Here is a 57,671-nt window from a genome sequence, read left to right as displayed (position 1 = left end):
TCAAGAATGAAATTGACAAAATTTTGCTATTGCATTAAAAAGTAATTTCTTGCCAGCAGTTGGTTGAACACTATTATTTGTTGTGATTTTAACTTTTATTAGAATTGTTGTTTATTCTTTAGCGATTGCTGGGTTGCTAAAAATGAGTAGTGCTTATCAGAAAACATTTCAATATTTTTTCTTAATTATTAGTCTAATTCCTGAGTTTTCATTATATCTAAGTTTAAAAACTATACTAATTGGATTAAATTGAAATCTAGCACCTTTTGCAGTAGTTACTAATTCGATTTTTTCATTTTTTAACTTTACTTATATTTTTAATCTAGCTAAGGCTATTAAATCTGAAAAACAAAAAATTATTATTAATGATAATTTAAAATGACATCAACAAATAGCTTATGTTTATCTGCCTAAGATGAAATTGGGTTATTTATTATTAGTGATTTTTTCATTTATATCTTGTTGAAATGATTATATTTGACCGTTGTTTATTTTACCTGGTGATTATAAAAATGTTACTATTTGATATCAAACACTAGGAAAAGAACTACAATTTCAAGTTCTTACAAATGTTCAAGCAGCTGGAGCTATGATTGCAGTTATTGTTCCAATTGTTATCTATGCAATATTTAGTAAAAAAATTAATAATTTTAATTAAAAAAAACTGCTAAATGCTAATTTTAGCAGTTTTTTTACTATTATAGTTTTGAGATTTAATTATCAAGTTATTTAGAATATGGTAGTTAAATTTAAATATTGGAGAACAGAAAAAAATGAACAGAAAAATAGGATTGTCGTTTTTAGGGTGTGCGACATTATTTACTCCATTTTTTACGATCGCATGTAATCTTGCATCGCGTCGAGATGCTGTCATTATGCAACTTGCTCAAGGACAAAATTGACCATTAGCTTTTGCACTAAAACCATTAACAGAATACTATAATAATAAATTTAAAAATGATAATGATTTTGTAAAAGTTGAATTAGAGTTTCAAGACAAAACCGGAACTTATGATGAATTTAAACTAATTAAAAATGTAAAAGATAAAATCATTACCAATGATTATACAAGACTACCTAATATTGTGGTAGGTAGTCAGACTGGTGCTTATATTTTAAAACAAACAGACAACTTATTAGATTTATCTAAAACAAAAGTTAAAAAGGATTTATTTAGTCCTAAAATTGCAAACTTACATTCAACTTTAGCAGGTCAGGGTCAAGAGACCGAAACATTATTTAATATCCCTTTTGATAATTCAGATCTTGATGCACTTGTTTTTAACTATCAACTGTTAAATAAAATGTTTGATTTGATTAAAAACAATGGTGGACAAGTGGATTCGAATGCAAAAATTGTTAAAGCAGCTCAAGAAGCTGCTGAAAAAGTAAAGACAAAGGAAAAATATTACACTGAGATACCAAATACAACTGTTTGGAGTGCAATAGAGCCAACTAGTAAAATGGCTTTTAAAAGTATGAAAAAAGTTGATGATTCAACGTTTGAATCAATACAATCTATTAGATATTTTTCAAAGGAATTTACAGATGGTGTGAAATTAAAAGATTCTAGTTTAACTACAGAAATATTATCTGGTAGTGTATTTTCAATTGATTATTATAACGGTGTATTTTATAAAGAATTAAATTCAAAGCTTGCAAAAGACCAAGTTATTTTCAAACTAAATAAGGATAATAATGTTGATTACAATTTAGTTACAGATAAAAAAATTCAAGATAAATTTAAAGAATTATGAAAAGACTATACTAATAATACTAGCCAAAGAAAAGAAAAGAAAATAGAGAAGGACGGAAAGACTAAAAATTTAGTTTTTCAATCAATCAAGTACACAGATAGAGTCAATGATTGAGGATCACATGAAATACGAAGATTTCAAACTGCTATAAGTCTTGCTCCATCAGTTGGTGCTGCTCAAAACAAAATTACTAATGTTATTAGACCAAAAGATGATCCTAATTTTGAAAGAAATAATGCAAATTCAGGTGATATTTTAATGAAACAACAAATCTTAGTATCTAAAACTGGAGAGCAAAAAATCTTTAGTGAAGGTGGATCAAGCATCTTACCTATCGATATTAAAAATAGCAGATTAAATCAAGGAACAATAAAATTTTTAGAATGACTATATACTGGTGAAAATGAGATAGTAAGTAAAATTAAAGAAGAAAATTGAATCACATTAGCTAAAAATTCGGGATATATTATGCCTTTAAGAAGTGTTTCAAAAGGGGAAGAAGGTCTTAAAAAAATAAGAGAAAAATATGAAAGTTTAAATAAAAAATTAGATGAGGAAAAAGATAAAGATAAAACCAAATCAACAGATTACATAGCATTAAATAATTTACAATCAGCTATAGTATCATTAGAATCTATTTTAGAATTTGAAACAAAGGATGACGTTATTGCAAAAGCATCTGTTGGAGATGAAAAAACAGCTCAGATAACAAGAGCATTTGCAGGTGAATTATTTGGGCAAACAAAAAATGATAGTCCTACAAAACCTAAATCAGCAGATGAATTACTTGCTAGATTTAAAAAAATAATTAATGAAAAGTAGACTAGTATAATCGGATTAAAATTTCTAATCCTTTAAATAGTTATTTTAATAATTTTTTACTATTATAGTTTTGAGATTTAATTATCAAATTATTTAGAATATGGTAATTAAATTTAAATATTGGAGAACAAAAAAGATGAATAGAAAAATAGGGTTGTTATTTTTAGGGTGTACCACATTATTTACCCCTTTTTTTACAGTTGCTTGTAATATTGCTTCACAACGAAATACTGTTATTGTGCAACTAGCACAAGGTAAAAACTGACCATTAGCTTCAGCTTTGATACCATTAACAGAATACTATAATAATAATTTTAAAGATCAACAAGATTTTGTAAAAGTTGAATTAGAGTTTCAAGACAAAACTGGAACTTATGATGAATTCAAACTAATTAAAAATGTAAAAGATAAAATCATCACTAATGATTATACAAGACTACCTAATATTGTTGTAGGCAGTCAGACTGGTGCTTATATTTTAAAGCAAACAGATAACTTACTAAACTTAACTAATACAAAAATCAAGAAAGATTTATTTAGCCCTAAAATTGCTAATTTACACTCAATTTTAGCAGGGCAAGGTAAAAATACTAATACACTATTTAATATCCCTTTTGATAACTCAGATCTTGATGCACTTACTTTTAATTACCAATTGTTAAATAAAATGTTTGAGTTAATTAAAGAAAATGGTGGAGATGTTGATGAAAACGCAGAAATTGTTAAGGCAGCTAAAAGTGCCGCTGACATGGCAAATAAGGGTCAGGAAAGTTATACTAAAATACCAAACACAACTATTTGGAATATGATAAAAGCTAAAAATATGAAATCCTTTAAAGATATAGGTAAAGTAGATGATTCAACATTTACGTCAATTCAATCAATCAGAGATTTATCAGAGAAGTTTACTAATGGAATAGAATTAGAAAATTCTAAGGTTAATGAGTACACTTTATCTGGAAATGTATTTTCAATAGATTATTTCAATGATACTTTTTACAAAGAGTTAGATTCGAGAATTAAAGAAGACAAAATTATCTTTAAATTAAATGATAAAAATGAAGTTGATTATAATTTAGTAAAAGATAAAGACATCATAAAAGAATTTAAGAATTTATGAGAAGACTATACTAAAAAGAATGTAAGAGTTGAAAAGAAGATAAGTAATAATTTAGTTTCAAAAAATGTAGTATTTCAAGCACTTAAATATGAAAATAAAGATCCTGATTGAGGGGGTCATGAGATACGTAGATTTCAAAGTGCTATCAGTTTTACTCCATCGGTAGGTGCAGCTCAAAATAAGATTACCAATGTTGTTAGACCAGAACATGATCTTAATTTTGAGAAAAATAATACAAAATCTGGTGATATTGCTATGAGACCACAAATGTTAATTTCTAAAAAAGATGGTAAAAAAATTTTTAGTGAAGGTGGATCAAGCATTTTACCAATAGATAGTAAAAACAGTAGATTAAACCAGGGAACTATTAAATTTTTAGAGTGACTTTATACTGGTAAAAACAGGGTAAATAAAAATATTGAAGAAGAAAATTGAATCACACTATCTGAGAAGTCCGGATATGTTATGCCTCTAAAAAATGTTATAAACAAGGATCTAGGACTTAAAAAATTAGAAGAAAAATATAATAATCTAGAAAAAGAATTATTAAAAGAAAGTGACAAAACTAGATCATGAAAATATGTTACATTAAATCTTTTAGAGTCAGCAAAAATATCTCTAAAATCAATTCTAAATTTTGAAACTAATAGTGACGTTATCTCAAAACCAACTGTACAGGATGATAAAACTGCTCAAATTACTCGTCTATTTGCAGGTCAATTACAAGGATTAACACAAATTGACAATCCAACAAAACCTTTAACAGGAGATGAGTTAATTGAGAAATTTAAAAAAATAATTGCTCAACATTAAAACACAAATTAACTAAAAATGCTCATACACAAAAAATAAAAATATTTTATAAACATGAAACGAATTATTTTTAAACGAACAAATAGTTCGTTTTTTTTATAACATCTAAAGATTAAACATTACTTTTTATTTTTACTTAAATTAGTTATTTTTCATTTTTTTATATTAACTTGAATAAAGTAATTGTTTAAAGTGTATTTTTCTTAATACGAATTTTTAAATTACCTAAAAAATCAAAGATTTTAAATAAAAATATGTTTTTAAAAAATAATTTTCAATAGTTTTTTACTATTATAGATTTGAAGTTTACTTATTGGATTACTTAACAAGAGCGGATAATTAAACTTGAATATAGGAGAATAGAAAAAATGAATAAGAAAATAGGATTGTCATTTTTAGGATGTACAACATTATTTACTCCATTTTTTACAATTGCTTGTAATCTTGCTTCACAACGAAACACTATTATTGTGCAATTAGCACAAGGTGAATTTTGGCCTTTAGCTTTTGGGCTAAAACCATTAACAGAATACTATAATAATAATTTTAAAGATCAACAAGATTTTGTAAAAGTTGAGTTACAATTCAAAGATAAAACCAGAACCGATGATGAGTTTAAACTAATTAAAAAAGTAAAAGATTACATCATAACAGGTGATTTTAATAATTTGCCAAACATTGTTGTAGGTAGTCAGTCTGGAGCTTATGTTTTAAAACAAACAAATAACTTATTAGATTTGAGTGGTTCAGTAATTAAAAAGGATTTATTTAGTAAAAAGATTGCAAATTTGCACTCTACTCTAGCAGGACAAGGTGAAAAAACCGAAACACTATTTAATATCCCTTTTGATAACTCAGATCTTGATTCTCTTAACTTCAATTACCAATTGTTAAATAAAATGTTTGATTTGATCAAGAAAAATGGCGGAACTATTAATGAATCAGCTAATATTGTTAAGTCAGTAGAACAAGCAGCAAAAAAAGCTAATGAAGGTAATAAAGATTATACTAAAATACCAGAAAATAGTGTCTGAAATTGAATAAAAGCTAAAAATAAAACAGTGTTTAAAGACATAAGAAATGTTGATGATTCTACATTTGAATCAATTCAATCAATCAGAGATCTTGCAAAAAAATTTACACAAGGATTAGAAATTGATAATCCTAAGATTACAACAGAAATAATTTCTGGTAACGTATTTTCAATTGACTACTTTTATGACACTTTCTACAAGGAGTTAGATTCAAGAATTGATAAAGACAAAGTAATTTTTAAATTAAACAGTAAGAATAATGTTGATTACAATTTAGTAACTGATTCAAGCGTCGAAAAAGAAACTAAAAATTTATGAGATGACTACACTATAAATGTGAAACAAAGAATAGAGCAAGAAACTAAAAAAGGCGCTGTATCTAAGAAAGTTGTATTTCAATCTATTAAATATACTGATAGAGATAATGACTGGGGAGCACACGAAATACGTAGATTTCAAAGTGCAATAAGCCTTACTCCATCTGTTGGATCATCTCAAAACAAAATTACTAATTGAGTTGCAAATCCAGACGATAGAAAAGATGCAAAATCAGGTGATGTTGCAATGAAACCTCAATTACTGCTATCTAAAAGCAAGGGACAAAAAATTTTTAGCGAAGGCGGATCAAGTATTTTACCAATAGATAGTAAAAACAGTAGATTAAACCAGGGAACTATTAAATTTTTAGAATGACTTTATACTGGTAAAAATAAGTTAGACCAACAAAATGAAGAAGAAAACTGAATTACATTAGCCAAAAATTCTGGATATATCATGCCTTTAGCAAAAGTTGTAAATGATAAGAAAGGACTTAATAAATTAGAAGAGAGATATAAAAATTTGCAAAATAAATTAAATGCTCAAACTGATAAAACCAAATCAAACGAATACATTACATTAAATCTTTTAGAATCAGCAATACTATCGTTAAAATCTATTTTAGATTTTGAGACTAATGGTGAAATTATTGCAAAGCCAACCGTTCAAGATGATAAAACTGCTGAAATTAGAGAGTTGTTAAAAAATGAATTACAAAATTCAACAAAAATTGATAGTCCAACAACAGCCATGACATCTGATGAATTAATTAAAAGAATTAAAAAAATAGTCAAGCAACATTAGAATAGATATGAATCAAAGTTTATGTTTGAGTTAGGTTAAAATTTCAAGTACAACTATCATTAAAGTAAAATTCACTAAATTTTGCCATGAAGTTTACTTGTTTTTTTTATTATGCCTTGAAATTAGCATTTTTTTAAAATAATTAACTAGTTAGTTTCAACCTTAGAATAGAAAGTCTAGCTAACTGTAATCTCGTATCTGTTCTTTTCTTACATTAAAGCAAGCATACATAAGTTATAACTTAATTTTTATTGGTTTTTAAAGTATAATTTAAAAAGCAAGGTGGTGAGAATTTATGACAAAAATTAGTATTAAGTTAGATGAAAGTCCCGAGTCCGTCCATTTTTTTAAGTTAAATAATACAAAGTTAAATTATGTTATAAGTTACGCCACTTTTATTTTGCTGTAGTAACTGATTTATAACATTATTTGACTATTCAAAGGAGTAGAAAAATGTTTAAAATCACGTTTAAAAAATACTCTCCTAAAAAGCTAAAAAACCGTAAAAAGCAAGTACAATTTTCAAATGAAAATTTTATTAAGAATGTCTCAGGATTAGATCAAGCCGAAATTTTAAAAACAATGGGTTTAAATTACTTTGGATTGACTAATGAAGAATATGAATTAAGATTGAAAAAATATGGAACAAATGAATTAAAAAGAAAAGAGTTTAATGTTTTTTCTGAGTTTATTAGTGCGTTTTTTGGACCATTTAATATTGTTTTAATTTTAATTTCTTTATACAATTTTATTTCTTATGCTACTAATGGTTTTGGCCAAAATCATGGATCTGATTCTAGCTTTGATTTAGTGGGAGGAATCATTATAATCATAATGGTTGTTGCTAGTGGAACTGCTTCATTTATTCAATCATTAAGAAGTCATCTAGTAACTAAAAGAATTGCAACAATTGTAAAAAGCACAACAAATATCATCAGACATAAAAATGAAGATGAAGTTGAAAATTATCAAAAGATTACTAAAAAAAATCAACTAGATTTAATTAGACTAGGTGAAGAAATTGATGTTAAGCATCTTGTTCCTGGTGATTTAATTTATCTTTCAAGTGGAGATATGTTGCCAGCTGATGTTAGAATTGTGCAATCAAATGATTTATTTATTAACCAATCTTCATTAACTGGAGAATCAATGCCTGTTGAAAAACATGCAACTAATAAAAATAATACAAATAATATTTTAGATTTAGAAAATATTTGTTATACAGGAACTAGTGTTGTTTCTGGAAGTGCTATTGCTATTGTTTTAGCAACAGGAAATGACACTTATTTTTCAACTATTAGTAAAACTATTATGGAAAAACGTCCTGATTCAAGTTTTACTAAAGGAATTAAAAAAGTAACAAGAATGTTACTAATATTTATGTTAGTGATGGTTCCAACTGTTTATTTAGCAAAAGCAATTATTGGAACTATTGCAATGAATGGTCATTTTGACTCTGTAAAAGATAATCCTTGATTTCAAGCAATCTTTTTTGCTGTAGCTGTAGCTGTAGGATTAACTCCTGAAATGTTACCTATGATTGTAACGACAAACTTAGCTAATGGAGCTTCTAAGATGACAAAACAAAAAGTTGTTGTTAAAAGATTAGAAGCAATTCAATCATTAGGAGCTATTGACATTTTATGTACTGATAAGACCGGTACATTAACAAACGATAAAATAGAACTTATTGATTATCTAACAGTAGATAAAAAACCCGACCCTTTACTTTTAAAATATCTATATATAAATAGTTATTATCAAACAGGGTTGAAAAATCCGATGGATAAAGCAATCGTTGATTATGTTAAGAATCATAACCACAATTTTTCAATTCAAGATATCACAAAAATTGATGAAATTCCATTTGATTTTAACCGAAGAAAATTAACTATTATTTTTGATGATGATAAAGATAATAGAACCATGATCACCAAAGGTAGTGTTGAAGAAATCTTAAACTCATGTACTAAGGTATTAAAAGAAGGTAAAATTGTTAATTTAACTGATGCTTATAAAAGACAAATTCAAGCATATTATGAAAATGTCAATCAACAGGGAAAACGTTTATTAGGTGTTGCTTTTAAACATATTAAAGACGGAAAAACAAGATTTGCCCCAAAAGACGAAACTAACTTAGTTTTTATGGGATTTGCGTCATTTTTAGATACTCCTAAACCATCAACAAAACAAACTATTAAATTATTAAAAAAATATGGAGTAGAATTAAAAATTCTAACAGGAGATAACGAACCAATTACAAGAGCTATTTGCAAGATGGTAGATCTAGAAATCAAAGGTCTAGTAACTGGTGAAGAAATTGATGCAGCTAGTGAATATGAATTAAGAAAAATTGTTGAAAAAAATAACATCTTTGTAAAGTTAAATCCACTACAAAAAGTTAAAATCATTCAAGTTTTAAAACAAAACGATCACGTTGTTGGTTATATGGGAGATGGTATTAATGATGCTCCTGTTTTAAGACAAAGTGATGTAGCTATTTCAGTTAATAATGCAACAGATATTGCAAAAGATGCAAGTGACATTATTTTATTGGAAAAATCATTATTAGTTTTAGAAAAAGGAATCATCCAAGGAAGAACTGTTTTTTGTAATATTTTAAAATATATTAAAATCACAACTGCTTCAAACTTTGGTAACTCATTATCAGTGTTAATAGGTACTTTGTGATTACCATTTGTTCCAATGGCTCCAGCCCAAATTCTATTACAAAACCTAATTTATGATTTTTCACAATTTGGAGTTTCATTAGACAATGTAGATCCGTCATTTTTAATAACACCGCAACGATGAAATTCTAAAGATCTATTACCATTTACTACTATTAATGGAACGGTCAGTTCATTGTTTGATATTATTACTTTTGCTGTAGCTGGTTATGGTCTAGGGTTTGTAACTCAATATAACCAAGCAACAGCTATGGGAGACGCTAGTCTTGCTAATATGGCAATGTCACAATTTCAAGCTTGTTGATTCTTAATTGGATTGTTATCTCAAACTTTAGTATTTCAAGTTTTACGTACTGAACACATACCAATCATTCAAAGTAGATCATCATGACCAGTTTATTCAATCGCAGCATTTGTTAGTGTTATAGCTATTTTCATCACATTTGTTTCACAATCAAAACTAGGTTCATTAATTCAATTAACTAGTCCTGGATGGATATTCTTACCAATAGCAATAGCTATATTAGCTAGTTATTTTGTAGTAGCTGAACTAACTAAGCTTGCATATAAAAAGGTCTTTAATAAGTGATTATAATCAAAAATCTTTCTTAGCTGATAAGAAGGATTTTTATTATCTAAAGATATTAGCTAAAATAAAAAGCATATATTATTAATATTAGGAGTTAATATGAAAGAAATTTATATTAATAATTTACAAGACACTAATAACTTAGCAACTAAAATTGCTAAGCAAATTAAAAATAGCCAGTTACCTTTTTATCTTTTATTAAATGGCGGTTTGGGTTCAGGAAAAACTGCTTTTACAAAATCTTTGTTAAAAGAATTGGGTGTTAAAGAAAATATTTCATCACCTACATTTGTAATTTTAAATCAGTATCAAACAAATGATTTTAAGATTAATCATGTTGATGCTTATAGATTAAACAATGACTCAGAAATTGATATGTATTTAGATGAATTTGATAATAGTATTAATATTATTGAATGATATGAGAATTTAAGTCTAGATTTTTCTAACACAAATAAAATTACTATTACTATTAAAATTATTGATGAAAATAAAAGAATATTTATCTTAGGAGAATAACTATGAATCTTTTTATAGATACAACTAATTGAAAGCTTATTTTTATATTAGAAAAAGATAATAAGATAATTGATTATTTAATCATTAAGGATAATAAAAAGATCTCTGATATTGCTATTGATCAACTAAAATTATTTCTATATAAAAATAACTTAACTATTAAAGATGTTGGTTCATTTTATTTAACAAAAGGACCTGGAAGTTATACAGGAGTAAGAGTTGGGTTAACAATAGTTAAAACTCTTAAAACATTAAACAACAATATAAAGGTTTATCTAATTAATTCATTGTTATTTCAAGCTGGTAAAAATAAAGTGCTTTCATTACTAGATGCTAGAAGTAATAAGTATTATCTAGCTGTTTATGATCATTTCAAGGTTTTAGAAAATATTAAATTAGTTACTGAAGACGAACTACAAAGCTATTTTGATAAATATAGTGAATTTAAAATTGTTAAAGATTATGATATAGATTTTATTAATAATTATTTAGAGACTAAAGAAATCTTTGAACTGGTTGAAGATGTAAATAATATTAATCCGTTATATGTTAAAAGTTTTGTTTAATATTGATAATTGTTTAAATAAAAATGATTAGATAATTCTAATCATTTTTTTAAATTTTAAAATTGATTAATTTTAAAATTTAAGTTCACTCTTGTTTTGAGACCGTAATGTCTTTGTAAAAAAATATTAATATTCACTTTTAAGTTTTACTGACTTATGTAATTCTAAAATTCAAAATAGACATAAAAAGGATACAATATTTTAAAAAAAGAATTTTAGTTTTTTACTTATTTCAATCTTCTATTAAAATAGATAGAAGATATTTTAATAATGTTTTAAGAATAACCGTGTTTGTTTTTCAATAAAAGGATTTATCTCCAAACAAAAATTGTAATTTTAAATCTTTGAACAGAAAAGAATAAAGAAATGTATTTAATTTTTATAGCTATTTTTCTATCTGCTTTTTAGTATTTAATGATTTAGTATTTTATTAATTTAATTTATTTTTTTCTTTAAATTAATTAATCTAAATCATTTTACTTTATTTAGTTTATTTTTGTTATATTAACTAAATTTATACTAAATTTCTCTCATTTTATCGTAAAACTTAGCTTAAATAATATTTGTAATATTTAACTTAAACATCTATTCACTCATTCAAAAATTTGCTAATAGATTTATTGAGTATGAAAACTTATAAAGGTAAGAATTTAATTTAGCTAATTTTTTCAAAAGATAACAAAAGAAATTACTAAAATACATAAATAAAATTGCACTATAATTTGCTGATTTATATAGAAAAATACTATTTTAACATTAATAAATTATTAATTTTATAAGAACAATAGTTATAATAATATATTTGTTTTCCTTTCTTCTTTTATTGTGATGATTTCAATAACGTTATTATCAATTACTAGTTATTTATTTAAATCTTTTAACTTTTTTAATATAAAAATCATTACTTATTTTATAACTGAAATTTATATTCTTTTTTTTGTTTATTTGAGTATTTTATATTCAAAATACTCAGTATTTATGATAAATACTGCCCATATTTTAAAATTTTTATTTTACACTATTTCATTTGAGTTATTCAAAGTTTTTAGTTAATATTTTTTGTATTTTGTTCTGTCTTGACCAATATTTAGAGAAGCCACAATATTTTTAAAAATATTAGAATTAAATGCATATTTAAAATATGTTCTTTTAGTGTATTAAAGTAACTCATATTTTAGATGTACACAAAGTGTGAATTTATTTCAATAAATAAGCTTGTATTAAGGCATGTGACCTACAATTAATTCTTTAATTAATAAACAAAAGTTTTAAAGTCTTTTCAAAATAATTTCGGTTACTCAATTTAAAAACAGTTTTTTTAAATGCTTTATTATTTATTTTTTACTAAAACATTTAATAAACTCAGATATACAAAATAAAGTTAGTTTTGTATGTAATTAAATCTTTTATATAAAATGAATTCTTTTTTAGTGTTAGAGTAATTTACTAGTTTTTATATTTTTAAAATATTGGATAAAATTATGCTAAATTTCTCTCATTTTATCGAAAAATTTGAATTAAATATGATTATAAATTTATTGATAAAATCTTATCTTATTAGTTATATCACTAGTAATTTAGAAATATAAAATTAAGTTTTAATACAATCTGTAATAATTAATAAAATAAATGTTTATTAGAACTAATAAATAATACTTTTAGAACTAAGAAACTAATAATTTATTTATAGTTAGAATTAATAATAATCATGCTCACAATTTACACTGAAATAATTTTTTGTTATTGAAAAACTCGTTTTATTAATAGTTGTTAACATAAAACTTCGTTGTGTAAGGTTGATAATATGAAAATGAGACATCTCATAATTTAAAAAGCGACTGATTCTATATTAAAGGTAAGGTTTTGTACAAATTATTTATCTATTAAAGCACGACTAAATCTAATGATAAGATTATGTTTAATTATTTGCTAAACAATGTTATTTATGAGTTAAGAGTTTTTTGCTATCAAAATAATCAGTATTTATCGTAAAAACTTTTTATTTTAAAAATTTAATTTAAGTTAATTTGATGTTATTATTTATTGTATTTTTCTTTTGATTTTAATATCACATAAGCATAGTGCTTTTAAATTACTCATTATTCGCATTTTAAAACTATTTGAAGAATTAATTTTAGTACTATTAAATTACTAAATACTTGCTTAGATTTAGAATCTTATTAGCATTTAATTCAGGCATTTAATAAATGATTTGAGATTTTAACTTGTATTATCATTTGTTTTTTTAAAATTTTAGATTCTATAAATTATTGTTAACTTTCTTATTAAATTAATATAGAAAATTATTAGTACAGTATTTAATTTTTAAGGTTTATGTATTCTATAAGTTATGCTTAATTTTATTTAGTTTATTTTTATAATATTGACTAAATTTATATTAAATTTCTCTCATTTTATCGAAAAACTTTCTTAAAATATAGCTTGTAATTTTTTAATAATGAGTTATAGAATTATCATTTTAAATTGAAGATAATGTTGAAAAAAGTGATTTTATTATTTATTTTATTTCATTTAATCTACAAAAAATAATAAGTTTAGAATAGAAATAATTAATAAAATAAGTTATTAATATCTTATTAATCATATGCATCTAGTTTATTAATAAACAGCAAAATAAATTAATAAATACAGATAATAATTAAAAAATTATTTATATTTTACTTACTATAAAAAATATGAAACTAGAAAAATTTCTAGTAACATGCTAAAAATCTAGATAAAAAGCACTAAATTTATTCAATTTTAAGATTTTACTACTTTATTTAAAGCATATTTTAAATCCATCTAAATAGATATTTTGTTGACAATTGCTTAATATGGTTAGTATTTAATTTTTAATTAGCAAGTATTAAAAATTCAAAACTTTATTATTCTATAGTTTTATTTAATTATTTTTTATGTAATAATATTTAATGTTATGGGTTAATACTCAAGTTGGTGAAGAGGACACCCTGCTAAGGTGTTAGGTCGGTTATCCGGCGCGAGAGTTCGAGTCTCTCTTAACCCGCCATTTTAGAAAATTACAAGGCTGCTTGACGCAGCCTTTTTATTCATTAAATTTGTAAAGAATATATAATTATTAAAGAAAGAATCGATAAAATCATGAAAAAAAAGGATAAAAAAGTTAAATCAAAACTAAAAGAATTTAATAAAGAAAATATTAAAGAATTAGTATCAAAATTAAAATTTTGAAAAAATAATAATGATTTAATTGAAGATAATTATTTTGATAATCTTTTAAATTCTTTTTTCATGACAAAAGAAAGTGAAAAAAAGACTATTATCGACTTATTCGAAAAAAAGGGTATTGAATATTTTTTATTTTATACAGATCACAAGAATTGACAAAATATTTTAGATTATGGTATTCGTCCAGTTAAACGCTTAATCTTAAAACCAACTGAAGAATATGTAGTTTGATCTTATCAACAACAAGAACATTCAATTTTATTAGAATTTGATGTTTCTTCTAGAGCTCATTTTTGAAAGTGAATGACTGATACGGGGTTTAATCCTAAAGAGGTTATGATTATAGGAATTAATCCTAAACATTTAGCTAAATCAACTAAAAAAGATTGAATTTGAGATCGATCTAAGTCAATGGCTATTATTTCTGAAGATATCCAAGTTGAGTCAATTGACTGAATTATGTTTAGAAGCTATCAAGTTTATCGAAAAGCTCAACAAGCAATTGAACAATCGGGGTTAAAAATTAAATTATATTTTGGAACTGATGGAGTTGTCAAACAAGAAAGTAGGAAAGAACATGGTAAAGCAATTAGATAAGATAACACCTCGTAATTTTGATTTTGCAAAATGATATACAGATATTGTTATTAATGCAAAACTAGCAAGTTATGGAGCTGTTAAAGGAACAATGATTTTCAGACCTTATGGTTATGCTATTTGAGAATTAATTCAAAAACATTTAGATCTTGAATTTAAAAAAATAAAAGTTCAAAATGTCTACTTTCCACTTTTAATTCCAGAATCTTTGTTTAATAGAGAAAAAGATCATATTGAAGGTTTTTCTCCAGAAATTGCTACTGTCACAAAAGTTGGAGACAAACAACTTGAAGAAGTTTTATTTATCAGACCAACAAGTGAAGTGTTGATGATGGATTTTTTTAGCAACGAAGTTAACTCATATAGAGATCTGCCTTTAATTTACAATCAGTGATGTAATGTTATGCGTTGAGAAAAAACAACAAGACCATTTTTAAGAACTAGTGAATTTTTATGACAAGAAGGACACACTGTTCACAATTCTTATAATGAAGCTGAAGAATTTACTTTGAAAGTATTACAGATCTATAAGAATTTTGCTCAAAAGATTCTATTACTACCAGTAATTGCTGGTAAAAAAACTGTAAAGGAAAAATTTGCAGGAGCAAAAGACACTTATACAATCGAATCATTAATGTTTGATGGTCAAGCTTTGCAATGTGGAACTTCACATTTTTTTGCTGATAATTTCTCAAAAGCTTATGACATTAAATTTCAAAATAAAGATGGTCAACTAGAATATGCTTATTCGACTAGTTGAGGAGTTTCAACTCGTTTAATTGGAGCAATTATTATGACTCATAGTGATGATAATGGTTTAATATTACCAAGCTCAATTTCACCTATTCAAGTTCAAATTATTCAAATTAAAAACACTGATCAAATTCAAAAGGTTGCAAAACAAATAAAAAAACAACTAGCAAATTATCGAACTGAAATTGATGATACTGACAAAAGCTTTGGATTTAAGATCAGTGAAGCTGAAATTAAAGGTATTCCTATTAGAATTGAGATTGGTCCTCGTGATCTTGAAAATCATCAGTTAACTATTTCAAGACGTGATGATCAAACTAACAAGATTAAAGTTGATATCAACAATGTTGTATCAAGTGTTGATCAGATGATTAAAGATTATGATAATTCACTTTATCAAAAAGCTTTGCAAAATAGAGAGTCAAAAACATTTACTGCTGATTCAATTGAACAATACATTGAAATTTTAAAACAAAATCAAGGTTTTGTTTTAGTGCCTTTTTGTGGTGATATAACTTGTGAAAATGATGTAAAACAAAAGACCTCAACAAACTCTAGATGTATTGCTTTTGATGTTGAGCAAACTAAATCTAAGTGTTTTAATTGTAAAAAAGACTCACAATTAAAAGTCTATTTTGCCAGAGCTTATTAAGAGGTGTTTTATACTATGTCTAATCAAAAATTTTATGCAGTTAAACAAGGACGCAAGCCTGGAATATATACTTCTTGAGAGCAAACAAAACTTCAAGTTGATAAGTTTGCTAATGCTGAATTTAAAGCTTTTTCAAACAAACAAGACGCTTTAGATTATCTTAATTATAAAAATAAGCAAACTATAACTAAACCAGCAAAAAATACCATTAGTACTGATAAAAATTCAGCTATTGCCTATACTGATGGTAGTTATGATGTTGAATCTAAAACTTATTCATTTGGTGCTGTTGTTATTTTTAATAATAAACAAGTACATATTAGTCAGAGATTTAATGATTCTAAAACTGCTGAGCTTAGAAATGTTGCTGGAGAATTGCTAGCTGCTATGCATGTTACTCAATTTTGTTTAGACAACAATATCAAAGATTTAAAAATTTATCATGATTATCAAGGAGTTAGTAAGTGAGTAACTCAGGAATGACAAGCAAATAAAGAATTTACTAAAAAATATAAAGAGTATATGCAAAACAAACAAAAGCAAATAAATATTTCTTTTGAATGAGTAAAAGCTCATAGTAATAATAAGTATAATGAACTAGCTGATAGATTAGCTTTTAATGCAACATACAAGCTTGTTTTAAAAGAGGTTTAGTATGAAAGAACTAGCATATAACTTTCAAATTCAAGCAATTGATGGACGAGAAATTAAAACATATATTTGAATAACTAATAAACAACCTAAAGCAGTTATTCATTTAATTGCAACTGGAGCTGAACAAATTTTAAGTTATACAAAATTTGCAAAAAGAATGAATAAGCAAAATATTATTGTTATTTGCTCATCACTAAAAGGCTTTGAAAAACCTGATGAAATAAGCAGTAAAGATCCAGTATTTTTCAATTATTTTAATGGATGAAAATTGATTGTCGAAGAGTTAAAATCAGTTAATGATTATGTTAAAAAAACTTATAAACATCTACCATTATTTTTAATTGCTCATGCTCTTGGAAGTATTTTTGCCAAAGCTTATGCTATTAAATATTCAGAAACAATTGATGGATTAATATTATCTTCTTTTATTGAGTTTAATAAACTTAACTTACTAGTAAATAATTTATGATTATTTTTAATAGAAATTTCTGCTGGAAAAAAATATCCCTGCACGTTTAAACAAAATTTATTTTTAAAAAGATTTAAAAGATTAATGAAAAAAGAACGCAATATTGAAAATAATGAAATCTTTAAAAAATATTTAGAGTTAATGCAAGATCCACTTTTAACTAAAGTATTTAGCGTTTGTGCATTACGTGATGTTTATAAATGCATGATATTTAATAATTTAACAAATAATATAAAATTTATAAGACAAAACTTACCTATATTATTATTAGCTAACAACAATAGTTATACAAAACCTCAAATGTATGCAAAAATGTCTGAAAACCAATTAAAAACATTGTTAAAAAATGATTGTTTTGCTCATTATATTATTTTTGATAATTCTAAAGACAAGGTGTTTGATGAACAAATTAATACTGATTTAGAACAAAACATTATGTGATTTATAAATAAATATAGTAAAAAATTTGACTGATAGAAAGGAGATAGTATGGATAAATCTAAAATTAGAAATTTTAGCATCATTGCTCATATTGATCATGGTAAATCAACTTTAGCTGATCGTATTTTAGAATTAACTAATGCAGTTGAAAAACGCGAAATGCAAGACCAACTTTTAGATTCGATGGATATTGAGCGTGAAAGAGGAATTACTATTAAACTAAATTCTGTGCAATTAAAATATAGATCTAAAGACAATCAAGAATATGTCTTTAATTTAATTGATACTCCAGGTCATGTTGATTTTACTTATGAAGTTTCACGAAGCTTAGCAGCGTGTGAAGGTGCGATTTTAGTTGTTGATGCCACTCAAGGTGTTGAAGCTCAAACCTTGGCCAATGTTTATTTAGCAATTGATAATAATTTAGAAATTATTCCTGTGATTAACAAAATTGATTTATCTAGTGCTGATGTTGAAAGAGTCAAAAATGAAATTGAAGAAGTTATTGGTCTTGATTGTAGTAATGCTCCGTTGATTTCAGCAAAAACTGGTTTAAATGTTGAAGATGTTTTAGAAGCAATTGTTAATCAAATTCCTGCCCCTAATGATGCTGATGATACTAAACCTTTAAAAGCGCTAATTTTTGATAGTTATTATGACAAGTATCTTGGTGTTGTCATGTCAGTCAGATTAAAGCAAGGAACTATTAAACTAGGTGACAAAATTAAACTTATGTCAAATAATGCTGAATATGAAGTTAACTCACTGGGAATTAAAAATCCAAAAATCATCAAAAAAGATGTTTTAGAAGCTGGTGAAGTTGGTTGAATTACTGCTTCAATTAAAACAATTAAAGATGTTAATGTTGGAGACACAATCACTAGTGTTATTAATCCAGCGTCAACACCACTAGAAGGTTATAAAAAACTAAAACCAATGGTTTATTGTGGAATTTATCCTATTGATACTAATAAATATCAAGATTTTAAAGACGCTTTAGAAAAAATTGAACTATCTGATTCATCTTTAGTTTATGAACCTGAAACCAGTCAAGCATTAGGATTTGGTTTTAGGTGTGGTTTTTTAGGATTATTGCATATGGAAGTGATTCAAGAAAGATTAGAAAGAGAATATAATCTTGAATTAATTGCTACTGCTCCTAGTGTAATTTATAAAGTTCATTTAACAAACGGTGAAATCTTAGAATTAGATAACCCCGCAAAATTACCTGATGCTCAAAAAATTAAAAAAATTGAAGAACCTTTTGTTGAAATTAAAATTACAACTCCAGTTGATTACATTGGAGATTTAATGAATTTATGTCAAAATAAATTAGGTATTTATAAGAGCATAGAAATTATTGATGATCTCAGAAGAATTCTTATTTATCAATTGCCATTAGCTGAAATTATTTTTGATTTTTTTAATAAATTAAAATCCATTTCTAGAGGTTATGCTTCATTTGAATATGAACTAATCGGATATCAAGAATCTAAATTAGTTCGTATGGATATCAAATTAAATGGTGATATGGTTGATGCTTTTTCAATGATTGTTAACCAAAAATTTGCTTATCAAAGAGGATCTGCTCTTACCTTAAAATTAAAAGAACTAATTCCAAGACAAAATTTTGAAGTACCAGTTCAAGCGACCATCGGAAATAAAGTTATTTCTAGAGAAACAATTAAAGCTTATAGAAAAGATGTTACTTGAAAGTTGCATGCAGCTGATAAATCGCGTCGTAAAAAACTATTAGAAAAACAAAAAGAAGGTAAGAAAAAAATGAAAGAAATTGGTTCTGTTGAAGTGCCACAAGAAGCATTCATTGCAGTGTTAAAATTAGATGACTAATTTTTATAAAAATCTAATACTATAATACAGGGAGAACCAAAATTATGTTTATATATGATAAAGCTTTAAAACAAATATTAGAAGACGAACTGTTAATTTTAGAAAACACAGTTAATTGAGAACCAAATTATTTTAAAGAGATAAAAGACAAGTGACAAAAAGATAATGATATTGCCAATTTTAAAAAATGAATTGATACATATTTTCCAGAAACTAAAGTTAAACTTATTTCAGAATCAACAGATAACAATCAAGACTTGAATGATTTATTTTTAATTAGATTAGAAGTTTTATTATCAGTTATCAGTGAGTTTGAAGATTTTTATCAAAAACCAAAACCTAAATCTAGAGTTTTTGATCATGTTGATGAATTTGGTGTTGATCTAAAAATTAGAGATACTTTTTATGAATTAGCTAAAACTTATGTTGACTATTTTATTGAGCAATTAAAACAATTAGATACTATTAAAGAATTTGATTTTTTCTATGAAGGTTTTTTAAAAGCACTTAAAAAAGTTAAAAAGGCACAGTCAATTACTGATTCAATCGATAAAATATATTCAATCGAAGAAATTTTGTCTGATTTTGTTGACGCAGTTGAAGAAAAAGATTTTGAATTATTACCATCAGAAGTTCAAGACGCTAATGAATTTCTAAATTTTATGATTTTTTGTCAGACTATAGTTTATTATTTAATTTTAATTTATGAAACACTAGAATTTTTAGAATTAAAAAAAATCGGTATTCTTGATTATGAAAATAAACTATATTATTCTGAAAGAAATGACGAGTTAGAAATGATTAAAACAATTAATAAATAAAAAAGGATTGATTTAAACAGTTGTTGAATCAATCCTTTTTGTTTAGTTAAATATTAGTTAAAATAATTGTTAAATTTAATTTATAAAAATAAGCTAATAGTTAATATTTATCGTTTCTGTGTTGTTTTCTTTCAACTTGAGTTAGTCAACGTTTACGTAATCTAATGTCAGTTGGAGTTACTTCAACTAGTTCATCTGCTTGAATGTATTCTAAAGCTTCTTCTAAGCTCATTTTTTTAAATGGAGTTAGTTTAATAGCTTCATCAGTTCCACTAGATCTAGTATTAGTTAATTTTTTACTTATAGTTGGATTAACATCTAAATCATTATCTCTTGAGTGCTGACCAATAATCATTCCTTCATAAACATCAGTTTGTGGACCGATAAATAAAATTCCACGATCTTCCAGATTGTTTAAAGCATACGCTAGACTTTTTCCATTAGCCATTGAAACTAACACTCCGTTTTGTCTTCTAGTGATTTCACCTTTATATGGTTGATATTCTAAAAAGCTTTTGATCATAATTCCTTCACCATGAGTATCATTGGTAAATTCACTTCTAAAACCAATTAACCCTCTTAAAGGCACTGAATAAGTAATTTTATCTCTCACACCATCTGAATCCATATCAAGCATGACACCTTTTCTCAAGTTTAATTTATTAATAACAGTACCTGAGTATTCGCTTGGAACATTTAAAATAACTTTTTCTATTGGTTCAAGAATTTGATCGGTAATCGGATCTTTTTGAAATAACACTTCTGGTTTACTTACTGCTAGTTCAAATCCTTCTCTTCTCATTGCTTCAATTAGAACTGAAATATGAAGTTCACCACGTCCTAAAACTCTAAATCCTTCAATATTAGAATTTGTTAAAGGTTCAACTTTTAAACCAACATTAACTTGTGTCTCACGTTCTAAACGTTCTTTAATATTTCTTGAAGTAACAAATTTTCCTACTTTACCAGCAAAAGGAGAAGTGTTAACTAAAAAATTCATAGACATAGTAGGTTCTTCAATTAAAATTGGTTTTAGTGGTTTTATGATGTTTAACTCGTTAATAGTATCACCAATTGAAATATCTTCTATTCCTGCAAAAGTGATAATATCTCCTGCTGTTGCTTGTTTAACTGCAACTTTATTTAATCCTTGATAAACCATTAGTTTAGTAATTTTTGCCTGTTTTATTGAACCATTGTTTTTAACAACTGAAACAGTTTGATTTTCTTTGATAATTCCTTCAAAGATTCTTCCGATTCCTAAACGACCAATAAAACTATCATAAGCAAGAGTCGAAACTTGCATAACTAAGTTATTATTAGCTAATGCTAGTGGATAACTTTTAATTTGTTTTTCAATTGTTTCAAATAATGGATTTAAGTTTGTTGATTTTTTATCTAAAGAATACTGAGCAATACCTTCTCTTGCAATTCCATATAAAGTTGTAAAGTTTAATTGTTCATCAGTGGCATTTAGTTCTAAAAATAACTCTAAAACTTCTTCAACAACTTCATCAGCTCTCTGATCTTTTTTATCAATCTTATTAATAAATAGAATCGGTTTTAGTCCGATTTCTAATGCTTTTTGTAGCACAAATCTTGTTTGAGGCATTGGTCCTTCACTTGAATCAACTAGTAAAATAACTGTATCTACAGTTTTCATAATTCTTTCAACTTCACTTGAAAAATCAGCGTGTCCAGGAGTATCAACAATATTAATTTTTATATCCTTATAATTAATTGAACAGTTTTTTGAATAAATGGTAATTCCTCTTTCACGTTCTTGATCATTTGAATCCATAACTTGAGCAACTACTTCTTGATTTTCACGAAAAACTCCACCTTGTTTTAACAGTGCATCAACTAAAGTAGATTTACCTGCATCAACGTGAGCTATCACTGCTATATTTATAATCTTTTGATTATTCATTTATTCACCCCGAATTTAATAAGCAATAAACTAATTTTAATATATTATTAACTTTTTTAAATCATTTAAATAACTAAACAAGTACTTTATATCTCAACAATAAAAAAGTTTTTTAACTTTAGATTTATCTTTTATTTTCTTTTCTTTAAGAACTTAACCAATCATATAGTGCTTGGTAATACTATTGCTGCTGTAGCTGTTGTAGTACCAGCTAAAATAACAATTCTACGAGTTTTACTACTTTTTGTTTGATTGTTACTAGTTTGGTTAGTTTGATTGTTATCTTTATTTTGATTTTCAGATTCAGCATTAGAATTGTCTGGTTGAATAGGTTGATTGTGATTGTTTGGAAAATCATGATTATTATCAATATTAGTGTTGTTTGAATTATCATGACCACTATTTTGACTATCAACAGACCAGTCAAATGATAATTGATTTTTATTATTTGCAAAAATGTAGTTATCATTAATTATTTTAAGATGAACTGTATAGCTTCCAATTTGAGTAGCATAGTTTCCCATAACTTGTACTATGTTTGAATCTATATTATGATTGAATTTAACTTCATTGCCATTAGGGTCATATTTTAGTTTAGAGTTTAGTAGTTTTAAGTCAGGATAGATAACTTTCTTTTTAACATTAATCGAAATTTCTTTTTGATAAATTCTATTTTTATAATCAAATTCCAAAGTCAACTTCTTATGATTTATTTTTACAAAACCATCATAATTATAAGCACCATCATTTTCTAAAACCACTCTATTAGGAGTAACTTTATAAGACTTGTGATTATCTTTAATTTCTAATTGAAAATTGTTTATATCAATTTTTTCATTAGCTGTAAAATTGCTTTCTTGGTTAATTATTTTAATCACGGGTTCTTGTTGGTGTGTTTTATCAAACACAGGTTTTAAAATGATTGGAGTATGATATTGATTATCTCTTCCACCAGTGGCAATAAAATTTAAGTTCTTACTGTCTGTTTTTAAATTTTTTATAAGATTATAGTCTAAATAATATTTGTCATTTTGTTTTGGTACATCTTGTTGATTACCATTTTTATTAAGATATTTTCAACCTAAAAACTTTAGATTATCAATATGAGTTGGATTTTCTAGATATCTTTTTTCAGTTGTTGAATTTCATTCAAAAGGAATCTCATTAATGAGATTTTCTAGTTTAGCACCATCTCTTAGATCATAATAAAGTTTTGCTATGACATAGTTTTTCTTATCGTCTAGTTTATAAATTTGGTACTTTTGATCTCCAACTTTTTGATCATTAACATATTTATCAACAGTTATTTGATAGTCATACTTATTTTTGTGATCATTTAATTTATTTAAAGTTATATCTTTAAAGGTATTATCTTTTCCTTCTTGATAAAGATTACTTATTTGTGTTTTACCAACTTTATAAACTATCTTATTATTTTTATTTATATAAGTTTGTTTCAAACTATATTTATCATCACTATTAGTTGATAAAATCACAGGAATTTTATCATTTAAGTTATAACCATTTGCAGCATGAAAAAGATAATGATTAAAATCTTGATTTTGATTAGAATGTTGTCAATAAGAATAAGATGATAATCCTTCAGAACCATCTAAAACATAGATTTGTCTATTTTCTTGATCAGTATAAAGCTTATCATTATTGTTAAACTGATATGAGTAATTTAGTTTGACTGTATAACTTCCAGTTTTTAATTTTTTCTTAATAGGTGTTAAAGTTAAACTATCATTAGTAGAATAAATATTAAACTGATCAGTGATTTCTTGATTAGCATAATAAACTCTTAAACTCATTTCTTGTAAATTAGCAAGATTTGAGTTAAATTTATAAGTCATTTCAACTTGATCATTTCAGTTAAAGATATTTTGGTTTAATTGCTTAGTTTGTTTTAAACTAGTATCTGGGTTTTGAGAATTGTAATAATTTTTATGATTATTTTTAACTGAACTTTTATTGTTATTAGATGATGTAATAAATTTATTACCTGTAAACTGATAACCAAATAAATTTAAATCATAAAGCGTTGAATCATAAGGTAAGTAATTAACTCCATCGTTATTTTCATAAGGCTTATCACTATTTAAAACTATAAAAGCACCTTGTTGTTTATCTAGAGTTTGGTAATTATCATCTCAACCAATAATTGCAACAGCGTGAAGGTTATTAGCATTAGTGTGAACTATCTGATTAGTTTTTTTCTTATTATTAGGATTAGTTGTAATTGTTCAGTGATCAATAGCAGTCATTAATGCTGAGTGATTAGTGATATGTTGTTTAATTTTATTTAAATTCTTTCTAATTTCACTACGGTTAAATTCAACTTTTTTTAACTTATCAGATAGGTTTGTAATAAATTTTGGTTTGTATAATTCTAATAACTTTTTATAATAAGTTCCAGTATTTGGAAAATGATAAAGATCACCAAATCTAAAATCAGATTCAAAAGCAATACCATTTTTAGTTAAAAGATTATGAAATTTAAAAAAGTTACCACCATTAGCAAGATTATTTTCATCACCTGCACTAATACTTGCTTCAGAAAAGTCATACATTTCATTATTGGCTTTTGTTAATGTAGTTTCTAAAACTTTAGTCGAAGCAAAGTCTCAACACAATCCAGTATTAAATTGTCATTGGTTAAATAAAAGATAATCATCTCTTAGTGAATAATAATCTTGTTTTGTTTTATCATTATCAGTAGTTTGTTTACTTATTAAAATATTTTCTGGCTTACTATCTATGGTTTTAAAAATAGAAAAGTTAGCTGTTATAAAACTCATAGAAAATAAAATGACATTTTTAACTTTTCTCATAATTTTCACCTATCTATGATAATAGTAATTAAAACAAATTTTCTGATAATAAAAGTACAGCATCAAAAATATAAGTACTTTAATAAGGTAGAGCAAGTTATTTTGCTCCTATCTTTTAAAATTTATAATCTTAAATACTAATATAATTAATTTGATAGTAGGAAGTGTTTAGTGTGAAAAAGATTTTAACTTTATTAACTGGATTTTTATCAATTTCTGGTTCTACAATAACAGTTATTAGTTGTCAAAAACAAACTGGTATGGATAAAAAAGATGATTCTAAAACTACTGCTGAAGAAGATTTTCAAATCTTTAAAACCTTTTCTGCTTTAGTATATGATTTGTATAATAAATTAAAAGCTGAAGAAAATGAAGATTCTTATTGAAATAAACAGATTAAAAAAGAATTTAAAGATGCTATTGAAGATATAGTAATAACAAACTCACAATACATCTATAATTATGAATCTTTAGAAGATGCAAGTAAAAGAAACACTGATCAAGCTGATACTAAAAAAATTCATGAAGCAATAAAACGTGGTATTAAAGAGTACAATACTTATAAAACACAGCTTGAAGATTTATTTAAAAAATATGATATAGCTAATAAAACCAAAGAATCAAGAATAAATTTTAAAGAAAGAATTTAATATGAAAAAACTTTTAAAATATTTAACTTTATTAACTGGTATTGGATCAACATCATCTTTAAGTCTTTTGAGTATAAGTTGTGATGTTAACAATAAAATTAATAAACCAACTAACGATTCAGTAAAACCAAATAACACTAATAATGGTCATTCAAATTCACAAAATAATAATGATCAATCTAATCTTCCTAGCGATGATCCAAACACTGAAATTCCAACAAATGATAATTCTAACAATAATATAGTTCACAATTCAGTTGATTTAACACAAATCAATAATAAATATTTAGATTACACAACAAAAGCTTTCGAAAAATTTGATTTAGAAGACTCTTATTTAAATAGTTTGATGTTAAACAATGAAGTTGGGATTAATTTTTATGCTCATCCAGATTATAAATTAAATAGTAAGCTTATTGAATTAGATGAACACATTAATAAAGAAGCTAAAGTTCAATTAATTGATTCAAAAACTAATCGACCTGTTGAAGATCAAAATCAGATTAAGTGATATCAAAGAACAAGATATCCAAATGATGCAGTTTTTGGAAGTGATAATAATTCTAATGATAAAGATAAAACTTTTAATTTATCACTAGATGGCACTGTAAGTTGAAAAGAAGATGAATTAGCAAATGGTACTGCTCAAGAAGAACGATCAGCTATGTTATATGCTAAATATAAAGGCTATTTATATTCAACTGTTGTAAAAGTTTATACTAAAGATAAAAGTAGAGTAATTAAAGAAGAAGCTCAAGCAAGAGAGGCAGCTAAAAAGATAGTTAAAGATAATGACTGGATGAATCTACCTACTTTAGAAAGACTAACAAAAGCATATGAGTGAATAACTAAAAATGTTAAATATGACTATACTAAAGAAAATCTTTTTAAAAATCAAAGTGCACATTCAGCTTTAGTTGATAAAAAAACTGTATGTACAGGTTATGCTAAAGGATTTCAAATGATCTGTGATGAGTTAGGTATTCCATGTAAAGTCAAAGAAGGGTCTAGTTCTAGAGAAGCTAATTCAGAAGTCAAGCACGCATGAAATGTAGTTGAACTTGATGGTGATTGATATTATGTTGATCCTACAAGTGATAGAGTTGAACCCAATCAAAAAGATAAGACAACAGAGTTCAGGTTCTTTTTAAACAATGATAAAGATTTTCACAAAAAAGATGATTTTAACAGAGAAAAGAATGAAAAATCTGTAAAGTTCAGAAATTTTAAAATACCTAATTTTGTTAATACAGTAGAAGATACATTAGCTTTAATTGATAATAATGCTGATGAAAACACAGGAGAAATATCAGAATTGACATTAATATCTGATAATTTTGTAGATGTATTTAAAGCTTTTGATCAAAGAAAAATAGAGGTTGAAAATACTACAACAAAGTCTTTTGTTTCAGGAACTAATATAAAAGAAGTGAGTTATAAGTTTAAAAGGCAAATAAATTCTAATCAACAGGTTAAAGTTGTTGATGTTACCAAAATAGAAACTTCAAATGATCAATTAGCACTTCAAGTAAAACTAGATCAAGAAGTTAAAGATTTAAAAGCCGGAAACTTTAATATTGAAGGCGCTTTAATAAAAGAAGCAAAAACAAATGATAACGGAAAAACTTACACTCTATTTTTAGAACACTTTAGTAAATTTGGTAGCGTTAATATTAAACTAAATTCAATTAAAAGAAAAGGCTTTTCATTTAAATTAGACAAAGTTAATAATTCACTTACTTTCGATATTCAAAAACAAGAAAAACCTAAAGCCGAAGTTAAATTATCAGATCAAAAAATAACTTTAAAAAATGTTGATTCAGATATGCAATACAGAATTAATAATGAAAATTGAATAGATATAACAAGTAATGATTTTGTGATTGAGAGACAAACTATAGGAAATATTTTTATTAGATATAAAAATAAAGGCAACAAAATTAATGCAGAAGTTCAAAAAATAGAATTAAAAAGACCAAGCATTCAAACAGGTCAGCTTAAAGTATTTAACAAAACAACAATAACTGGTTTAAGCACTGATATGGAATATAAAAAACCTAATTCTAGTGAATGAGAAAATGTAGAAAAAAATGTTTTAAAAGACCTAAGTCCGGGAAATTATCAAATCAGAATAAAAGCTTATCAAAACAACTTTGCATCTGAAATTGAAACAATAAAAATCGTATAAAAACTAATATTTAGCATTAGTTGAAATACTAAAAATTAGATTAATTTACATTTTAATTAAATAATTGAATTAGAAAAACAAAATAATATAATTAGTATGTATTCATAAGCCTTTTATGAAAGGAATTATTTTATGTCAAGAATTGAAAAAATTATTGCTCGAGAAATTTTAGATTCACGTGGTATACCAACAGTTGAAGCTGAAGTTTGAACTGAGTTTGGTGGTTATGGTTGTGCTAAAGCACCTTCAGGAGCTTCTACTGGAGTTAATGAAGCATTAGAGTTAAGAGATAAAGACCCAAAACGTTACAATGGAAAAGGTGTTTTAAAAGCAGTTGCTAATGTTAATGATATTATTGCACCAAAATTAGTTGGATTAGATGTTCAAGATCAATTAACAATTGATAGAACAATGATTGAATTAGATGGAACTGAATTTAAAACAAAACTAGGAGCAAATGCTATGTTAGCTGTTTCAATTGCAATAGCTCAAGCGGCATCTTTTGAATTAGGAGTACCTTTTTATAAGTATTTAGGTGGAATTCAAGCATCAAAACTTCCTGTTCCAATGCTAAATGTTATTAATGGAGGGGCTCACGCTGATTCAGCAATTGATTTTCAAGAATTTATGATTATGCCAGTGGGAGCAAAAACTTTTAGTGAAGCTCTAAGATGATCATCTGAAACTTTTCAAGCTTTAAAAGCAATCTTAAAATCTAAAAATGATATTACTGCAGTGGGAGATGAAGGTGGATTTGCACCAAACTTTGAATGAGCTTATCAAAACCATGACCTAGAAGCATTTAAAGATAAAACACCAGCTGAAATTGCTTTAGATTTATTAGTTGAAGCAATTCAAAAAGCGGGATACAAACCAGGTAAAGATGGAATTATGATCGCAATGGATTGTGCTTCATCAGAATTATACTTAGAAGATCAAAAATACCATTTCAAAAAAATTGAAAAACTTACAAACAAAGAATGAGCTTTAACAACAGATGAAATGATTGCTTATTTAGAAAAACTAGTTGATAAATACCCAATTATTTCAATTGAAGATGGACTAGCTGAAACTGACTGACAAGGATTTAGTAAGTTAACTGCTCAAATCGGAGACCGAGTACAAATTGTTGGAGATGACTTATTTACTACAAATCCTAAATTCATTCAACAAGGAATTAATAGCAGAGCAGCCAACTCAACTTTAATTAAATTAAATCAAATAGGAACATTATCTGAAACTATTCAAGCAATTACAATGACTCAAAAAGCCGGATGAACAGCAGTAGTTTCACACCGTTCAGGTGAAACTGAAGACACAACTATTGCGGATTTAGCAGTGGCATTTAATACCGGTCAAATTAAAACTGGATCAATGTCAAGAAGTGACCGAATTGCTAAATACAACAGATTATTGCAAATTGAATCTGATCTAGGTCAAAATGCTATTTACGATGGATTTACAACTTTTTATAATTTAAAAAAATAACTCATTAAATTATTAATAATTTTGCACAAAGACAAGATCTTTGTGTTTTTGATATTAAAATAAGAAATAAAAAAATTTTAAAATATGTTATTATCTACACATAAGTATTAAGAATAAAAGATATTAAGATATTTTAATTTAAAATGAAAAAAGTTATAGCACTAGATGTTGGTTCTAAAACAATCGGTTTAGCTTATAGTAGTGGTATTATAGCCAGTCCGTTATCAACAATTAGATTTGATGAGTGAGATTTTGATCAAGCAATTGAAAAATTAGCACCATTTTTAAATCAGTATCAGCCTGAGATTATTGTTTTTGGCTATCCCAAAAATATGAACAATACTATAGGTGAGCGTGCTAGAATGGTTGATCATGTGATTGAGTTATTTTTAAAAAAATACTCGAATTATTCAGATCAACAAATCACAAGAATTGATGAAAGACGAACTACTGCTATGGCTAAAAACATTATGATTCAAGCTGGAATTTCAAGAAAAAAACAAAAGCAGAATAAAGATGGTTTAGCTGCACAACTAATTTTAGAAATGTATTTAAATACTAATAAATAAAGGAGCGAATATGCAAAATTTACACCCACTAGTTAAAAGAGTCTTATTTACTAAAGATCAAATTCAATCAAGAGTCAAACAAGTAGCTGTTGAAGTTGAAAACTATTATAAGAATCAACAATTAAAAGATAATTCATTATTAGTTGTCGGTTTGTTAAAAGGGTGTGCACCGTTTTTTGCTGACTTTTGTATGAATTGTGATTTAACAATGGAAATGGAATTTATGGTTGTTTCTTCTTATTGCGGAACAACAAGTTCTAAACATCAGCCAAAGATTATTTTAGATCTACAAACAGAAGCTAAAGATAGAGACATTTTACTTGTTGAAGATATCATTGATACCGGTGCAACTTTACAATACATCAAACAATATCTAATTGATAAAGGCGCAAGGAGTGTAAAAATCATTACCATGCTAGATAAACCAGAAGGAAGAGTAGTTGACATTAAAGCAGATTGAGTATGTTTTACTATTGAACGTGAATTTGTGATTGGTTATGGGTTAGATTATCAAGAAAAAATTAGAAATCTTCCTTATGTAGCAGTTTGTGATACTGATAAATTAAAAGACTGAAAATGATAAGAAAATAAAATGGAGATTAAATGTACAACTTAAAAAATATAAAAGAGATATTATTTACTAAACAACAAATTGAGCAACGCATTAAAGAAGTTGCCAGACAGGTAAAACAATATTATTTAGACAATCCACCTATTAATGGACCATTAATTACTATCGGACTATTAAAAGGTTGTGTGATTTTTAATACAGAATTTGTTTTAAATTTTGACTATCCGATTCAAATGGATTTTATGGCAGTTTCTTCTTATAGTGGAACTCAATCAACTGGAGCGATCAAAATTAGACTAGATACTAGTTTAGATTTAACTAATCGTGATGTCTTGATTGTTGAAGATATGGCTGATACTGGATTAACTTTAAGCAAAGTTAAAGAACATATTTTATATAAAGGAGCAAATAGTGTTAAAGTTGTAACTTTAGTTGATAAACCAAACTATCATACAGTTGAATTCGCTCCTGATTGAAATTGTTTTAACATTGATGATTATTATATTGTTGGTTATGGTTTTGATTGTGATGAAGATTATCGAAATTTACCATATATTGCAATTTATCAACCTGATAACAACTAAGATTATCAAAGTTTTATATAAAAAAAGATTGGTGTTTTTGTACCAATCTTTTTTCTACGTTAAATTATTTATTATTTAAAAATCATAAAACCTAATCCAACAACAACAGCTGCTAGAACTGGTCCTAATACTGGAATTCAAGAATATTGTCAGCTTGAACTTCCTTTTTGTTTAGATGGTAATAACGCATGAACAATTCTTGGTCCTAGATCACGAGCAGGATTAATTGCATAACCTGTAGTTCCTCCAAGTGATAAACCGATTGAAAACACAGCTAATCCTACTGCTAGTGGTCCAATAGCTGTGAACCCAGGGATTTTTCCAACACCAATAATTGCTAATAATAAAACGACTGTTCCAACAAATTCCATTAAAAGGTTCAAAAAAATTGATCTTTGTGTTGGTCCTGTTGAGTGTATAGCTAAAATTTTATTTTGAAAATCATTATCTTGTCTTGTTAATTTAATATGGTTTAAGTATAAAAGATCAACAATAATTTGACCTAAAATTGCACCAACAAATTGAACAGCTAAAACTATAAAAAATAATCCTGCTCCATTTAGCTTGCTTGCACTTGAATTAAGTCCTCAATTACTACTTTTTGATGCGATTGCACTCATAATTGTAACTGCAGGGTTTAAATGAGCAACCCCACCAAGAGCACTTGAGATCATTGCTGCTACAAAAACTGCAAATCCTCATCCAGCAGTAATTGAGATTCAACCTGCATTCTGTCCTTTGGTTCCTTTTAAAACGACGTTTGCTACAATACCATTACCTAAAATAACTAAAAGCATTGTTCCAAATAACTCTGTTAATATAATACTTTGTGCTGACATAATTAGCTCCTTTATTCGATGTCAATTGTTCAACTAAATGTTCTTTGAACAGCAACCTTTCAACCCTTAATTAGTTTGGCAACTTCTTTTTTACTAATTTCTGGGTTTAATTCAAAATCAATTTTGTAAGTTTGTTTGATTTCTTCAATATCTTTTCAATACCCAACTGCTAATCCTGCCATAAATGCAGCACCCATAGCTGTTGTTTCAACATTAGTTGGCTTAATGACTTTAGATTGGCTAATGTTTGCTTGGAATTGCATTAAAAATTTATTATTTGCAGCTCCACCGTCAACTTTAAAAATTTCAATAGTTTTTTTCATGTCTTTTCCCATTGCTTCAACAACATCATTTGCTTGATAAGCAATTGCTTCTAGTGTTGCTCTTACAATGTGTTCACGTCTAGTTCCTCGATCTAATCCAAAAATCGCTCCACGTGAATATGAGTCTCAGTATGGTGAACCCAATCCAGTAAATGACGGTACCACATAAACTCTACGATCATCTCTTACTTGACCTGCATATCATTCAGTTTCAATTGCATTATAAACAATTCTTAAGTTATCTCTTAATCACTGTACTGCAGCTCCTGCGATCATTACTGATCCTTCTAGTGCATAATAAACTTTGCCTTTAAATGAATATGCAACAGTTGTTAATAATCCGTGATCTGATTGAACAATTTCATCACCTGTATTAGTTAGAATAAAACATCCTGTTCCGTAAGTTACTTTAACTTGACCTTTTTCAAGACATAATTGACCAAACAACGCAGATTGTTGATCTCCTATTGATGAAGCAATTTTAATTTGATGATGATTATCTTTTGAAAATAATCCTTTAAATGTTAATCCATAAACTTCACTTGTTGATTTAATTTCTGGAAGAATGTTTTTTGGAATATCAAATAACTCTAATAATTCATCATCTCATGTGTTAGTGTGAATGTTATATAACAAGGTTCTTTGAGCATTTGTATGATCAGTGACAAAAATCTCTCCACCTGTTAAACGATAAATTAATCAAGTGTTAATTGTTCCAAACATTAACTTATTTTCACTTGCTAGTTTTCTTGCGTTAGCAACATTGTCTAAAATTCATTTTAGCTTAGTTGCTGAAAAGTAAGGATTAATAATTAAACCTGATCTTTTTTTAACCATATCAACTGCTTGTTGATCAAATGTTTGACAATAATCAGCAGTTCTTTGATCCTGTCAAACAATTGCATTATAGATTGGTAAACCAGTTTCTTTATTTCAAACAACTACAGTTTCACGTTGATTGGTAATTCCAATTGCTTCAATTTGATCTGCAGAGATGTTTGACTTATTTAAAACCTGAATTAGTGTTGAACGTTGTGTGTTTCAAATTTCTATAGCATCGTGTTCAACTCAACCTTCTCTTGGAAAGTATTGAGTAAACTCAGCTTGTTCAACAGCAATAATTTCACCTTTTTTGTTAGTTATCAGAGCTCTAGCACTAGTTGTACCTTCATCTAATGTTAATATGTATTTTTGCATATTTTTCTCCTGTTAGTTTCATGGAAGAATTGCTTCTTCTTTTGGATTTCAATCTGGTTTAATTTCAAGATTGTCAAAAGCATCTTTTACTAAATCACAAACCATATCTGCAATTGCAGGACAACTTGCAATTGCTGGAGATTTCATTCCTGCGACGTTAATAAAGTTTTTATCAGCTTTAGCTGGTTTGATTCAAAAGTCATTTGTTTGTACTTCAATTGGACGTGATCCTGCATAAGTTGTACAAGTCTTACTCATATCAATGTTAGGAATTAGTTTTTTTCCAATTTTTGCAATATTTTCATATTGTTCAGGAGTAACTAATAATGTGTCTTCTTTTTTCACACCACTTACAGCAGTTGGTCCAACCATTACTCTTCCATCAAGCATAGGAGCCACAATTACGCCTTTGCCATGAATTGTAGGAACCATAAAAACAACTGAATTTACAATACCTGCTTGAGATTTATCTAAGATACGGTATTCTCCTCTTCTTGTTGTTAGTTCAAAATCAGCATAACCCGCTTTTTTAGCTAGCTCATCAGCAAAATGTCCAGCTGCATTAATAATCACTTTAGCTTGGATAACTTCATCTTTTGAAGTAGTGATATCAAATAAGTCATGTTCTTTTTTAATGTCTAAAACTTTTGAATTAACTTTTAATTCAACACCATTTTTAATAGCATTTCGCATCAGTGTTTGACTCAATACAACTGGATCAATAGCAATTGATGAATTACATACTAATGCTCCAACAGCTTTTTTATTTATGTTTGGCTCTTTTTTTTGTAATTCTTCAGCATCGATGATCTGCATTTCTTTTGGATCTAATCCGTTGGTTAGACCACGTTGATATAACATATGCACATGTTGCATTTCTTCATCATTAAAAGCAACAACGATTGAGTCAATTCTTAGATAAGGAAAATCCATTTCTCTGATTCAATCTTCATAACGCTCTTTTCCCAAAACATTCAATTTGGCATTCAAAGTTTCTGGTCTTGGATCAAATCCACCATGCACAAGCCCTGAATTATGACCACTAGTTTCAAGTGCTAGTCTAGGGTTTTGTTCTAATACAATAGTTTTTTTATTATATTTAGCAATTTCTCTGGCGATTGCTGAACCAATGATCCCTCCACCTATGATGCAAATATCAGTTTTTATTTTTTTCATATACACTCCTTTTAAACGTATATACATGATTATTGTAAAATAAAAAAACTAGTACGCACTAGTTTTGATTAGTATATTAATGTATTGAATTATTTTGAGCATGATGATTTTTGAGAATCACATGATTTTTCAGCTTCACTACATGACTTTTCAGAACTATCACATGATTTTTCACTACCACATGATTTTGCGCTTTCACATGATTTTTCAGCTTCACATAATTTTTTGCTTTCACATGATTTTTCATCACTACAGCATTCTTTTTTTACTTCTTTATCACATGCTGATGCTTGGCATTTACTTTTTGAACATGACATAACTATTGCCCTCACTTTCTATATCCTTACACTTTTATTCTATAACATCAAAAGCTAAATATTTAGATATATCGACCTGATTTTTTATAATTTATTGAATGGTTCTAATGCTAGATAATTGTTATATAATTATAAGTAATAGACTAGAGAAAGAAGGCTTATTTATATGGTTAAGAAAATAGGTATTTTAACTTCTGGAGGAGACTCACCTGCAATGAATAATGCGATTGCCGGAGTTGTTAAAGCAGCCTATTCTAAGGGCATTGAAGTCTATGGAATTAGAGATGGATATAAGGGTCTTTATCATGCTTGATTTGAAAAACTAACAGTTGAACAAACCTTTGACATTATTTCAAAAGGTGGAACTATGCTAGGTTCAGCTAGATTTGTGGAATTTAAACAAGAAAGTATCAGACAACAAGCAGTTAAAAATTTAAAAAAAGCTGGCATTGAAGCACTAGTTGTGATTGGTGGAGATGGAAGTTATATGGGAGCTCAAAAGCTAACTGAAATGGGCATTAATTGCATCGGATTACCAGGAACTATTGATAATGACATTATTTCAAGTGAATTTACTATTGGGTTTGATACTGCTTTAAATACTGTAGTTGAAGCTGTTGATAAGATTCGTGATACTGGTCAGTCACACCACCGAGCTAATGTAATTGAAATTATGGGAAATGGTTGTGGAGATTTAGTAACTTATGCAGCAGTAGGAACTGCAGCTGAAATCTTTTCCCCAACTGAAGATTTATTAACAGTTGAAGAAATTGCTCAAAAAGCAAAGCAATTTTATGAACAAGGAAAAAGAAGTATCATCATTTTAATTTCAGAAAAATCATATGATATTTCAGCCAATCAAATTGCTAAAAGAGTTCAAGAAGTTAGTGGTTATGAAACTAGAGCAACAATTCTAGGACATATGCAACGTGGAGGAAGACCGAATGCTATGGATCGATATTTAGCTTATACTTCAGCAATCTATGCAGTTGAAAAAATTGTTGAGGGAAAAGGTGGACTATTTATTGGTTTGGAAAACAATAAACTAGTTGCAAGAGATATTAATGCCACTTTAAACATCAAAGCAGCAGATAAAAAACCATTTATTGAAAAACTAAGAGCAGTCAACGGTTATTACTAGTCAAATTATTATTAAGGAAATCAATCAATGAAAAACCAAGATTTACAAAAAAGAGTCAAACGAACTAAAATTATTACTACTATTGGTCCGTCAACCGATTCAATCCAAGCAATTCAACAATTATTTGAAAACGGTATGAATACCATTCGTTTAAATTTTTCACATGGTAATTATCAAGAACATGGTGCAAGAATTGCTGCGGCTAAGCAAATCCGAGAGCAAGTAAAACAACCAATTTCAATTTTACTAGATACCAAAGGTCCTGAAATTCGTGTTGGAAAATTTCAAAATGGAAAACAAGAAATTTTAAGATGACAAAAAGTTACTATTTATACTGATCAGGATTCTTATTTAAATAAAGAATGTGGTCCAGCAGAGATGACAGTTTCATACGATATGTCAGTTGATCTAAAACAAGGTGATGTGATTTTAATTGATGACGGTAAGTTAGAGCTAACTGTTGATCAAGTGCAAAACCAAGTTATTTTAGCCACTGCTTTTAATTCTCATATTGTTAAAACAAATAAACGTGTAAATTTACCTGGTATTGATTTTTCAATGGAATTTTTATCAGAAAAAGACGAAAAAGACATTTTATTTGGGTGCGAACAAGAAGTAGATTATATTGCTGCTTCATTTGTTAATAGTGCTGATAATGTTTTTCAAATTCGTGAGATTTTAAAAAAAGCAAACAAAACTGATATTCAGATTATTTCTAAAATTGAATCTCAAATAGCATTAGATAATATCGATGAAATTATTGCTGCTTCTGATGGAATTATGATTGCTAGAGGAGATTTAGGCTTAGAAATTCCATATTATGATGTTCCTTATTGAGAAAAAATCATTATCAGAAAGTGTCGTCAAGCAAGAAAAATTGTTATTGTAGCAACTCAAATGTTAGATAGTATGACTAACAACCCATCACCAACACGTGCCGAAGTCACTGATGTGTACTTTGCAACTGAACTAGGAGCTGATGCAACTATGTTGTCTGGTGAATCTGCTTCTGGAGATTTTCCCTTTATAACAGTTCAAACAATGTCAACAATTAACAAACGTGCTGAAGTCGAATTCTACAACAAAGTTTATTATCAACACCAATTAGATTCTGCTATTAAATCAAGTTCAGGTGATCGTGCTGATATTGCTTTATCACTTGCTAAGAAAACAAGAGATGGTAAGTATAATTATGCTATTGTTATTTCAAGAACTGGTGAGTTATTAAAAACAGTTTCCAAATTTAGACCTAATGTAGCAATTTTAGGTGTTAGTGAATCTGATCGCTTATGAACTGCGTTTGGAATTTGACACTCTATTTTTATGAACAAAATTAAAAGTATTCAAGGTTTAGATGATGATTTAGAACAACTATCAACAATAGCAAAAACATGAGGAGCTAGTGTTGGTGAAAAAGTGTTAGTTGTTAGAAATCACGACATTAAAGAAATCACTGTTATTTAATTAAGTTAACTTACATTTTAAGTGTAGTAGAAGCTAAAACTACTACATTTTTATTATTAAGTAGAGTAAAATATGGTTTTATTTTGTTGAATTAATTTTTTAATTTCGATTTTTATAATATAATTCAATAGTAAAAAATATTAAAAACAAAAGTTTAGGAATGAAAATTAGTATGAATAAATTGTTAAAACGCTTATTAACTTTATTATCACTAGGCTCATCATCATTGACAACTATTGCTGTTAGTTGTAATTTTTATGATGTTCATAAAAATAACCAATTTATTAAAGATCGAACTGAAATAAATGATAAATTAGATGGTCATTCAAACCAATTTGATACAAATGATCATTCAAATCAAGCAAGTGATAATCAAACTAATTTAGATGATAATCAACCTAAAATAGATCCAGTTGATTATTCAACAAACCATATTACTAATAATATTTATAATACTGATAGAATAACTATTCCTATTAGTTTTGATGGTATTGATATTTATAATAATGAAACTAATCTTGAAAAGATAAACAGCATTTATCTAAAACAAACTGCTAATGATTTTAAAGAAATCAAGATATCAGATAAAAACATAGAAAAAATAATTTTAAATACTAATTTATCATCAAACTTTTATTCTCACCCTGATTTTGAATTGAATTTAAATGAAGTGGTTTTAGATGAGTTTGTAAATAAAACTGAGTCATTAAAACTTATTAATAAGAAAACAAAACAACAAATACAAGATAGCGAAATTAAATGGTATCAAAAAACAGTAATTCCTAATGATGCGGTTTTTAAAGTAAATGAAAATCAATCTGATAAAGTTACATTTAATTTACTAGATAATGGTAAATTAGAATGAAAAGACAATAGTAATTCACAAGATTTAATTCCTAAAGAAGAAACCCAAGCTAAAGTTTTTGCTTTTTATAAAGGTTATTTATACTCAGCAAACGTTAGAGTTCTTTCTAAAGAGATAAGTGATTTATTAAATAAAGCTACTATTACTAAACAAAAAGCAAAAGAAATAGTTGAAGAAAATAAGTGAAAAGAACTACCAACATTAGAAAGGTTAAAACAAGCATACAATTGAATAACTAAAAATGTTGCATACGACTTTAATAAAAACAACCTTTTTGCAAATCAAAATGCATACACTGCATTAGTTCTTAGAAATACTGTATGTACTGGGTATGCTAAAGGATTTAAATTCTTATTAGATGAATTAGATATTCCATGTAAGTTTGTCGAAGGTGACAGTTCTAGAGAAAATGGGGCAAAGCATGCATGAAACCAAGTGCAAATTGATGGTAAATGATATTATGTTGATGCCACAAGTGATAGAGTAGATGCTAAACAAAACCAACAAACAACAGATTTCACATTCTTTTTAAATACTGATGAAGACTTTTCTAAAGATGATAAATTTACTAGAAACAATGACAGTGAAGGTGCTGTTCTAAGAAATATATTTTCTAAGAATTTTGTTGCCACTGAAGAAGACGTTTTAGGATTAATTGATAATAATTATGATCCTGAAACAAGACAAATGAAAGATTTTGTTTTATATACTCCAAATGGAACTAATAAAGGGACAAAACCAAATTATAATCACATAAATAGTGCTTTAAACAAAAGACAATTAGAACCAACTGCAAAAAGAGTCCAGTCTAAAGGATCAAACTTAGGAATCCAATATATTTTTGATAAGAAAGAAACATCTGAAGACGTTTTCAAGCAACTAAAAATAAAAAGTTTATCAAAAGTAGAAAACAAAAATGCTATTAAAATAGAGTTTGATCAAGATATAAAAGATCTAGATTTAACTATTAAAAACTTTAATATCACAAATGCGTTAATCAAAGATATTAAAAAAGAACAAAATTCATATATTTTAGACTTGTATCATTTTACTAGCTTTGGTAAAGTAAAAGTTAAATTAGAATCAGTAAAAAGAAAAGACTACAAATTTACACTTCCACAAAATTCTGAAGTGGAAATTGAAGTTAAAAGAGAATCACTACCAGATATAGATGCGCAAGTAATTGATGATAATCAAATTAAAATCATTAGCAATGATAATAATTTAGAATACAGTTTTGAATATTCTAAATGAACTGATGTTCCTGAGAACTTTATTATTGATCTTTCGGCTAGAACAGGTAATCTATACATAAGATCTAAAAACGCTTTAATTTCTGAAATTAAAACAATCTCATTTACTAGATTTAGTTCTCCAGAGTACCAATTAAAAATTGCAAACAACAATACAATTATTGGTGTTAATGATTCGATGGAGTTCAAATTAAAAGATTCAGAAACTTGAATTAATGTTACCAAGAACCAAATTTCTAGTTTAAATAAAGGTATTTATCAAATTAGAGTTAAAAGTCAAAAACAAGCATTTTCTTCAGAAATTGTCGAAATTAACATCTAATAATGTTTAATACTAGTTCACCAACTTTAAGTGTAAGGTGAACTTTTTTATTGCAAAACATTTAGTTTAAAAATAAAACTATAATTATTATTAAATTTAGATAACATACTTTTTTATTTCAAATTGTACGCTAAAATTCATTCAGTTCAATTTCAATATAAGTTGACTTACTTTGTCAATTAACTCATTAACATTTCCCAAATTTATGTTTAGCTAGTTTTTTTGTTGATGATTTAACTATTAATAAAGTTCTTTGGGTCTGTGAATTTATTTTTTGTTACTGAAGGTATTTTAAATAGTTTTCTATTACTCTTATCATTTAAGCAAAGACCTTTTTTATCTACTAGATAGGTAATAAACTCTTCTTCATCTCTAGCTAAAAGTTCTGTTTTATAACGTTTATCAAAAGTTCTAAAATTAAGCTTTTTATCAGACCCTAAAACAAATTCTAAAATACCTTCACTTTCAAGTCTCACTCCTTTGTATTTTCATCTATTAGAACAAAATAAATATTGTCATACTCAATCACACCATTTCTTAATTGGCAAATCAAAGAATTTTGTCATTTTCACTATTTAGTAACAAAGTAAAAGAACTTGATTTGAGATCTTTTGTTTAACAACAAGCTTTATAATTTAAAAGTTAATTATTTCTTGTTTTTTAAAATTTTGTGACTTGTTTTTATCTCAGCACCTGATAAACAAGATTCTCTAAATTTTTTTAAATCTTTTGACAGTTAATATTAAACAATATAACCCCTTTACTAAGCATTTATTTTTAATAGTTATATTATTTTAACTATGATTAACTGATATTCTTTTTCTACTCTGATAGTTATTTATAACTCTCATAATTTCATATCTTAATAGTTCAGTTATTTGATCTTTTTTAGGGTTTCAAATTAGATGAGATTTCAAGCTTCAAGAAGATTAACTAGTAATTTTGTATTATAATAAATGTTAAAATGCAGAGAGGTTCAGAATGAAAAGCTTTGATGTAGTTATTTTAGGAGCAGGTCCTGGTGGCTATGGATTAGCCAATATTTTGAGTCTAAATAAACTTAATGTTGCGTTAATAGAAGCTAATGATCTTGGTGGAACTTGTATAAACAAAGGATGTGTTCCTACAAAAACACTTATTAAATCAGCTAGAGTTTTTGAAACTGTTAAAAATAGCTCAAAATATGGAATTTATTCTGATAATGTCAGATATAATTTAAAAACTATTCAACAACGTCGAATAGATAATAAAAACTTATTAAACTCTAACATTGAAAAACAAATAATCTCAAATAAGATAACTCTTTTTAAAGGTTATGGAGAAGTTATTGACAGAAATACTATTAAAATAAATCAACAAACTCTTAAGTTTAATAAACTAGTTTTAGCAACAGGTTCTAGACCTAAAATGATAAATATTAAAGGATTAGAACAATCTAGAAAAAACGGTTATTTAATTGATTCAGATCAAGCATTGGTTTTAGATGAAGTTTTAAAGTCAATAGTTATTATTGGTGATGGACCTATTAGCTTAGAATTTGCATATTTTTATAGCACACTAAACACACAAGTCACTATTTTAACTAATAATAATTTTTTATCTAGATTTGATATTGATATTCAACAAAGTGTTAAACAGTATTTTGAACAAAAAAATATTAAAGTTATTGAAAATATAAATATTAGTAAATTAGTGAATAATAAAGTTTATTTTGATAATCAAAATTTTGTTGTAGGTGAAAAAATACTTTTAGCAGTAGGGCGAATTCCAAATAACGAATCATTTAATAGTCTTGATATTAAAAAAGATAAAAATGGATTTGTTATAGTAGATGATCAAATGAAAACTAATATAGATAATATTTATGCAATAGGAGATATAACAGGGTTAAATTTATTATCTTCAGTTGCATATAAAACAAGTGATATAGTTGCTAGAAATATCTTACATAACAACAATGAAGAACAGTTGGATGTAAATTTAGTTTCTTGAACAATATATTTAAATCCAGAAATAGCTGGAGTTGGTTTGAATGAACAGCAACTAATAGCTAAAAATATAGATTTTGAAAAAATAATCATTAATTCAAAATCTTTACCAAGAGCTCATGCTGATGGTGTTGTAAGTGATTATTCATTTATTAAATTTTTAGTTTCAAAACAAACTAATAAAATTTTAGGATGTTTTATGATGATTGAAAATGCTAATTTATTAATTAATCATGTTGCACTATTTATGCAACAAAAACTAACTTTTAATTGATTACAAAAATCAATTTATACTCACCCAACTATTTCAGAAGCTTTATATTATGTTTCAAGAATTAGAAGCATAAGTACAGAATAAGATTCCAACTTATTAGTAATTCTTATTGCTTTTATTTTTTTAAATATATAAAATAAAAAATATAAAATTTAAGATTAATTAGTGTTATGGACATGGTTTTAGCTAAGACATTACAGAGAGTTGATGGTTGGTGAGAGTCAAAGTGGATAACTAAAATTACTACCATATAAAAACACTACGTGATGCGCGATAAGCATAATTAAGATGTGTGAGTTTTTCACATAATTAGGATGGTACCGCGGTTTTTCGCTCCTAGTAAAACTAGGAGCTTTTTTATTTTTAGGAGGTAAAACAATGAAAATTAGACTATTAGATGGTTCTGTTAAAGAGTTTGCTAGTCCGTTATCAGTAAAACAAATAGCAGAAACTATTTTTAAAACTTCTTTTCAAAAAGTTGTTGGTGCAAAACTTGATGATAAGTTAGTAGATTTAGACTTTATTGTTAGTAGCGATGCTAATTTAGAACTAATCACTTCTGATAGCAAAGATTATCAACTAATTTTAAATTCAACAGCAGCATTCATTACAGCATATACTATTAAGCAATTAAAACCAAACTCACAAATTGCTGAAATTTTTTATAATGCTGATGAATTAGAATTTAGCTTAACTTTTGCTTTAGAACCAAGAATGCTTTTAGAAGAACTAAAAGCACTACAAGCAAAAATTAATGAAATTTTAAAATCAGATTTAGTAATTAAATCTCAGCAAGTTAGCTTAGAACAAGCTGAAAAACTATTAGCAAATAATCAATACCAATTACATTTAGCTAAAATGATTTTTGAAAAAGATAACCAAGTACAACTATATTCAATTAATGACTTTGTAATGGTTTTAGAAAATGCGATTTTACTAGACTTTAAACAAATTAAAGAAATTGAAGTTCAACAACTAACTGGATCATACTGATTAAATGATGCAAATAATTTAATGCTACAAAGAGTTCACGGACTAAGTGCACTTTCAACTAAAGAACTAAACACTAAAAAAGCTTTGTTAGAAGATCGTCGTAGTCATGATCATAGAACAATTAATAAAACATTAAAAGTTTTTGGTTTTGATCAACTAGTTGGAGCTGGATTACCTTTATGATTACCAAACGGATTTATTATTAAAAGTGAAATCGAAAAATATCTACGTCAAAAAGAGTGAGAATATGATTATATTCAAGTTGAAACTCCACCAATTGGATCAGTAGAATTATACAAAACTAGTGGTCATTGAGATCATTATGGTGAAGATATGTTTCAACCATTTAACGGGGGTAAGGGAAGTGGAGAACAATTTATTTTAAGACCAATGAACTGTCCACACCATATTGCTGTTTATAAACAAGAACAAAGAAGTTATCGTGATTTACCTTTAAGAATTTGTGAACATGCAATTCAACACCGTTTTGAATCAAGTGGTTCACTAACTGGACTTGAAAGAGTTAGAGGAATGAAACTAACTGACTCACACATTTTTGTGCGTGCTGATCAAATCGAACAAGAATTTAGATCAACTTATAAATTAATCAAAGAAGTATTAGAAACATTTAATATTAAAATTGATTATCTAAGTTTAAGCTTAAGAGATCCTAATGATAAGATTAAGTACTTTCAAAATGATCAAATGTGAAACAATGCTGAAGCAGCACTACAAAAAGTGTTAGACGATTTAGGATTAGAATATAAAAAATGTATTGGTGAAGCTGCTTTTTATGGTCCTAAATTAGACATTCAAATTAAAACTGCTCAAAATCACGAAATCACTGTTTCAACTATTCAACTAGACTTTTTAATGCCAATGAAATTTAACTTATCATATATTGATAAAGACCAACAATTGGTACGTCCGATTATGATTCATCGTGGTTTAATTGGTACTTATGAAAGATTTATAGCTACTTTATTAGAACAAACTAAAGGAGTATTACCTTTATGATTAGCACCACGTCAAGTTGAAATTATTCCAGTAAGTCAAGATAATCAAGTCTATGCTAAACAGATTTATCAAATGTTAAAAAAAGAATTTATTAGATCTCATATCGATTTGAGAGACGAACGACTAAGTTATAAGATACGTGATGCTCAAACTAATAAAATTCCTTACCAACTAGTTTTAGGAAATGATGAAACTGACCAACAAACAATTACTTATCGTAAGTATGGAAGTGATCAACAAATCACTATGCCAGTTCAAGAATTTATTGAACTATTAAAAAAAGAAATCACTTTAAAAAAGGCAGTTTTATAGATTGTTAACAACTCTTTTAAATTATAAAAGAGTTTTTTTATTAGTGATTTTAGTACTTAATAACTTGTCAATTTGTTTTAGTTAGCTTTTAGATTGTTAGTTAGTCTAACTAGTTCTAGATTTAGTGAAATTAAAATAATTGTTATACTAAATATGTAAATTAAAATTCTTAATCTATTTAGAAAGGTATAAACAAGATGAAAAAAATAATCTCATTACTAGGTATTTCAATACTAGTTTTCTCACCAATAGCTATAACTAAATTAGTAGTTGATAATAAAATAAATAATATTTTTACTTTCAATTCTAAAACAAATACTCAAACTTCAGATCAAGTAAAAAAACAAGAAATTAAGCAATTAGATTCTATAATCACCCAAAAGATGTTGGGCGATATTCTTAATACAACTAAAGAAGATGTAATTACAGCTATTAATAGAAAAAATTCTGCTGCTAATATTGATGTAGACACTAAAGATTTAGAAGTTGTATTTGATACAAAAGAAAAAGATAAAAAAGCTAAAATTAAAGCAATTACTAAAAGTACTAAATATAGTGGTGAAATTGAAGTTTCGTTTGCAAAAAATCCTAATGCTAAGTTTAAACTAGATGAGTTAATTATTGTTAAAGATGCAAAGCATATCAAAGCTAAATCTACTTCAGATGAAGACATCATAAAAGCTGTAAGTCAAGCTAATAAAAACACAACAACTCCTTTAAATCTTAAAGAGTTAGACTTAACTTTTATAACAACTAGAACACCTGATCAAAAAGAAAATTACAAAGTTACAATTAAACCTAAACCCAATGCTAAACACTATCAAAATGGTGCAGTTGAAGTAGCAATAACTATTGATTCATCATTACCAAATAGAACAACTATTATCATTGCTGCAACTATTTCATCAATTGCGTTATTAGGTGGAGCAACACTACTAATTATTAATAAACAAAAAGTAAATAATCATAGTTCAAGAACTAAAAAACCAAGTAAAAATTAGCATTACTTGGTCTTTTATTTTATATACTTAAACTGCGCTATAAAAATAATTATAAGACTTTCAAAAAGTATTTAAAATAATTTTACTGAGATATTTAAACAGGTGTTAACTTTATCAAATTTATTCACACAGAAATATTTTTGGTGAGTTAGAATATATAATAAGAATGATTAATAATTATTGATTAATTATTTTTATTAAAAATACTCACATTTTAACTAAAAGAAAGGACTTTTTTCATGAAAGTTATTGTATTAGGAACTAATCATGCTGGTACTACAGCAGTTAGAACTTTAAAAAGAATAGATCCTACTTGTGAAGTTACTACATACGATAAAAATGATGCGATTTCATTTTTAGGATGTGGTATTGCTTTATGAGTAAAAGGTGAAGTAAAAGAACCAGATAAATTATTTTATGCTTCACCAGAAATTTTAAAAAGTGAAGGAATTAACGTGTTTATGAATCACGATGTTTTATCAGTTGATGATAAGACAAAAACAGTTACTGTTAAAGATTTACAAACAGGTGAAACAAAAACTGATAACTATGACAAATTAATCATTGCTACAGGAACTTGACCATTAATCCCACCAATCCCAGGAATTGATTTAGAAGGTGTGCAAATTTGTAAAAACTATCATCATGCTAAAAAAATTCTAGAACACAATTTAGATAAAAATTACAAAAAAATTGCTGTGGTAGGTGCTGGATATATTGGAGTTGAATTAGTTGAAGCATTCAACGAATTCGGAAAAGACGTTACTTTAATTGACGTTGCTGACAGAATTATGCCAGTTTATTATGACAAAGAATTTACTGACTTAATGCAAGAAAGAATGACTAAAGCTGGGGTTAAATTAGTTTTAGGATCAAAAGTTACTGAATTCAAAGGTGAAAACGGAAAAGTTACTCAAGTTATTACTGACAAGGGTGCAATTGATGTTGATTATGTAGTCTTTTCAGTTGGTGTAAGACCACAAACTCAAATTGTTGAAGGAATTTGTGAAATTGGACAAAGAGGTGCAATTGTAACCAACGAATTTATGCAAACATCAAATCCTGATATTTATGCAGTTGGAGATTGTGCTGAAGTATATAACAAAGCTTTAAGTAAAAACGTTCCAATCCAATTAGCAACAACAGCTGTTAGAACTGCTGTAACTGCTGCAACAAACATTATTAGGGGAAATGTTTTAAAATCACCAGGTTATACTGGAGCAAATGGTATTTCAGTATTTGGCTTTCATATGGCAAGCGTTGGAATTAGTGTTGAAGCTGCACAACGCTTAGGAATGGACGTAGAATCAATTAATTTCCATGATTTAGATAGACCTGAATTTATGTCAACAGCTCATGAAGTATGATTTAAAGTTGTTTGAGATAAAAAGACAAGAAAAATTGTTGGAGCTCAAGTAGCAAGTGAAAAGAATCATACAGAAGTAATGTATATGTTAGCTTTAGGAATTCAAAAAGACTTAACAATCGATGAATTACCATTAGTTGATATCTTCTTCTTACCTCACTTTAATAAACCATTCAACTTCATTTCGTTAGCAGGATTAGAAGTTTTAGGTTTAAACTACTTTAAAAAATAATAATTATGATTAATTTATTAATTTCTAATTATCATGATCCAGCTATTAATTTAGCGATCGAAGAATACTTAACATACAATTATGATTCAAAAGATCCGATAGTATTTTTTTGACAAAATGCTAATACGATTGTTGTTGGGCGTAATCAAAATACTTTTGCTGAAATTAACTTAACTGAAGCTTGAAAAGACGGAGTTAAAATTATCAAAAGAAACACCGGTGGAGGAACTGTTTATCAAGATCTAGGTAATGTTTGTTTTTCATTGATTGTTGATAACACAACTGATGATGTAGATTATCAAAAAGCCTTACAACCAATTATTACTTATTTAAACGCTAAAAATATTCATGCACAATTTTCAGGTCGCAATGATATGGTAATTGATGGTTATAAAGTAAGTGGTAACGCCCAATTAAAAACCAATCAAAAAACTCTAGTTCACGGAACATTATTATTTGATGTTGATTTAACTAAAATAGCTAAGTATTTAATTGTTGATCCAGAAAAATTAAAACATCAACAAATTAGATCAAAACCAGCTAGAGTTAGAAATATTAAAAACTTTTTTGATGATTTAAAGATCGATATTGACTTAGAAACATTTATTCAAGATGTTATTGATTCTTATGTTCAAAATGAACAAATCAATTGAATTAAACTAACTGATCAACAAATTAATGCCATTAACAAAGCTAAGTTAGAAAAATACGACCGATGAGAATGAAACTTTGGACGCAATACCCAATTTTCTTTAAACAAAAAGAAGTATTTAGAATCTAAAGGATTTATTCAAATTAGTTTAGATGTTTCAAATGGAGTTATTCAAGATATTAAAATTTATGGAGATTTTTTAGGAACTAAGGGAACTGAAGAATTAGAAAAAAGTTTAATATCAATTAAGTTCAAAAAAGAAGAAATTGAAAAAGTTTTAAATAAATTTGATTTAGAAGAAATCTTTGCTAAGAACTTTACTAGCGATGATTTTACTGGTTTATTATTTGAATAATTTATTACAGAAAGGAAACTAGAAATGAATTATTTAGGAAAATTTGATCCATTAAAAGACGAATGTGTTCGTGTAATGGATAAAGACGGAAAGATCATTAACCCTAAATTAATGCCAAAAATTTCTAATAAAGAAGTTTTAGAAGCATACAAATTAATGAACCTTTCACGTAGACAAGATATTTATCAAAACACAATGCAACGTCAAGGAAGATTATTATCATTTTTATCTTCAACAGGTCAAGAAGCTTGTGAAGTTGCTTATATTAATGCACTAAACAAAAAAACTGATCACTTTATCAGTGGATATCGAAACAATGCTGGATGACTAGCAATGGGTCAAAAAATCAGAAACATTATGTTGTACTGAATTGGTAACGAATTAGGGGGAAGATCACCTGAAGGTGTTAATTCATTACCACCAAACATCATAATTGGTTCTCAATACTCTCAAGCTGCTGGAATGGCATTTGCTGAAAAATACAAAAAAACTGGTGGAGTTGTAGTAACTACTACTGGAGATGGTGGAACTAGTGAAGGTGAAACTTATGAAGCAATGAACTTTGCAAAAATTCATGAAGTTCCAGCAATCTTTGTTTGTGAAAATAACCAATGAGCGATTTCAACTGCTAGAAAAGAACAAACTAAATCATTAAACTTTGCTGTTAAAGCAATCGCAACAGGTATGCCTTCAATTAAAGTTGATGGAAACGATTATTTTGCATGTATTGCTGTGTTTAAAGAAGTTGTTGATTTTGTAAGAAAAGGTAATGGTCCAGTGTTTGTTGAATGTGAAACTTACAGATTAGGAGCACACTCTTCTTCAGATAATCCAGATGTTTATCGTCCAAAAGGTGAATTTGAAGAAATGCAAAAATTTGATCCACTAGTAAGATTGAAAAACTGATTAGTAGAAAACAAATTATGATCAGATAAACAACAAGAAGAATTAAATGCTGAACAAGATAAATTCATTGCAGAAGAATTTGCATGAGTTGAACAAAATAAAAACTATGGATTAGAAGATATTTTCAAATATCAATATGCTGAAATGGATTCATTCTTAAAAGAACAATACGAAGAAGCCAAAGCATTTTTTGAAGCATATCCAGAAGCTGCTAAAGGAGGACACCACTAATGGCTATTGTTAATAATATTAAAGCTGTAACTGATGCGTTAGATTCAGCAATGGAACGTCACAAAAACGTTGTTGTATTTGGAGAAGACGTAGGAACTGAAGGAGGAGTTTTTAGAGCTACTCAAGGGTTACAAGCTAAATATGGAGCAGAACGTTGTTTTAATGCTCCAATCAGTGAAGCAATGTTTGCTGGTGTTGGTTTAGGTATGGCTATGAATGGTATGAAACCAGTTGTAGAATTACAATTTGAAGGTTTAGGATTACCAGCACTACAAAACATTATGGCTAACATTTCAAGAATGAGAAATCGTTCTCGTGGTAAATATACAGCACCAATGGTAATTAGAACACCAATGGGTGGAGGAATTCGTGCTTTAGAACACCACAGTGAAGCTTTAGAAGCTGTTTTTGCTCATACTCCTGGAGTTCAAGTTGTTTGTCCTTCGACTCCATATGATATTAGAGGATTACTATTAGCTGCAATTGAATCACCAGATCCAGTAATCTTTTTAGAACCAACTAAGCTATATAGAGCATTTAAACAAGAAATTCCAGATGATTACTACACTATTCCAATTGGAGAAGGATACAAAATCCAAGAAGGAAACGACATTACAGTTGTAACTTACGGAGCACAAACTGTAGATTGTCAAAAAGCAGTGCAAATGTTAAAAGAATCACATCCTAATGCTACAGTTGATTTAATTGATTTACGTTCAATCAAACCATGAGATAAAAAAATGGTAGTTGAATCAGTTAAAAAAACCGGAAGACTACTAGTTGTTCATGAAGCCGTTAAATCATTTTCAGTGTCTGCTGAAATTATGGCTAGTGTTAATGAAGAATGCTTTGAATACCTAAAAGCACCTTTAGCAAGATGTACAGGTTATGATGTTGTTACACCTTATGATAGAGGAGAAAATTACTTCCAAACTAGCCCTTTAAAAGTTTTAGTAAAAATGAAAGAGCTTTTAGACTATAAATTCTAGAAAGAAAGGTAGAAATATATGTATCAAGTTAAATTTGCTGATATCGGTGAAGGTTTAACAGAAGGAACAGTTGCAGAAGTTTTAGTCAAAATTGGAGATACTGTCAAAGCAGGTCAAGCTCTTTATTTTGTTGAAACTGATAAAGTTAACAGTGAAATTCCAGCTCCAATTGATGGAAAGATTGCTAAAATTAATATTTCTGCAGGTCAAGAAATTAAAGTTGGTGATATTGTGATGGAAATTGATGATGGAAGCGGTGCTGCAGTTGCAGCTACACCTAAAGCTGAACAATCTAAAGCTGAAACAAAAGTTGAGCAAATCGAAGAAAACGCTAGTGTAGTTGGAGCAACTCCTGTTTCAAACGAACTAATTACAAGAAATGTACAATCAGTATCAACAACAAATAAGCAAATTAAAGCAACTCCTTTGGCCAGAAAAGTAGCTGCTGATTTAAAAGTTGATTTGTCATCACTAACAGGTACAGGACCAAACGGTAGAATTCTAGTAGCTGATGTTAAAAATGCCCAAGCCGCATCAGTTCAAACTGCAAGTCAAACACCAGCTTCTGAACCAAGTCAAGCCGCTGTTTCAATGCCTCAAATCATAGATGTTAACGCACCATTATCATGAGACACTATTAACATGAATGGAATCAGAAAAGCAACAGTTAAAGCAATGGTTAAATCTCATACTGAAATTGCTGCATTTACTGGTATGAAAAACGTTGATATTACTGCAACTCATAAAATGAGATCAGAATTAAAAGATCATGCCGCAAGTTCTGGAATTAAACTAACTTATTTAGCATTTATTATTAAAGCTTGTGCTAAGGCTTTGCGTGATATGCCAAATATTAATGCGCGAGGAGATTTTGCAAACAACAAAATCCAATACATGCATAACATCAATATTGGTATTGCTGTTGATACTACTCAAGGGCTAATGGTTCCAGTAATTAAAGGTGCTGATAGATTAAGCTTATTTGAAATTGCAATTAAAATTACTGAACTAGCTAATAAAGCAAAAGACGGAAAATTATCAATGAAAGAAATGACTGAAGCAACCTTTACAGTTTCAAACTTTGGTTCAGTCGGATTAGATTATGCCACTCCAATTATTAACTCACCTGAATCTGCAATTTTAGGAGTTGGAACAATGACTCAAACTCCAATGTATGTAAATGGTGAAGTTCAACCAAGATTTATTATGCCATTTTCTATGACTTGTGATCACAGAATTATTGATGGTGCTGATGCTGGAAGGTTCTTAATTAAAGTTCAAGAATACCTAGCAAAACCAATTTTATTATTTACTTAAAAAGTTATAGAAAGGAATAATAAATAGAATGTATCAAGTTAAATTTGCTGATATCGGTGAAGGTTTAACAGAAGGAACAGTTGCAGAAGTTTTAGTCAAAATTGGAGATACTGTCAAAGCAGGTCAAGCTCTTTATTTTGTTGAAACTGATAAAGTTAACAGTGAAATTCCAGCTCCAATTGATGGAAAGATTGCTAAAATTAATATTTCTGCAGGTCAAGAAATTAAAGTTGGTGAAGTTGTGATGGAAATTGATGATGGAAGTAGTGCTGCAGTTGCAGCTGAACCAAAAAAAGCTGAAGTAAAAGAAGAAGAAAATGCTAGTGTAGTTGGAGCAACTCCTGTTTCAAATGATCTATTACCAAGTCGTGGTCCAGTAAAAGTTAAGCCAGAAGCTGCTAAACCAGCAGATCTTAAGATTGAAGCATCATTTGATGTAGCAGTGATTGGAGCTGGAATTGGTGGATATGTTTCAGCTATTAAGTGTGCTCAATTAGGATTAAAAACTTTAATTGTAGAAAAAGAATATTATGGTGGAGTTTGTTTAAACGTGGGATGTATTCCTACAAAAACTTTACTAAGAACTAGTCATGTATATCATGATATTTTACACAAAGCTAAAGAATTAGGTATTGTAGTTCCTAATACTGAAAAAGTTGTCATTGACTGAGCTCAAGCACTTGAAAGAAAAAACGGAGTTGTTAAAAAATTAACTGGTGGGGTTAAATACCTACTAGATAAAAATAAAGTTACTCAAATTATTGGATCAGCTACTGCAGTTGATAAAAACACTATTAGTGTTAATGGTAAGTACTATCATGCTGATAATCTAATTATTGCAACTGGATCAGTTCCTAATCATTTACCTTTGCCAGGATTTGATAAAGCAAGAAAAGATGGTATTGTTGTTGATTCAACAGGGATTTTGTCAATTCCTAAAATTCCTAAATCACTAGTTGTAATTGGTGGAGGAGTGATTGGGATTGAATTTGGGTGCTTATTTGCCAGTCTAGGAACTAAAGTTACAGTACTCCAAGCATTGCCAACAGTTTTAGAAATGTTAGATCAAGATGTGATCGATACAATGACTAAAGAATTGAAAAACACTTTTAAAATGGATGTTATCACTAATGCTAATGTTAAAGAATTTAAAAATGGTGCAGTTGTTTATGAAATTGATGGTAAACAACAATCGGTTAAAGGTGAGTTTGTTTTAGAATCAGTTGGACGTAAAACAACTTTACAAGGATTTGAAAATCTTGGTTTAGAATTAACACCACGTAATGGTGTGGTAGTTAACCAATATCAAGAAACTAACGTTAGCGGAGTGTATGCTGTAGGTGATGTGATTGGTAAAGCGATGTTAGCACAATCTGCAGTTAAAGCAGCAATTGTTGCAGCTAACCGTGTTGCTAAAAAAGCTAATAAAGCACATGCTGAAGATCTTGTAATGGACTTTGATAAAGTTCCATCATGTATCTATACACACCCAGAAGTAGCAATGATTGGAAAAACTGAACAACAAGTTAAAGCTGAAAAATTAGATTATAAGACATTTAAATTCCCATTCGTAGCAATCGGAAAAGCTCTAGCTGATGATGATACAACCGGATTTGTCAAAATCATTGTTGAACCTAAATACAAAACTATTCTAGGAGCTCACATTATTGGAAATAGAGCTACTGAAATGATTTCAGAAATTACTGCAGTAATTGAATGTGAAGGAACAATTACTGAAATTGCTAACACAATTCACCCACACCCAACTATGAGTGAAGCGATTGGTGAAGTTGCTGAAGCTTTAGAAACAGGAAAACCAATTCATTTCTAGAAAATATTTGGAGAGAAAAAAATGTACTCAATTCAAGATATTAAAGATAAATTATCTGCAAAAGCAGATAAAAAAAGTATTGTTTTTCCTGAAGGAGAAGCAAGCATAATCCAAAATGTTGCAAAAACCTTAGTTGCTGAAAAACTAGCAAAACCAGTTTTGCTTTTTAAACAAACAAAAGATATTCCAAGTGATTTAAAAGATCATAAAGAGATTAGAGTTATTGCCCTTGACCAGTTAGATACAACTAAGTTAGAAGAAAAATTTGTTGAGATTAGAAAAGGTAAAGCAACAGCTGAAGTTGCTAAGCAAATGATGCAACTTCCCAACTATGTTGGTGCAATGCTTGTGAAGTTAAATGATGCTGATTGTATGTTATCAGGACTAAATAACACAACAGCAGATACTATCAGACCAGCATTACAAATTATTGGAACTAAACCAGGATATAGTATTGCAAGTAGTGTGTTTATTATGTCTAAAGATGATCAAAACTACATTTTTACTGATTGTGCTTTAAACATTAAACCAACTAGTGAACAACTAGCAGATATGACTGATATGGCAGCAGATTTTGCAAAAACTTTAAATGTTTCAAATGTTGAAGCTGCTTTATTAAGTTATTCAACTAATGGTTCAGGAAAAGGTGAAGATGTTGACAGAGTTCGTCAAGCTGTTGAAATTTTAAAAAACAAGCAAAAAGATTATTTAGCTGATGGTGAAATTCAATTTGATGCTGCGTTTGACAAAACAGTTAGAGATAAAAAATTCTCAAATTCTGTATTAACAAAACAAACACCAGATATCTTTGTCTTTCCTGACATTAATGCTGGAAATATTGGTTATAAAATTGCTCAAAGAATGGGTGGATTTGAAGCGATTGGTCCATTTGTTTTAGGATTAAACCAACCAGTCAATGATTTAAGTCGTGGAGCAACTTTAGTTGATGTTTTAAATACAGCTATTATGACTTTACACTTATCATAACAAAGGAGTAGCGAGATGATTCTTGTAGTTAACTCAGGAAGTAGTTCAATTAAATTTAAGTTATTTGATATTAAAAATGAACCAGTAGCTATTTTAGATGGTTTAGCTGAAAGAATTGGTATTGATAATGGAAGATTAAAATTTGAACATCATGAGCAAAAATATCTTTATGAAACCGAATTAAAAGATCACGAATCAACAATTCAATTAATTTTAGATAAACTAATTGAACTAAAGATTATTGCAAATGTTGAAGAAATTACTGCTGTAGGATTTAGAGTAGTTCATGGCGGAAAAATTTCTAAATCATCAGTTATTGATCAAAACCTTTTAGAACAAATTAGAAAAAATGTTAAATTAGCTCCATTACATAATCCAGGAGCAATCGTAGCTATTGAAGCAGTTTCTAAACTAATGCCTAAAGCTAAACTAGTAGCTTGTTTTGACACAGCATTTCACCAAACAATGCCAGAGATAAACTATTTATATACTACTCCATACAAGTGATATGAAAAACATAATGTTAGAAAATATGGTTTTCATGGTATTAGTTATCAATACATAACTTCAAAATGTGAAAATATTTTTAATAAAAAATCTGAAAATCTAAACTTAATTATTTGTCATTTAGGAAACGGAGCAAGTATTTGTTGTGTTAAAAATGGTCAATCATATGACACATCAATGGGACTAACTCCTTTATCAGGCTTGATGATGGGAACCCGTAGTGGTGATATTGATCCATCAATTATTGAGTATATGGCTAAAGAACTAAATACTGATGTTTTTGAAATTACTAAAGCTTTGAATAAAGAATCAGGATTATTAGGAATGAGCACTATTTCAGCTGATATGAGAGATGTTGAACAAGCATATCAAAATCATGATCCTAAAGCTATTGTTGCCATTGAAAAATACACTCAAACAGTTGCTGATTTTATTGTTAAATATGCTAATTACTTAGATGATATTGATGGGATTGTCTTTACTGCTGGAGTTGGAGAAAACGGAAGTCTGATTAGAGATCTAATCATTCAAAAAGTTAAGTTATTAAAAGTTGAATTAGATCAAGCTAAAAATCAAACTAAATATGATGATTTTAACTTAATTTCAACAAACAATTCTCAACTACCAGTTTATGCGATTAGAACAAATGAAGAAAAAATGATTTGTTTAGATACTTTAAATTTAACAAAATAATAAGATAAAATGATCCTAAATTTTGGGATCATTTTTACACTTAACAACTATTAAAATTAGATTAAATTAGTTTATTAGCTAATTTAATAACAAGTGCTATTATTAGCGCTTTTTTAATTTAAAACTATATAGTTAATAAGCTAATTGTTATAAAATGATGATCGATAGCTATTAGAATCAAGTTTAAAATAAGTTAGTTAATACTAGGAATTGTCTATGACAGAGATTACAATTAGTAGCATTTAATGACTTATTAATAATAACTTAACAAGCACTTAAATAGAATAGATTGAAATAATAGATATTTTTAAATAACTAGAAAAATAAATAAATAAATAAATAAATAAATAAGTTTATTTAAACAGTTAAAAATCTTAAAGATTATCAGTTTTAAATAAAATAATATGATATTAGTTATAGCATGTAGTAATGCTTCAACAACTATGTTGAATAATAAAGATCATAGCTATTTAAGCTATTCTAGTTAAAAGATATTAGCTTTTCTAAGTTTATTTATCATTAAATTAATGTATATCCAACTCTTATGTTGCTATCTAATTATTTCTTAACAAAATCAGTAGTTATTAATTCTTCTAAACCAATAGTTAAAGCTAAAGTTTTTGTAATCTAATAATTAATTTATGTTTTAAGATAAAGTATTTTGATTCTAACAAAGATTTTTTAAAGCATTAAAGATTCTAGTTATCTTTAAGATTATAAGATTTCATATATCTAATTAAGATCACTTTGTTTAATAATTAGACCATCTGGCTAGTTATAAATAACAATTGTTTTGTACTAACAAATCATCTATTTATACAACTTAAAGTTTATAGATTGTTTTAAAACAGTTATTAAAAATTGTTTAGCAAATATGAAACATAATTTTGAAAATAGTTAAATAGCAGTAAAGATTAATTTTTATAAAGTTATTTCTGATCAAAAGATAATAGTAGTTTAAATACTATTATGGTTAAGAGTATTAATTATTTAAAGGATTTATGATAAATAAGTTAATAAAGATCTTTATAAATTATTGGATTAGTTAAAGTTATCAATCAATAGTTAATAAAACTTGATAATAAAAAACCAAATATCAAATAAATACTTGGTCTAATTTATTAAGTTTTAACTATTGATTAGCATGAATAGCGACACTTACATCTTCTTTTCTAACACTTCTAGTTGATAATCATAATGATCCAAATAATGATGAACCAACTATTATTATTGAAATAAATGGAGATCATCACTTAATTCCAATAGGAACTACTATGCCTTTGGCATATAAAGCAGTGCTTAAAATATTTATAGAGCCAAATACCGCAGATAGAGTCAATGTAATTACTAATAAGCTAATAACAACTGTCACTCTTAAAGTGAAATCAACAATTTCTGCATTAGTATATCCCATTGATCGTAGCATAATCATAAATGCTTTATATTCTGAGATATAGACATCAGCGATTAACATAATTAATAACCCAGCAGCTAATGCTACAGATAGAATGATAATAACTGCCACATAAATTGCTGTTTTTGCTAATTGATCTAATAATTGCTTAATTTCTGAAGTAAATTGTAAGTTTGTAATTGAAGCTTTGTAATCACTAAAGTTAGTAATATCTAAAATAGTGTTACCAATTTTTTTATCTGCAATAATCGATACAGAACTTGTAATCCCTAATGGTTCTTCAATATTAGAATACAAGGTATTGAAATAATAGTGTGGTGAGTGAGTATAGGCATCTTCATGACCCAAGAAGGTTTCTTTTCACGCTTGGTTAATATTTTGTTTCTTTCAACTTGTTGTTTTGTATTTTGTAAAG

Annotated in this window: 41 protein-coding genes and 1 tRNA gene (2 of these 42 only partly in view); 34 read left to right on the top strand and 8 right to left on the bottom strand. The window is 27.4% G+C overall.

Annotation, left to right across the window (positions count from 1 at the left end; genetic code table 4):
- The 14 genes from MPUT_RS02925 to MPUT_RS02860 all read left to right on the top strand — a co-directional run.
- Positions 1-658: the 3' portion of an ABC transporter permease subunit gene (locus tag MPUT_RS02925; RefSeq protein ID WP_014035304.1), read on the top strand. Its footprint begins 146 nt before the window's first position; 658 of the gene's 804 nt are visible here — the last part of the coding sequence; its start codon lies beyond the left edge, outside the window; it ends in the stop codon at positions 656-658.
- A 115-nt stretch (positions 659-773) separates the two neighbouring features.
- Entirely contained in the window at positions 774-2,579 is a 1,806-nt protein-coding gene (locus MPUT_RS02920) for a P68 family surface lipoprotein (RefSeq protein ID WP_014035303.1), read from the top strand.
- A 136-nt stretch (positions 2,580-2,715) separates the two neighbouring features.
- Entirely contained in the window at positions 2,716-4,512 is a 1,797-nt protein-coding gene (locus tag MPUT_RS02915; RefSeq protein ID WP_014035302.1) for a P68 family surface lipoprotein, read from the top strand.
- 368 nt (positions 4,513-4,880) lie between these two features.
- Positions 4,881-6,668 carry a P68 family surface lipoprotein gene (locus MPUT_RS02910; protein ID WP_014035301.1) on the top strand — a complete coding sequence of 596 codons (1,788 nt, stop codon included), beginning with the start codon at positions 4,881-4,883 and terminating at the stop codon, positions 6,666-6,668.
- A 453-nt stretch (positions 6,669-7,121) separates the two neighbouring features.
- Positions 7,122-9,953 carry a magnesium-translocating P-type ATPase gene (gene mgtA / locus MPUT_RS02905; protein WP_014035300.1) on the top strand — a complete coding sequence of 944 codons (2,832 nt, stop codon included), beginning with the start codon at positions 7,122-7,124 and terminating at the stop codon, positions 9,951-9,953.
- Between the two features lie 93 nt (positions 9,954-10,046).
- A complete protein-coding gene (gene tsaE / locus MPUT_RS02900; RefSeq protein ID WP_014035299.1) occupies positions 10,047-10,466 on the top strand; it encodes a tRNA (adenosine(37)-N6)-threonylcarbamoyltransferase complex ATPase subunit type 1 TsaE in 420 nt (139 codons plus the stop codon).
- 2 nt (positions 10,467-10,468) lie between these two features.
- Positions 10,469-11,032, top strand: coding sequence for a tRNA (adenosine(37)-N6)-threonylcarbamoyltransferase complex dimerization subunit type 1 TsaB (tsaB, locus tag MPUT_RS02895; RefSeq protein WP_014035298.1), 564 nt, complete (start codon positions 10,469-10,471; stop codon positions 11,030-11,032).
- Positions 11,033-13,972: 2,940 nt separating this feature from the next.
- Positions 13,973-14,063: transfer RNA gene (locus MPUT_RS02890), tRNA-Ser, on the top strand.
- 92 nt (positions 14,064-14,155) lie between these two features.
- Positions 14,156-14,839, top strand: a complete 684-nt coding sequence (locus MPUT_RS02885) for a hypothetical protein (RefSeq protein ID WP_014035296.1) — start codon at positions 14,156-14,158, stop codon at positions 14,837-14,839.
- On the top strand, positions 14,820-16,244 hold the full coding sequence (gene proS / locus MPUT_RS02880) for a proline--tRNA ligase (RefSeq protein WP_014035295.1): 1,425 nt from the start codon (positions 14,820-14,822) through the stop codon (positions 16,242-16,244). The genes MPUT_RS02885 and proS overlap by 20 nt, the downstream gene beginning before the upstream one ends.
- 15 nt (positions 16,245-16,259) lie before the next feature.
- On the top strand, positions 16,260-16,898 hold the full coding sequence (locus MPUT_RS02875; RefSeq protein ID WP_014035294.1) for a ribonuclease H1 domain-containing protein: 639 nt from the start codon (positions 16,260-16,262) through the stop codon (positions 16,896-16,898).
- A gap of 1 nt (position 16,899) precedes the next feature.
- Positions 16,900-17,844 (top strand): alpha/beta hydrolase, encoded by a 945-nt coding sequence (locus tag MPUT_RS02870; RefSeq protein WP_014035293.1) that lies wholly within the window; start codon positions 16,900-16,902, stop codon positions 17,842-17,844.
- A gap of 12 nt (positions 17,845-17,856) precedes the next feature.
- Entirely contained in the window at positions 17,857-19,659 is a 1,803-nt protein-coding gene (gene lepA, locus MPUT_RS02865) for a translation elongation factor 4 (protein WP_014035292.1), read from the top strand.
- Positions 19,660-19,703: 44 nt separating this feature from the next.
- A complete protein-coding gene (locus tag MPUT_RS02860) occupies positions 19,704-20,480 on the top strand; it encodes a hypothetical protein (RefSeq protein WP_014035291.1) in 777 nt (258 codons plus the stop codon).
- A gap of 100 nt (positions 20,481-20,580) precedes the next feature.
- Here MPUT_RS02860 and typA read toward each other — a convergent pair whose 3' ends face one another.
- Entirely contained in the window at positions 20,581-22,410 is a 1,830-nt protein-coding gene (typA, locus tag MPUT_RS02855) for a translational GTPase TypA (RefSeq protein ID WP_014035290.1), read from the bottom strand.
- A gap of 131 nt (positions 22,411-22,541) precedes the next feature.
- On the bottom strand, positions 22,542-25,244 hold the full coding sequence (locus tag MPUT_RS02850) for a C1 family peptidase (RefSeq protein ID WP_014035289.1): 2,703 nt from the start codon (positions 25,242-25,244) through the stop codon (positions 22,542-22,544).
- 173 nt (positions 25,245-25,417) lie between these two features.
- On the opposite strand from MPUT_RS02850, the gene MPUT_RS02845 reads away from it, so the two are divergent.
- The 6 genes from MPUT_RS02845 (at position 25,418) to hpt (MPUT_RS02820) (ending at position 31,294) form a co-directional block, all read left to right on the top strand.
- Positions 25,418-25,894, top strand: coding sequence for a hypothetical protein (locus MPUT_RS02845; protein WP_014035288.1), 477 nt, complete (start codon positions 25,418-25,420; stop codon positions 25,892-25,894).
- Position 25,895: 1 nt separating this feature from the next.
- The gene (locus MPUT_RS02840) at positions 25,896-28,082 is read left to right on the top strand and encodes an MAG6410 family transglutaminase-related lipoprotein (RefSeq protein ID WP_014035287.1); all 2,187 of its coding nucleotides are present in this window, start codon (positions 25,896-25,898) and stop codon (positions 28,080-28,082) included.
- 132 nt (positions 28,083-28,214) lie between these two features.
- Positions 28,215-29,570, top strand: a complete 1,356-nt coding sequence (gene eno / locus MPUT_RS02835; RefSeq protein WP_014035286.1) for a phosphopyruvate hydratase — start codon at positions 28,215-28,217, stop codon at positions 29,568-29,570.
- 143 nt (positions 29,571-29,713) lie between these two features.
- Positions 29,714-30,139, top strand: coding sequence for a Holliday junction resolvase RuvX (gene ruvX, locus MPUT_RS02830; RefSeq protein WP_014035285.1), 426 nt, complete (start codon positions 29,714-29,716; stop codon positions 30,137-30,139).
- A gap of 10 nt (positions 30,140-30,149) precedes the next feature.
- Positions 30,150-30,722, top strand: coding sequence for a hypoxanthine phosphoribosyltransferase (gene hpt, locus MPUT_RS02825; RefSeq protein WP_014035284.1), 573 nt, complete (start codon positions 30,150-30,152; stop codon positions 30,720-30,722).
- Positions 30,723-30,742: 20 nt separating this feature from the next.
- On the top strand, positions 30,743-31,294 hold the full coding sequence (gene hpt, locus MPUT_RS02820; protein ID WP_014035283.1) for a hypoxanthine phosphoribosyltransferase: 552 nt from the start codon (positions 30,743-30,745) through the stop codon (positions 31,292-31,294).
- Between the two features lie 71 nt (positions 31,295-31,365).
- On the opposite strand, the gene MPUT_RS02815 is transcribed toward hpt (MPUT_RS02820), so the two are convergent.
- From MPUT_RS02815 to MPUT_RS02800, 4 genes are all read right to left on the bottom strand, one after another.
- Positions 31,366-32,133 carry an MIP/aquaporin family protein gene (locus tag MPUT_RS02815; RefSeq protein WP_014035282.1) on the bottom strand — a complete coding sequence of 256 codons (768 nt, stop codon included), beginning with the start codon at positions 32,131-32,133 and terminating at the stop codon, positions 31,366-31,368.
- Between the two features lie 11 nt (positions 32,134-32,144).
- Positions 32,145-33,653 (bottom strand): glycerol kinase GlpK, encoded by a 1,509-nt coding sequence (gene glpK, locus MPUT_RS02810; RefSeq protein ID WP_014035281.1) that lies wholly within the window; start codon positions 33,651-33,653, stop codon positions 32,145-32,147.
- 12 nt (positions 33,654-33,665) lie between these two features.
- The gene (gene glpO, locus MPUT_RS02805) at positions 33,666-34,829 is read right to left on the bottom strand and encodes a type 2 glycerol-3-phosphate oxidase (RefSeq protein ID WP_014035280.1); all 1,164 of its coding nucleotides are present in this window, start codon (positions 34,827-34,829) and stop codon (positions 33,666-33,668) included.
- 89 nt (positions 34,830-34,918) lie between these two features.
- Complete coding sequence (locus MPUT_RS02800) at positions 34,919-35,146, bottom strand: hypothetical protein (RefSeq protein ID WP_014035279.1); 228 nt, start codon at positions 35,144-35,146, stop codon at positions 34,919-34,921.
- Between the two features lie 166 nt (positions 35,147-35,312).
- Here MPUT_RS02800 and pfkA point away from each other — a divergent pair, with 166 nt between their 5' ends.
- The 3 genes from pfkA to MPUT_RS02785 all read left to right on the top strand — a co-directional run bounded on the left by pfkA (position 35,313) and on the right by MPUT_RS02785 (position 40,191).
- Entirely contained in the window at positions 35,313-36,287 is a 975-nt protein-coding gene (pfkA, locus tag MPUT_RS02795; RefSeq protein WP_014035278.1) for a 6-phosphofructokinase, read from the top strand.
- 27 nt (positions 36,288-36,314) lie between these two features.
- Complete coding sequence (gene pyk / locus MPUT_RS02790; RefSeq protein ID WP_014035277.1) at positions 36,315-37,751, top strand: pyruvate kinase; 1,437 nt, start codon at positions 36,315-36,317, stop codon at positions 37,749-37,751.
- Between the two features lie 172 nt (positions 37,752-37,923).
- Entirely contained in the window at positions 37,924-40,191 is a 2,268-nt protein-coding gene (locus MPUT_RS02785; RefSeq protein ID WP_014035276.1) for an MAG6410 family transglutaminase-related lipoprotein, read from the top strand.
- A gap of 233 nt (positions 40,192-40,424) precedes the next feature.
- Here the strand turns inward: MPUT_RS02785 and MPUT_RS02780 are convergent, their stop codons facing one another.
- Positions 40,425-40,757, bottom strand: a complete 333-nt coding sequence (locus MPUT_RS02780) for a hypothetical protein (protein WP_014035275.1) — start codon at positions 40,755-40,757, stop codon at positions 40,425-40,427.
- Between the two features lie 415 nt (positions 40,758-41,172).
- Between MPUT_RS02780 and MPUT_RS02775 the strand changes: the two genes are divergently transcribed.
- The 11 genes from MPUT_RS02775 (at position 41,173) to MPUT_RS02725 (ending at position 55,842) form a co-directional block, all read left to right on the top strand.
- Positions 41,173-42,537 carry a dihydrolipoyl dehydrogenase gene (locus tag MPUT_RS02775; protein ID WP_014035274.1) on the top strand — a complete coding sequence of 455 codons (1,365 nt, stop codon included), beginning with the start codon at positions 41,173-41,175 and terminating at the stop codon, positions 42,535-42,537.
- 294 nt (positions 42,538-42,831) lie between these two features.
- Entirely contained in the window at positions 42,832-44,775 is a 1,944-nt protein-coding gene (gene thrS, locus MPUT_RS02770; protein ID WP_014035273.1) for a threonine--tRNA ligase, read from the top strand.
- A 197-nt stretch (positions 44,776-44,972) separates the two neighbouring features.
- Positions 44,973-45,776, top strand: coding sequence for a hypothetical protein (locus tag MPUT_RS02765; RefSeq protein WP_014035272.1), 804 nt, complete (start codon positions 44,973-44,975; stop codon positions 45,774-45,776).
- Between the two features lie 239 nt (positions 45,777-46,015).
- Positions 46,016-47,374, top strand: a complete 1,359-nt coding sequence (locus MPUT_RS02760; protein ID WP_014035271.1) for an FAD-dependent oxidoreductase — start codon at positions 46,016-46,018, stop codon at positions 47,372-47,374.
- Between the two features lie 5 nt (positions 47,375-47,379).
- Positions 47,380-48,381, top strand: a complete 1,002-nt coding sequence (locus MPUT_RS02755) for a lipoate--protein ligase (RefSeq protein ID WP_014035270.1) — start codon at positions 47,380-47,382, stop codon at positions 48,379-48,381.
- A gap of 24 nt (positions 48,382-48,405) precedes the next feature.
- Complete coding sequence (gene pdhA / locus MPUT_RS02750; protein WP_014035269.1) at positions 48,406-49,518, top strand: pyruvate dehydrogenase (acetyl-transferring) E1 component subunit alpha; 1,113 nt, start codon at positions 48,406-48,408, stop codon at positions 49,516-49,518.
- Entirely contained in the window at positions 49,518-50,507 is a 990-nt protein-coding gene (locus tag MPUT_RS02745; protein ID WP_014035268.1) for an alpha-ketoacid dehydrogenase subunit beta, read from the top strand. The genes pdhA and MPUT_RS02745 overlap by 1 nt, the downstream gene beginning before the upstream one ends.
- An 18-nt stretch (positions 50,508-50,525) precedes the next feature.
- Positions 50,526-51,824, top strand: coding sequence for a dihydrolipoamide acetyltransferase family protein (locus MPUT_RS02740; RefSeq protein ID WP_014035267.1), 1,299 nt, complete (start codon positions 50,526-50,528; stop codon positions 51,822-51,824).
- 28 nt (positions 51,825-51,852) lie between these two features.
- A complete protein-coding gene (gene lpdA, locus MPUT_RS02735; protein ID WP_014035266.1) occupies positions 51,853-53,655 on the top strand; it encodes a dihydrolipoyl dehydrogenase in 1,803 nt (600 codons plus the stop codon).
- A gap of 21 nt (positions 53,656-53,676) precedes the next feature.
- Positions 53,677-54,642: a phosphate acetyltransferase gene (pta, locus tag MPUT_RS02730; protein WP_014035265.1), complete on the top strand. Its 966-nt coding sequence runs from the start codon at positions 53,677-53,679 to the stop codon at positions 54,640-54,642.
- Positions 54,643-54,657: 15 nt separating this feature from the next.
- On the top strand, positions 54,658-55,842 hold the full coding sequence (locus MPUT_RS02725) for an acetate kinase (protein WP_014035264.1): 1,185 nt from the start codon (positions 54,658-54,660) through the stop codon (positions 55,840-55,842).
- A gap of 1,132 nt (positions 55,843-56,974) precedes the next feature.
- Here MPUT_RS02725 and MPUT_RS02720 read toward each other — a convergent pair.
- Positions 56,975-57,671 carry the 3' end of an ABC transporter permease gene (locus MPUT_RS02720; protein ID WP_014035263.1) on the bottom strand. The gene runs 4,706 nt beyond the window's last position, so 697 of the gene's 5,403 nt are visible here — the last part of the coding sequence; the start codon falls outside the window, past its right edge; the stop codon is at positions 56,975-56,977.

It is taken from the genome of Mycoplasma putrefaciens KS1 (genome assembly GCF_000224105.1).
Taxonomy (GTDB): domain Bacteria; phylum Bacillota_I; class Bacilli_A; order Mycoplasmatales; family Mycoplasmataceae; genus Mycoplasma; species Mycoplasma putrefaciens.
The sequence above is the reverse complement of the archived record's forward strand: the minus strand, read 5'-3'. Positions and strand labels throughout refer to the sequence as shown.